We start from the raw sequence: 55,312 nt of genomic DNA on the forward strand, positions 1-55,312 counted from the left end.
CGACACGAACAAGCCGCCGCTTAACCCCCGACGAACTAACGAAGAGCACCACTAGTCGAGGCCGAAGTGAACCGTTCCCTGACCGTGTGAGGTCCTTGTTTTGGCGGACGCCTTCGCGGACCTCCATCGTCAGGAACACAAGGTTGGTAGGTAGGCTGTGGTCATGCGGTCCCAGACCCCGGCCGCTTACACGTTCGTCACTGCGTCTGAATCGTCCCCTCCGTACATGCCCATCACGGCGGGGACCATTGAGCCACATTTTCGGACCTGACCGAAGTTGAGACCCAATGACGGATCCTCATAGCTCTTCCCTCGGCGATTACATGCAGGACCTGGTCCTGAATACCGGCGACGTCGACGAATTCCTCAACGAACTTGTCCGGTTCTCGGTACAGGCCCTCTCGAATGATCAAGACATTCTGTGTGGGATCACCCTGTTACGTCATCGCAGGGCCGGCACCGTTGCCAGCAGCAGCGCCGAAGCGCAGAAAACCGACGAAATCCAGTACAAATATGGTGCCGGGCCATGCCTCCGAGCCTCTCGTGAACAGACCGTCATCTACGTCGCCGATATGCGCACGGAAAAGCGGTGGCCCGAGTACACGCCAGTCATGGTGAAAGAAGGGATACTCTCGTCGCTGGCCATCCCGTTCGATCTTGAAGGGGAAACGAAAGCAGCGATGAACCTGTACTCGAGAGAGCCGAACTATTTCGAAGGGTCCATGCGGGACATCGTGCAGGCGCATGTTCGTCAAACCTCTAAAGCGTTTCGGTTAGCCGTCCTGGTCGCGGAACGCACCGAGCGGGCCAACGATCTAGCGCATGCTTTAGAATCCCGCACCACCATTGATCTGGCGGTGGGCATCGTCATGGGACAGAACCGGTGCACCCAAGATGAGGCGTTCGAAATCCTGAAATCCGCTTCAAGCACACGGAACATCAAATTGCGGGATCTCGCCGCGCAACTCGTTACCTCTAGCGGAGGCGAAAGCGCCCGAACCCACTTCGAATGAGCTACTCGCCGCACCCCGCACGGTTAGAATTTGGCAGGACCGGCAGCAATGGGGTCAGGTCCGTGACAATTTTTCGTGGTTCAGGCGGGTGTCATCACAGAGGCTATGTCATCACTGAGGGTGCTGTCCCAATCGGTGGTTGAGCTCGTCGGAGAGGATTCCGTAGTCTTCGCGTGCACCGAAGCGGGGGAAGTCTTTATTCATCTCCCGAAACATCCGGTTACACAGGCTAACCAATTCTTCGACGGCGAGTTCGGAAAGATCTGCTGGAACCATGGGCAGCTCGTCGTCGCCCAGATCGAAAAGTGCGTAGAGGTCGCAATCTGAGAGGGCGGAAGTCTCCGGAGAGCTATTGGAAAGGCGATATTCTTCGAGAATTCGATCGGTGTCTGTGCCGAGAATGTTTGGGGATTTGAGGTCCATGAGGTGCTCCACAAGGTAAGCGTTTCCTGCAGGCTCTTTGCTAAACCGACATTTTCGAGCCTAGGGCACTCCGGCCTTTCCGTAAACCTTTAACCAGATTGACCACCATCTCGATGCTGAGAAACCCTCGGCTGATCAGCACTGCTGAAGCGCACAGCCTCACAGTAAGAAAGGGCACATGATGACGCTACACAACGCGTGGCTCATGCCCGGGACAGTCGGTGAACGGGGTTATCCTCGGGGTCTATGCCCTGGCATCTTCGAGAGCCCTCAGCACGATCCGTCTACTTCGCGATCGACGTCAGATACCGGATGATTGCCTGAAGGGGGCGGCGCAGTTCATAGCCCTGCGAGTCCGCGACGTTGGTGAGGTTCTTTTCGATGTCCTGCGCTTCTTCCAGTACTGTCCGGCCTTTGCTGCTGATGGCTACCATCCGCACCCTTCGGTCCGGGCCGCTGCGAGTTCTGGTCAGATGATCTGACGCTTCCAAACGCTCGATAGTTCTGCCGATTGTTTGAGGTTGAACGTGCATGAGTTCCGCGAGCTCGTTCTGGGCCATCGGGCCATGGGTGTTCAACGCCGTCAAAACGTTGATGCCAGCGGGGGTGACGCCAATTTCTAGTAGCGCCCTATTAAGTGCCCTCTCGGATAGCCGAGCGGCGGTGCTTAGGAGGCGCCCGGTTGACCAATTCTCTAGATCTGACATGGGACTCCTCTCACGTGCTATCGCTATCACTCGGGAAGGACAACGGCCGGTGTTCCCCGTCCCAGTCTCAGCAGCTACTGGTAGGCAAAGCTTCTTGGATGTGGGTTCCCTTAAATCGGCTTTGCGTCTGCTGGGGCTTCACGCCCACTGCCGGGCTTCTTCACCAGCAGACGCAAAGCCTACTTACTATTTCACATCACATAAGGCGTGATGGAAAGAGGTGCGCCTTGTACCCAGTCAGTCAAGAACCTCGAAGCGGAGGTAAGGCTTTAGGAGACAGCCATTAGTCGCTCGTCCTTTGGAGGCCCTACGCCTGGCGTGCAAAGATGCCTCTTCCGGCGTCGACAGTATGCTGCTCACACTCTTGTATGCCTGACTCGCGGCCTAGACTTAGTGAATGGCTCCTCCCCGCGCTTCTGCTCAAGATGGGTGCGGGCATGCCCCAGCACCGGACCAAGCGGATGGTGTTCAGGTTCTAAATATTTTGCGCTCTTACCATGCCGCCGAAAAGGCACAGCGGGACAGAATGCGAGGTTCTATGGAGATGAACGACGCTGATCTTTCAGCTCTTGCGCATCTCTTGCAGGCAGATCACGAAGGCCGGGCCCTACGACCGATAGACCTTTCACGGCTCCTGAACATTTCCACGGCGTCCACCACCACCTTGATCGACCGCCTGGAAACAAGTGGTCACCTGACCAGAGGGGCACACCCCACCGACAAACGCGCGCTGATCCTGATCCCCACAATGGGTGAGGACACTGATGTCTACCAAACCTTCAGTGTGATCTATCAGCGCATGCTTGCCGTCGCGCAATCCCTCACCCCCATCGAAGCCGCGACGGTCGGCAAATTTCTTGGGCAAATCACTGCGGCCCTCGACCCTGCAAGCGCCCCTCGCTCCCCCGCCTGAGCACCCTCCCTAGGTACGACATCAGTAACGCCGGGATCGCCCCTGCCTCGCGCAATCTGACACGAACGCATTTTCGCTAGTCTTCCTGTTAATAAGCAGGCTTTCTATTAACGCGTTTAGCACCTACTCTTAGGGACTACAGATCCCGGGGCTAAGACACCGTCGGACTGAAGTGCCCTTCGGATTGGCCCCTCGGGACGAAAACGCAAGGCAAATTGATCGGACTACTAGGAGATTTTCGTGCAAGAAACACTCATTGGCGGGTTGGCCGCGGTGGTGGCGTTTGTGCCATTGCTACTGCTCTTCCTCGTCATTCTCATTGTTGGCCTGTTAGTCGCTAAGGCGATCTCGAAAGCACTTTCGAAGGTGTTGGAAAAGGTTGGGTTCGACCGTTTGGTGGAGCGCGGCGGTGTGAAGAAGGCGTTGGATAAGTCCTCGATGGATGCCAGCGACATCATCGCGAAGATCCTGTACTACACCTTGGTGCTATTCGTGCTGCAATTCGCCTTTGGCGTTTTCGGGCCCAACCCGGTCAGTGACCTGTTGGCCGGCATCATCGCGTTCCTGCCCAAGGTCATCATTGCCATCATCATCATCATCATCGCCTCAGCAATCGCTGCAGCAGTCAAGGGACTAATCCAGAACACGTTAGGCGGCCTTTCCTACGGGAAGGCTCTGGCGAACATTGCCAGCATCTTCATCATCGGTATCGGCGTTATCGCCGCGCTGAACCAGGTGGACATCGCTGTCACCGTCACCACCCCAATCCTCATCGCGGTCCTCACAGCCATTGTCGGCGTGATCGTGGTTGGTGTTGGCGGCGGGCTGATCAAACCAATGTCACAGCGCTGGGAAACCTACCTCACCAAGGCTGAAGAAGAAGCCCCCAAGATCAAGGAACAAGCCCAGAGCGCGCCATCCGTCAAGGACCAGGCTCAGCAGGCCAAAACCAAGGCCCAGCAGGCAGCGAAGACGGAACCTCAGGCACCGGGCGCGCACCGCTACTAGACCCACCCGCACAATCGCACTGTCCAGCAGTACATCGAAGTTAGATAGCAAGGAGCAGACCATGATTACGCAGGAAAACATTGACCGTCTTCTGAGCAACGGCGGAAACGTCATCGACAGCGATGGCACCAAAGTCGGTTCAGTCGGACAGATCTACTTGGATGACCAGACCGGCAACCCCAGCTGGGTCACCGTGAAGACCGGCATGTTCGGCACCTCGGAATCCTTCGCACCCCTGGAAGGCGCCAGCACCGACGGTGACGACATCCAGGTCAGATACACCAAGGACCAGATCAAAGACGCCCCCCGGATGGACCCTGACGGTAGCCTGTCCATCGAAGAAGAAGGCCAGCTCTATCAGCACTATGGACTGAGCAGCCCCAGCGGTACCGGAACCTACGACGAGGCCGGCACGTATGACGAGTCGGCGGCGACGCGCGGCGACCAGGGCTTCCAGCGCACTGACGAACGCAATGACACTGTCGGCGAGTCCGGTGTTGTCGGCCATGACACGTCCGGTCCGACCACTGATGACGCGATGACTCGTTCTGAGGAACGCCTACACGTTGGTACCGAAAACCGGGAAACCGGTCGGGCCAGGTTGCGTAAGCACGTGGTGACCGAAATGGTCACCAAGACGGTGCCGGTCAGCCGTGAGGAAGTAACCATTGAGCGCGAGCCCATCACCGATGCCAACCGCGGTGACGCTACCTCGGGGCCGGACATTAGCGAAGAGGAACACGAAGTGATCCTTCACGCCGAAACCCCCGTCGTGGACAAGGAAACCGTTGCGGTAGAACGTGTGCGCCTGGGCAAGGAAACCGTCACCGATCAGGAAACCGTGACGGAGGAAGTTCGCAAGGAACAAATCGACACCGACACTGATGCCGACCTCACCGACGACAGCCGCCGGGACAACCGCTAAAACTCATTGCCAACTCCCCGCCCGGTCGGGTACCCCTCAGTAGGTACTCGACCGGGTGGTGACGGCCCTGATAGAGGAGTACACATGAGTACCAGTGCAGGTCCGGCCAAATCCTCGGACGATAATCGTCCAGATTCCGGCCATACCGGAAACAGTGCGGACTCAGGGCGCACCAACCGCGACCACGGTGATGCACTCCACCGCGATAATGATCCGGACACTAATCGTGATCTGAAGCATGATGTCGCCCGGGAGAAGGAAGAGTTCGGCGGGATCAAGATCGGCTCCGCATTCTTTGGGTGGCTCACCGCTACCGGTACCGCGATTCTCCTGAGTGCCCTGGCTGCCGCGCTCGGCGCGGCCGTGGGCTCGGCAACAAACACCGACATCGCCGGAGAAGCCACCGCCGATCCACAGACCGCCGGCATCGTCAGTAGCATCGTGCTGTTGGTGATCTTGTTGATCGCCTACTACTGCGGCGGATACGTTGCTGGCAGAATGGCACGATTTAACGGCATCAAGCAAGGCGTTGCCGTGTGGGTTTGGGCCATCGTCATCGCCATCTTCGTGGCAGTACTGGGCCTCATCGCGGGGGATCAGTTCAACATCCTTTCGCAGATCAACAGTTTCCCGCAGATCCCCGCCGGCGATGACCTCACAACGACAGGGATCATCGCCGCAATCATCGCGGCCGCGGTTGCGCTTCTTGGAGCGATTCTTGGAGGCCTCGCCGGGATGCGTTTCCACCGCAAAGTAGACAAAGCCGGGCTACGAACCTAAGCAACTTCCCTACAACATCGGTAATCGAACGTGGAGACTGCAACAGATGAATGGTCTCTTCGGTAGAACCGGGCAACCAACCGAAGGAGAGCACCATGAAAATCGACAAGCAACAGATCCTCGACCATCTCAAAGACCAGGGAGACAACGACAAAGCCGACCAAGCCAGTCAGGACCTGCCTGATCAGGTGGATACCGACAAGGACCAGGGTTTGCTCAGCAAGTTGGGCATTAACCCTCAAGACCTCATCGGCAAACTCCCGGGCGGCTTCGGAGGGTAACTAGGATTCACCGAGAACCGGCCCTGTAACGGTACAAACCCTCCCGTTGCAGGGCCTTCTCCGTTCCCGAACCAAAACCAAGAGCAATATTCTTGAAAGGAGAAAAATAGTGCAACATGTGCAAGTTCAGCTAATCGATGATCTCAACGGCCAGAAAGCTCAGGAAACCGTCTCTTTCGGAATCGACGGAACGAAGTACGAAATCGACCTGACAACGCAGAATGCCGCGCAGTTGCGTTCAATCCTCTCCGACTACGTGGACCAGGGCCGGAAAGCAGCCAGTGACAATAGGGGCCAGAACATGCAACAAGGGCTCTCCACGACTCACGGTAAGCCCCAAAGAATCCAGCAAGTGCGCCAATGGGCACAAACTAACGGTTTTAACCCCGGCACCCGGGGTCGGATCCCATACTCAATCCTGGAAGCCTACAACAACGCCCACAAATGAGCTGAGAGCAACCAAAGCGGCAAACAAATGCTGCCGACCAGCACAAGCGGTGCAGGAAGAACCCCGCGCAGATCCACGCCCCAATTGCGCCGATAACATCTGATACGTCAGTCCGGGCCCTGGCTCAGCCTGACGATTCGCGGCAATGTCGCTGCGCTCGGGACAATGAATCCATGACATCTGCTGACCTTGTTCTTCCCGATGGTTACGACCAGACTCTCGTTGCTCTGAAAGTGCGCGTTCGTGATGCCCGTCTCCGAGCCCAGCGCACAGTTAACACTGAGCTGATCGAGCTGTACTGGTCGATTGGCCGGGAAATATTGGTTAGGCAGGACCAGCAGGGCTGGGGAACCAAAGTTATTAGCCGGCTTGCTGAGGACCTCCGAGAGGAGTTCCCCGATATGAAAGGCTTCTCGCCGCGGAACCTGCAATATATGACGACGTTTGCCCGGGAATGGGGTGGGGATTCAATTGCGCCACAGCTTGTGGCGCAATTGCCTTGGGGGCACATCCGAACAATCCTCGACAAGTCCCTTCCCCCGGGAGCACGGGACTGGTACGCCGCAGCTGCGGTTGAGTACGGGTGGTCGCGGAACGTGTTGCTGAACATGATCATGAACAAGTCCATGGATCGCACCGGGGCGGCCCCGTCGAACTTCACCCGGAGCCTCTCCCCCACAGACTCCGAACTCGCGCAGCAGGTCGCTAAAGACCCCTACGCCTTCGAATTCCTGGGACTGAGCGGCGAGGTAGCCGAAAGAGACCTCGAGCGGGCTCTGACAGAGCGGATCGTTGACACGTTACGGGAACTCGGCGCGGGCTTCGCGTTCGTCGGCAGGCAGGTCCACTTCGACGTCGGCGGGGACGACTTTTACATCGATCTGCTGTTCTTCCACGTCGAACAGCTGCGGTACTTCGTGATCGAACTCAAAACCGGCAAATTCCAGCCCGAATACGCCGGGAAACTGAACTTCTACGTCGCCCTGGTCGATGACAAACTCAAACTCCCCACACACCGCGAAACCGTCGGGATCCTCATCTGCGGCAGCAAAAACGAGCACACCGTCCGATACGCCCTAGGACGAGCGGATTCACCCATGGCCGTGTCCACCTACACCTACGAATCCCTCCCCGCAGGAGAGAAGGAAGCCCTTCCTGGAGCTGACGAACTCAGCGCGGCATTCGACCAGCTCGAAGTCCCCATGGCCCGACAGATTAGGGCCGAATAGTCTTTCCGACACCGTAAGATAGCAATACTCTGTGGGTCGTGTTCATTCCAGCCATTACCGTGGAGAAAGACCCCGATGACTGGGGTCCGTGCTTTTCCAAAGCGGCATGAACGCTGACGTACCTGCACGTTTTTCAGGCCAGTAGGGACGCTAGCGAATAGGTCGGAGCGGCTCGCCGGCTCTCGCCCCGAGGAACCACTCCGACCTGTATCAGCGGACGGTTTACCGCTTGAACGGTTCCCGAACAGCGTGAGCGATGGACATGCGTGGACCTTCGTATGAAGGCTGGCAGGCACTTCCGATCAAAAACTCAGTCTGACGTTGAGACCGTGCAGGGGTTTCGCTCCCCTGTGGTTTACAGTACGACGCCGAGGCTCGATCTCATACGAGTAGTACTACTTGATTTCAGGCACTCATCTACTTGCTTTCGATGCAATTAAGAAAGCAATAGAAGGACAGTCGAAGTCTTCCCTAACCCTTCTCACTCTTCATGCGAATGCCGATAACGTTCTAATATGTCAACTAAACAATCTCTCGGAACACCCATACTGCTTCCAGAAGGCGCCGTATGCATCCCTTAGCCCGAGCACAACGTTTCGTAGTGCGTTGACGATGCGCGTTTCCCTCTGGTCGTCGCCCGCTTCCATCCAGTTCGTCACGAAGGCGATGCTCAGACCCAGTTCTGGTTCGGCAAACGAGACCTGCCCGCCTGCGCCGTCGTGACCGAAGCCGTCGGCAGAGACGTAGCGGCGTGCCTCGGTGGCCAGCTTGAGCACTGTCGGATCGAGCCACCGGGCGGTGGCGGTGTCATAGACGTCATCGCGTGGTTGGGCCAGTCAATGACCCCCGGTTCAGCTGCGGCAATCTGCATCTGGACCGACTCGCGGAGGCTCTCGCCAGCCACCAGATGGGCGATGGTCAACCACTTCCGCTTCCTGCAGGGCTAAAACTCAGAGATTGTGGTCCGACTCCGCTTTCGTCACGTGAGGGAAGTGACGTCGTAGGTATGGCCTGCGGCGCGCAGCCTCTCCACCAGGACGACACCGAAGGCAGTCGCCGGGGTAAGCGACCCTGTGCTGGGCGGCAGGCGGTCCCCGTCCGAGGTGAGTAAGATCGCGACTTCCCCTGCCATCACGGCGGTGGCAGCGTATCCCGGGTCGCCGGGTCCTGCCACGACGGCCCGGTACCGCCGGCCGCTCTCCGTGGAAGCAGTCACCTGAGAATGGAACCAGCCTGAGCGCCGCGCGGCCTCGCTCGGGCCCTCTCCGGGCGCCGGAAGGACGCGGTCCAGCAGTTTCCTCGTGGGAGGAAGGGCCAGTGCGGCTCCGAACACCCGTAGACCGAGCGCCGTCGCTCCGGCAATGACGGCGCCGACGGGCCCTCGACCCATGCACATCACCTCGCCATACCGCAGGGACCTGCCGTAGGCCCAACTCTGCAGGGCGTTACTGCGACGCACGATCCGCGTGTTCGCCGATGCCATGATGAAGGGAGCGGTCCGCATGCCGTCCTCCGACCGGCCGATCCACCCCAGATCCGACGGCTGCCTGGTCGAGGGCTCCAACGTCCGGTCCGGGCTGAGCGAGTAGGGATCGTCGGCGAGCGATCGCAGCACAGAGTCCGCCCGCATACCGTCCAACTGCCCACGCATTGACTCGATGGTGCCGCCGCTGAAACCGCCCTTCGCCCTGGCGACGAGCTGAACCTCGGTCAGGCCGCCCGCACCATCGGCCTCCGCAGCCTGGTGCAGGAGGAGCACCGCGAGGTCGGACGGGACGGAATCGTAGCCGCACGCATGAACGATCCGTGCACCTGTAGTCCTCGCCAGCGCGTCCCAACGGTCGATGGCTTCACGGACAAATGACACCTCGCCCGTCAGATCCCCGTAGTGGGTACCGGCGCGGGCACACGCCTCGACAACCGGCAGCCCATACTTTGCGTAAGGACCCACCGTGGTGAAGAGAACTCTGGTACTCGCTGCAAGCGCCGCGAGCGAGTCAGGACGCTCCGAATCGGCCTCGATGAGGGCCCAGTCCTGCGCGGCGACCGGCAGCCTGGAGCGTACGGCCTCAAGCTTCTCCTTCGACCTCCCCGCGAGTCCCACACGCAGGTGCGCAGGAGCGTGGTTTGCAAGGTATCCGGCGATCAGCTCACCAACGAAGCCGGTCGCACCGAAAAGAACCAGGTCGTAATCGCGCGCTAGAGCCTCCATGCCAGCAGTCTTCCACAGCCGAAACTATCCATTCCAACTGTCTCCTGAACCTTCAGCAGTCCTGCCCGTTGTCCGCTGCGGATTCTTCAACGCCGATCCTCGACCAGACACCGCCCGGAGCAGGCGCCGCATGCGTCATTTAGCTCACGAGGATCGTACGCAGCTCGTCGACGATGCTCGTGGCCCTCCGGTCATCGCCGGCTTCCATCCAGTTCGTCACGAACGCGATGCTCAGACCCAGTTCAGGTTCAGCGAACGAGACCTGCCCGCCTGCGCCGTCGTGACCGAAGCCGTCGGCAGAGACGTAGCGGCGTGCTTCGGAATCGAGCTGGAATCCCGCACCCCATCGCGGCCACGGGGCGGGCGCAGGGAACACCGGCGACCCTTCGCTTCGTGCCTCCGTGGCTAGCTTGAGCACAGTCGGATCGAGTCGTCGGGTGGTGGCAGTGTCGTGGATGGCCGAGGACCAGGCAGCCGACATCCCTCGGGCGGTGGCAATCCCGCCAGCTCCGGGGAAGGAACCAGCCCTGACATCAGACCGGTTGAAGCCGGAGTTGGGGCTCACCAGTTCTTGGGGGAAGGCCTCCCCCAGCGTCATGGCGTGGTTCGGCCAGTCAATGGCACCGGGGTCGGCTGCGGCAATCTGCATCTGGACCAGCTCACGGAGACTCTCGCCTGCTTCCAGGTGGGCAATGTTCAACTGGTCGTCGACAGGAACACCCACCCGCAGGTCGGCACCCAGCGGCCCCGCGAGGGTCTCAGCAAGGTACTCACCGGGCATCTTCCCGGTGACCCGGCGAATAATCTCGCCCGTAAGCCAGCCGTGAGTCAGCGCGTGGTATCCGTATCCGGAGCCTGGCTCCCATAGCGGTTCCTGACCGGCGAGCAGGCCGGTCATGGTGTCCCAGTCGAGGGCTTCCTCAAGGCTCACCGATCGCCGGGGCGCCGATACACCAGCGCGGTGCGCCAGCGCATCACCGATAGTGATCCCGCCCTTGCCGTGGGCGCCGAACTCCGGCCAGACATCGGTGATCGGTGTTTCGTAATCCAGCCGACCGGCTTCCACGAGCCGCGCGATGAGGATGGACATGATCCCCTTGGTGCAGGAGAAGACAACTGATGAAGTATCACGGGTCCAGGGTGTGGAGTCGCGGGCATCTGCAACCCCACCCCAGAGGTCGACCACGAGTTCACCCTGATGGTGGACCGCGAGCGCTGCGCCCATCCGGGGTCGCCCCTCGAAGGCAGCCTCAAAAGCGTCCCGCACCGAGACGAAGCGCTCATCGACTGACCCATGAATACCGTTGACGTCGCTCACGCGTTGACCTTTGCTCGTGCTGTTGAGAGTGAAAGTGATCCATCGCTCGCCCAGGACAAGGGCAAAGGATCCGAAATACCGCTAATAAAGGTGCCGTCCCGGTCAACGTTCTCGAACGCCAACAGCACCCACTGACCCGACCGGGTTTGCACCGCGCGTCCGGCGTAGAGGTCCTCGTCAGTCAGCCGAACCGCAGCAGCGGTGTCGAGCGGACCAGCCAGCGAGTCCGATGCCAGGGGTAGCGCCCAGATCCCGCCCTGCACGCCGCCCGCCTGACGCGCTCCGGCGAGATGCCCGGTATCGCAAGAGAAGAGCAGCACTGGTCGGCCATCAATGGTCACCAGCTGCACCACCTCGATGTGCGCGAACCCCGCACCCGGCTCACTCAACGGCGGCTGGGCGGTCCACTGCTCCAGATCCGGCGACGTTACATGCCCGACAACTCCGCCGTCCCGCCCGTCACCCGAGCGGGTGCGTGCGGTGACCAGCATGTGCCATAGCCCGGTGGAGTCCCGGTGGATCCACGGGTCGCGCCACGCCTCCTCATGCCAGGTGCCGTCGGAAAGGGTCTCGTACCAGCGGGGATCCGCCGAGATCTGGCCCGGTTTCTTGGTCCAGGAGGCGAGATCCGGCGACACAGCCCGGCCAATCGTCTCCACATTGGTGATGGCCTCCGGGGACAGGAACCGTGACCCGGTGTAGAACATGTTCCACACGCCGTCATCGCCACGGACCACGCTCCCGGTCCAGGTGGCGCTGCCGTCAAAGGAACCCGGCTCCCCGGGCTCAAGGACCACCCCGTGGTCGTCCCACGTCGTCAGGTCCGTTGAGGTTGCGTGCCCCACCCGGGCGTTGCGATGCCGGAGATTGGGATCCCCCAGCGACTTCGGAGCGTGGAGGTAGAAGAGGTGGTGAGTCTCGCCGTCGTCGGCGTGCCAGAAATCCCAGACCCACTGGTCGGCGAGAGTGAAGCTCATGGATGGTCCTTAGTGGAAGCCGGAGGTGAAGCGGCGTTAGCCCTTCACAGCACCCTGGAGCAGGGCGCGGACAAACTGGCGCTGGAAGATCAGGAACACGATGATGGCCGGGGTAATGATGAGCAGCGCCCCCGCGTTCAGGAGCGGAATACTCAGCGAGTACTGGCCCTGGAAGAAGGTCAGCGCGCCGGCCACCGTTCGATCGAGCGGGTTCGCGATCAGCACCACCGGCAGGAGGAACTGGTTCCAGGTCCAGAGGAACAGCAGGATCGCCAGCGCCGAAAGGGCGGGCACCGCGAGCGGAAGCTGGATCTGGCGGAACTCCTGCCAGATCGACGCGCCATCCACCCGGGACGCCTCGGACAGTTCCTTCGGTACGTTGATGAAGTGGGCACGCATCCAGAACACGCTGAACGGCATGAATAGCCCCAGCAGCGGGAAGATCACTGCCCACTGGGTGTTGAGGGTGCCCATCGCCTGGGACTGGTAGTACAGCGGGATGATCAGCGCTTCGAACGGGATGGTGAGCCCGGCGACGAAGAAGATCAGGATCGCCCGGCCGCCCTTGGGTGCCAACGCTCCGAGCGCGTAGCCGGCGAGGGTGGCGATCAACAGCGACGCTGGCACCACACCCAGCACGATGAACGCACTGGACTGCATGAGCCGCCAGACGTTGCCCACTTCGAACGCGGTGACGAAGTTGCCCCACTGGGGGTCGGTGGGCCAGACGAGTCCGGTGGGGTTCCGGTCCGCGGGCTGCAACGCCGCTGAGAGCATGCTGATCAGGGGCAGGAGGGTGAGGATGATGGCGACCGCCAGCAGCAGTCGGCCCAGGAATAGTTCGCTACGGCTGGTACGCATCAGTCGTTTACCTTCGAAAGTCGCTGGATGGGGAGCACCACTAGCAGGACGATGACCATCAGCACCATGCCGAAGGCTGACGCGAGTCCGACGTCGCTCTGGGTGAACCCGATCCGGAAGATGGAGATGCCGGGGACCAGGGTCGCGCGGCCCGGCCCACCCTGGGTGGAGGTGTAGACAATGTCGAAGCTACTTAGCGCGGCGATGATCGTGAGGGTCGCGAGGACGGCGATCTCCTGCTTGAGCCCGGGCAAAGTGACGGTGAAGAATTCGCGCCACCAGCCGGCGCCATCGAGGCGTACCGCTTCGTAGAGGGACGAGTCGATCTTGCCGATGCCGGTCAGCAGCAAAACGGTGCAGAGTCCGGTGAGGACCCAGGAGCCGATGAGCCCGACGGCGGGAAGTGCCGTGTTGTAGTCGGCCAGCCACGAGCGCGTGATGCCGCCGAGGCCAATGGCGTTGAGGAACTGGTTGACCGTTCCGGTCTGCGCGTACATCCACGCCCAGGCGATACCCGCCGCGGCCAGGGGAACGATCTGCGGGAGGAAGAGAATGGTTTGCGCTGCCGAGGCTGCGGGCCCCTGCCGCATGGACCGGATCAGGCTGGCCAGCATCAGGCCGGTGCCGATCGGGATCAGGGTGAAGAAGATGATCAGGGTGATGGCGTTCAGGATGGAGCCGAGGAGCACCGGGTTGGTGAGCACCTCGGTGTAGTTGGCGATCCCGACAAAGGTGGAGGCGCCCACGCCGTTCCAGTCGTAGAACGAGTACTGCAGGCCCATGAGCATCGGGAAGATGACAAACCCGATGTACACGGCGAGAGCGGGGAGCAGCATGAGCCAGGCCGCATAACCGGCTCGGCCTACTGACTTGCGTTTGCCCTGCTTGGGGATGGCCACTACCGGCCCTGTTGGCGCGGAACCGGTGGCTACTGGTTCGCCTTGCCCGGTATCGCGGACAGGGCCGGTGGTGGCCTCTTTCATTACTACTCGCCTACTTCATTTTCGTAGAACTCCTGCACACGAGTGACAAACTCTTCGCCAGTGATCATTGAAGTCACGAGCAGCTGCGACTCGGGGATGATGGCTCCAGCGTAGATGCCTGCGGTGGTGTTGGACATGAAGTCCACCTGGCCGTTTTCTTCACCGATCTGTGCTGCCATTTCGAGGGCGTTGGCGATCAGCGAGCCTTCTTCAACGGTGGGCTGTTCCAGGGCGGGGTCGCCACCGGGGGACGCGCCGGTCACATCGGTGATGATCTGGCGGGCGGCTGGGTCCGTGTGGATCCAGTCGAGGAAGTACGCGGTGGTGTCCAGGTCGTCCGAGCCGGCGGCTACGGAGAACGAGTTGGCTGCACCCATGGCAACGTGATCGCCGCCTTCTTCAACCGGTGGGACCAGGAAGAATTCGACGTCGTCGCCCAGTGCTTCCTGGTAGTTGGCTGCCTCCCAGTTGCCGTTGAAGGCGAAGAGGCCCTCGCCTTCGGAGAAGCGGGTCACGAAGGTGAAGTAGTCAACAGCGTTGATGTCCTCGGGGAAGTAGCCTGCGTCAGCCCAGTCACGGATGAGTTCGGCACCCTCGATGTTGCCTTCCGTGGCGTAGCTGCTGCCGGGCTCGTTGAACATCCAGGACAGGAACTCGTCCTTGTCGGCGTACTGGTTCATCGCGGCCTGGACAACGAAGTTCACGACGCCGTCCTGGTCGCCGGCCATGATGGGGACCTCCCCGGCTTCCTTGGCTGTTGCGAGGTCTTCCTCGAGCTCGGCCATGGTCTGGGGAGGTGCGTCGATGCCGAGTTCTTCGGCAATGGCGGTGTTCATGTAGATACCGGTCACACTGTAGCCAAGGCCCACCTGGTACAGCGGACCGGAGCCACGGGTGCCTTCGTCGTTCATCCGCAGTGGAGCCAGCTGCGTTTCGGGCCAGGCGTCCCAGCCGTAGGCCTCGGCGTAGGGGTCCAGGTTGGCGAGCAGTCCGTCATTGGCGGCTTCACCAATGGTTGGGAGGCGGATCAGGTCTGGTGGGTTGTCGCCGGCGAGGAGCCGGGGAGCGTTGGCGGTGAGGTTCTGGAACGTGTCGCGCGTGATTTCGAACGTGACGTTGGGGTGCTGCTTGGTGAACTCCTCAGCCAGTACGTCGGTCACCGGGAAGCCGGTTTCGTCAGCGATGGTCAGCGTGACCTCTTCGGTGGTGAGCTCGGTGTTGACCTCGACGGCGGCAGCTTCGGAAGCATCAGCATCCGACGGCGCGCTGCCCCCGGGTGCGCAACCGGCAAGGGCGAAGCCAGCGGCGGCCATGAAGGCTACTACGGCAACGGGTCGACGGCGGCCTGGGCGCCGTAGTGGTGAATTCATGGGTGACTCCTTCGTCGATGACTCTCTGCACGAGATCCACTGTGATGAATGCTAAATCCATTCAGCACCCAGCTTGCGGCCTAAATCCGGATTGCGCAAGTAGTTTGCCAAGTCGTTATCAAGAGTTAGCATCAAGCAGGAGGAAAACGATGACCACCAAGCGTGTGACCCTTGCCGACGTCGCACGTCGGGCAGGTTTGTCGTCCTCCGCTGCCTCGATGATTCTCAACGGCCGCCCGGACACCCGGCTGTCCCAGGACGCCCACGATCGGGTCAACCGCGCCGCCGCCGAATTGGGGTACCGACCCAACGTCGCGGCCCGCAGCCTCCGGGTCGACAAGACCCAGACCATCGGTTTCATTTCGGACACCGTTGCCACGACCCGTTTCGCCAGTGGCCTGATCAAGGGTGCCCTCGCGGCCGCCGAACAGGCGGAGCACGTCATCCTGCTGGCCGAGACCGGCGGTGATCCCGTCCGGGAGGCCGAAGCCATTGCTGCCCTGCTGGACCGGCAGGTAGACGGCATTGTTTTCGCGACCATGCGGTCTCGCGAGGTGGAGGTTCCCACCCTCCCCGGAAACACCCGGGTGGTGTTGCTGAACGCGATCAGCGATAGCCCCTCAATATCGGTGCTGCCGGACGAGGAACGTGGCGGCAGGGCGGCTGTGTCACTCCTTGCCGACGCCGGTCACCGGGAAGGGATTGTCCTGCTCGGACATAACGAGGTGACCGAGCGAGATCTCTTCCGATCGACCACTGTCGCGCGTCGCCTCGCAGGCATTCGCGCGGAGATGCAGGACCGCGGTTTGACCTTCATGAGCGAGCAATCCGTCTGGGACTGGGTGCCCAACAATGGGTATGCACTCGTGGATGCGCTCCTCGCTGATGGGACTGTGCCACGCGCACTGCTGTGCCTGAACGACCCGCTCGCCTTCGGCGCTTATCAAGCGCTCACCGAGCATGGGCTGCGCGTGCCCGACGACGTCTCGATCGTCTCGTTCGACAACGACGAGATCGCCTCGTACCTGCGCCCCGGCCTGACGACGATCGCCCTTCCCCATGAGGAGATGGGCGCCCGCGCCGTTGAGCTACTCCTGGACGGGTCGGCACGCGGCGAGCATCTCGTCGAGATGCCCGTCGTCGTGCGCGACTCCATCCGCCAGGCCTAGCAACCGCTCCCTCCGCTGTTGGCACGAGCCCCTCGCTACCGAGGGGCTCCCGGCACGCCTAAACCTCGCCACCTATGTGACACGCCTCTCATCTTCCTGTTGACATGTGACCTGGGGCACGTCATGCTTATTACCAGCAGGTGGCAGGACTTACCATAGAATGGTAAGTCGCAGATTCCACTCTCGCAATGAAGCAGAAAGGAAACACATGCACTGCGCAATTATTGGATTGGGTGAAGCGGGATCCCGCTACGCCACCGCTCTAGCAGCCGCCGGTCACACCGTGACCGCCTACGACCCCCGGAATGTGCCCACACCTGCCGGGGTTGACTTGGCCACCTCGGAGTCCGCCGCCGTCTCGCCCGCCGACCTGGTCCTCGTCCTGACTTCGGCCGCCGTCGCTCGGAAGGTCGCCGAGGCTTGCGCACCACACCTGAAGTGCGGATCGATCTACGCGGACATGACATCCTCGGCCCCCGCGGAGATGGAAAGCCTGGCCAAAGACATCGAGGCAGCGGGGTCCCGCTTTGCCGACGTCGCCATCCTCGGACCGGTGACCATCGCCGGCGCCGCAACGCCGCTGATGATCAGCGGGCCAGGCGCCCTGGAGTCCGCTGAGGTCTTCCGCGCCCTGGGCGCAACCGTTGACACGCTCGACGCTCCGGCCGGTGCCGCGATGGCCCACAAGCTCCTCCGCAGCGTCTTCATGAAGGGCCTAGCCTGCCTTGTGGTCGAGGCTGTCGCCGCGGGTGAGGCGGCGGGCGCCACCGACTGGATTCGCAACGAAGTGGCCAAGCAGCTCGCCAATGACGGCCAGACGGTCATCGACCGGCTGCTCACCGGCACCCGCCTCCACGCTGAACGTCGCGGATTCGAGATGATCTCCGCCCGCGATTATCTTTCCTCCTTGGACGTCGGCACCGAAATGACGACAGCGACAGTAGCGTCGCTGGAACGTCTCGCCCGGGAGGGCGCGCCAGACACCGCTAGCCCCGGGAATACCGACGATGAGCCCACCCTGGCGCAGAACACTGCGAAGGCCTGATGAGGTGATGACCGTGTCCCACTCAGCTCCCCCCACACAGACCACCGAACCAGCGGGCTCCACCAGAATTCTGATGATCGCCACCCCCGCTGCGCTGATGGTGCTTGCCCTCGCCGTGATCTTCACGAGCAATGGACTAGGTTACTGGACCACGCTCGGCCCAGGCCCCGGGTTCTTCCCCTTCTGGATCGGTATCCTGTTGGGGACCTCCTCCTTGGTCTGGCTCGTTCAGGCGCTCCGGGGAAACCCCAATGTTGTCCCCCAGCCCGAAGAAGCGGTCATTCCCGACACCGCCGTCCTCAGCACCGCGCCCACGGCGAAGAAACGGCCCATCTGGATTGTCCTCCTGAGCCTGGTGGCCGTAGCTAGCTTGCTGGAAATCCTGGGCTTCCAATTGAGCATGTTCGCGTTCCTGCTTTTCCAGCTCAAGTTCCAGGGCGGACGCAAGTGGGTGAGCTCGCTGATCATTGCTGTCGCGGGAAGCTTCGGCGTCTACCACCTCTTTACGGATCTACTTCAGGTGACCCTGCCGACGTCGTCCATTGGTCTCCTCGACAGTCTGGGGCTCTGAGACTCTTATGGACGCCATAAACAACCTCATGTTGGGCTTCGGTGAAGCCCTCACCCTGCAGAACCTGATGTTCGCCTTGATCGGCTGCCTCGTCGGCACAATGCTCGGCATCCTGCCGGGTATCGGTGCCACCGCCGGCATCGCCATCCTCATTCCGCTCACCCTGAACATGGAACCGGTGTCGGCGATCATTATGCTTGCCGCCATCTTCTATGGCACCGCCTACGGCGGAACCATCACCTCGGTGCTGCTCAACATCCCCGGTGAAAGCGAATCGGCGATCACCTGTATCGACGGTTATGCGATGACCAAGAAGGGCAAAGCCGGTGTTGCCCTCACCATGGCAGGCATCGGATCATTCTTCGGTGGGATCGTTGCCACTATCGGTTTGGCGCTCGGAGCTCAGGCCCTCGCCGGAGTGGGTCTGATGATCGGGCCGCCCGAGTTCTTCGCCCTCGTGATCGTGGGTCTCTCCTTGCTGGTGGGACTCGTGGGCAAATCAATCGCTGCGGGCCTCATCTCTGCTTCGATCGGGTTGCTCATCGCGATGGTGGGCATCGACCCAGTAGCCGGTCTACCGCGCTTCACCTTCGGCTCCGCCCATCTCTTCGACGGTTTGAACTTCGTCCCGGTGATCATCGGCATCTTCGGGTTGGGCGAACTCCTCGACAACCTCGTGGCACCCACCCTTCGCCCGAGGGCTCCACGGCTCCGCGAGCTGATCCCCGGCAGGACTGATCTGCGCCGCGGCGGGGTCGCGATGCTCCGTGGGACTGCTATTGGTGTGCCGGTGGGCCTGGTCCCGGGCATCACCAACGCCATCTCATCACTGTTGTCCTACAGCGTCGAAAAGAAGGTGGGCCGCTACCGTCATGAGCTGGGAACCGGCGCCATCGAGGGCGTCGTCGGGCCGGAGACCGCCAACAATGCGCACTCCAGCGCATCGCTCGTTCCCCTCTTCGCCCTCGGCATCCCGGCAACCCCGGCGATTGCCGTTCTGATGGGCGCGTTCCTGCAGAACGGCCTCACCCCTGGCCCGTTGCTGTTCGATCAGGAGCCTCTGCTGGTGTGGACGATCATTGCCAGTTTCTTTATCGGCAACATCATCCTGCTGATCCTGAATGTCCCACTGGTCGGCTTGTGGACCCGGGTGCTCTCCATCCCGCACGAGGTCCTGGTGGCCCTGATCTTCGCTTTCCTGATCATCGGCTCCTACTCGGTGAACAACAGCGTGATCGACGTCTTCATCATGATCGCGTTCGGCATCGTTGGCCTGATCTTCCGCCGTCTGAACATCCCGCTGGCTCCCCTGGTGCTGGCCGTGGTGTTGGGCCCGTTCCTCGAATCGGCGCTTCGCCAGTCGCTTCAGCTGTCCCAGGGAAGCTTCGATATCTTCTTCACCCGTCCAATCACGCTGACCCTGCTGATCATTGCCGCCCTGATTTTCATCGGTTCGATCGCAGCAAGCGGCTTCAAGCGGAAGTCGCTGATGCCTAGCGACGCCGAAAGCTAAGTCCCATACCCTCCCGTTCCACCCTCAAGAACCAATCCTTTAGGAGTTCGACAATGCGTAAGTCAATCACTTCACTATCAGGTGCAGCGCTGCTCCTGATCTCCGTTGCAGCCTGTGGCGATGCGTCGGGATCATCCGATGGCGAAGCCAGCGCAAACTACCCCGAGGAGAACCTCACCATGATCGTCGGGTACGGTCCCGGCGGGAGCACCGACGTCGGCGCACGCCTGATGGCCGATGCCCTGGAGGACGAACTCGGCGTCAACGTGGTCGTCGAAAACAAGGAAGGTGCCGGCGGCCAGGTGGGTCTCACCGCGGTGGCCAACGCAGACTGCGATGCCTACACATTCGGCACCGCGAACTTCCCCTCCGCGATCGTGTCCGTGCTCGACGAAAGCCGCGGCGCAACCTATGACCGGGAGAGCTTCGCCCCAATCGCTTTGCAGGTCGTTGACCCGACGGCGATCGTTGTCGCTCCGGACAGCCCGTACGACACGATCGACGACCTCCTCGCAGCCGCCGAGGAAACCCCCGGCGAGCTCCTGTACACGACCACGGGCGTCGCCAGTAACGAGCACTTCGCCATGGTCGCTGTGCAGGAAGCCACCGGCACCGAGTTCGCCCCAGTGCATTTCCCTGACGGCGGTGGGGCACCGAAGACCGCCTTCCTGGGCGGGGAGGTCGATGTGTATGTCGCCAACGTGAGCGACGTCGTCGACATGCCAGAAGCTGATCAGGGCAAGATCATCGGCATCATGGACGAAGAGCGCAGCCCCTTCCTGCCAGACGTGCCTACGTTCACCGAAAGCGGGCACGACGTCGAAATCTCCTCCTCACGCGGCTTCGCCTTCCCCTCCTGCGCACCAGAAGAAGCCGTAACCACGGTGTCCGATGCCATTGGCACGATCATGGAAAGCGAAGACTTCCAGACGAAGATGACCGATCTTGGCCTAGCCCCGACCTACCGTGACGCTGAGGAGTATTCCGAGTACTGGACCGAAACCCAGGAAACTTTCGAGACCCTGTTCCCACTGGTTCGTGAGGAAGGCTAGATGAACGCGTTTGCGACCGTCCCCGTGTACGTCCACGAACCGCTCTCCCCAGAGTTGAGGGAACGCCTGTGGGCCCTGCCGACGGCGAACATCGGCGATGCGATGGAACGCCTCGGAGTCATGGACCCCGCCATTCACCCCGTGTGGAACGGTGCCCGGTGCGTGGGGACCGCCCACACCGTCTGGACGCGCGCCGGCGACAACATGTACATCCACGAAGCGCTGACGACCGTCCAACCGGGCGACGTCTTCGTCGTCAGCGGGCAGGCAGATGAGACCCGGGCACTGATCGGGGAACTCATCGGCGGGAAAGCGAAGATCCGCGGAGCTGTGGGCTTTGTGATCGACGGCGCCGTCCGTGACGCACCCGGGCTCGAGGAATACCAGATGCCCGTCTTCGCGCGCTCCGTCACGGCTGCAGGACCCTACAAAAATGGGCCAGGCGTGGTCGGGTCGACCGTCGCAGTGGGTGGTGTCCCGGTAAACCCTGGAGACATCATCGTTGGCGACGCGGATGGCGTCGTCGTCATTCCAAGGGTGAACGTCGACCGTGTGGTCGCCGCGGCCGAAGCTAAACGTGACGCGGAGCAGGCCACCCGGGACGGGATCGATGCCGAGCTAGGTGCCCAGGGCGCCAGCACCAAAGTTGATGCGCCGGGCTAGAGTGAATGATTCCCGGCTGGCCTCTGGCCAGCCGGGAGCACCCGGCCTCTGATAATCAGCTGAAAGAGACACTGTGGCACCGAACGATCAGTCACCCATGCGTTCATTGGAACGCGCTTTCGATGTACTGGCCGTGCTTGAGCAGAACATCCGCCCTCTCCGACTTACCGACGTCGCTCAACGGGCCGGACTAGCCGTAAGCACAACCCAGCGCATCCTTAACGTCCTGGAATCGCGCGGCCTCGTCGAGCGGGACGAGTCAACTTACCAACTAGGTGTCGGAACCGTTCCCATGGCGCACGCCTTCCTGCGTGGTAACCGGCTGAGCGCCGCCGCTACTCCTGTCCTGCAGGAACTTGCCGCCGCGACCGGGCTAACAGCCTCGCTCTTCGTTCGCTCCGGCCTAAGCCGTATTGTGGTTGCTCGTGTCGAGGGCGAACAGCCCCTCCGCTATGCCCTCCCCATCGGCGAACGCCTGCCCCTGCACCTGGGTGCTGGCCGGATGCTGGCAGCGGGAATGTCCGATGCGGAGGTGGATGACCTGCTGGACACGGTCGGCGACATTCACATGCAATCCGGCATAAGACTGACTGCCGACGAATTTAGGGCTTCACTCGGGGCGATTCGCTCAGACGGGTACCTCGTTGCGCACAGCGAGCGGGCCATTGGCGTGACCTCGGTGTCCGCCCCCGTGTTCAGTGCGGCTGGCCGAATGGTGGGAGTGGTCATCGTCAGTGGACCGGATGCGCAGATGACCGATACCAAGGTGGGCGAGGTGGTCTGGGAAGTTCGTCAGGCAGCCAGCTCCATCGGGCAGCGGCACCTCAGCGCCCCGGAACCGTCAGCCACACGTACCCCGGGTCGCTAATGGGCGTGGGCGGATGACCGGGCGGGGGTCTTCTGCCGCGTTGTGGCTGATCTTCGCCCAGGCAATCATTACCCAAGGCATGGCCTTCACGGTACGCCCTACGATTTCGTACCAGGGACTCGAGATAGGAATCGCTCCGGCGTGGCTGGGAGCACTTGCGGCGACCTACGCTGCCGCCCCACTGCTGTGTGCCCTTCTGGTCGGTCAGGCAACAGACCGCTTTGGGCCCAAGAAGATCATGGTGGTCGGTACCCTTCTCATGGTGCTGTCCGGCGGTGTGCTGACCTTCTTGGGCGGCACGGTGACCATCCTCATTGTGGGCAGTGTCTTGCTGGGGGTCGGTCATCTCATGGCCGTAATCGGGCAGCAAGCCGCGGTCGCCGGGCTTGCGAGGCCGGGCAGGCTGCAGGACGCGTTCGGCCACTACACTCTTGCCGGATCGCTTGGACAAGCGCTCGGCCCAGGCCTGATCGCCATTTTCGGCGTAGGTGCCACCATTCCCGACACAGGAGCGATCTTCGCCGTCGCGACTGCTCTCATGGCCATTTCGTTGGTCCTGGCGATAGTCCTTCCCACACCTCGCGTGCCGGTGGGGCCCAAGGACCTGCGGCCGGCGAGCTGGTCCGAACTGCTGCGGATAAAGGGCCTGGTTCCCGCGATCACCATCACTGCGATTGTGCTCGCGGCCGTTGACATTACCCTCATCTATCTTCCTGTTCTTGGCGCCGAACTGGGCATCAGTGCAGGAACGGTCGGCCTTCTCCTATCCATTCGCGCCGCATCCTCGATGATCTCCCGGCTCTTCCTGGGAAAGCTGGTCCGGCTGCTCGGCTCGAATCGGCTTCTTTTCTTCAGCCTGATCATGGCTGCACTATCGATGGCGCTGATTCCATTAGGGATGCCTGTTTGGGGATTGACCGTGCTGCTCGTCCTCCTGGGATTTGGCCTGGGCATTGGCCAGCCCGTGACGATGGCGTGGTTGGCAGCAGCGGCACCTCCCGGCAGCCAAGGACGAGCCATGTCCCTCCGAATCGGCGGTAGCCGGCTGGGCCAGATCATCTTTCCGACAGCTGCTGGCGCAGTGGCCGCGGGATTCGGAGCTTCGGGCGCACTGTGGGGTATTGCGGCAGCCCTTGGAGCGGCGGGATACATCTCGGCCAGACATCCACTGAAGACTTGACCCCCAAGCAGATAGGCACCGTCATGAACCTGTATCAAGCCGAAACCGTTGAGGACCAAATTCTTGCCGTATTGAAGATGTGGGGGATGGGTGACGAGGTCGCTCACACGACGGCGAGCGTCATGGTCGAAACCGACCTGTGCGGCATCGATTCCCACGGCATCTCCATGCTTCCTGGATACCAGCGACTCATCGATCTGAAGCAGTTGTCTGTCGACGGTGCCATCTCAGTGATCCGTGAGAATCGCGGCACGGCGGTGATCGATGGCGGCAACAATCTGGGCCATTCAACGATGGTGGCTGCCATGAATCTGGCAGGCTCAAAAGCCGCCGAGTATGGGGTGGGAGTGGTCACCGTGCGACGATCCCACCACTTCGGTGCGGCCGGCTACTACGCGAAGCTTGCAGCCGACAAAGGTCAGATCGGTCTGGTTACCTCCACCACCCGAACCAAAGCCGTGGTCCCCACGCGAGGCGCTCGGCCCCTCCTGGGTACCAATCCCCTAGCTTTCGCAGCGCCGAGCAGTGATCCGGATGCCCCCTTCGTGCTCGACATGTCGACGAGCACCGTCGCCGTCAACAAGGTCAAGGTGTATGACTATCTCGACAAGGATCTGCCCGCAGGGTGGGTTCTAGACGAGAACGGAGAGCCGGTCACGGATTCCCGCGATGCGTACCGGCGACTCCGCAACCAGGAGTCCGGCGGGTTGAGCCCCCTGGGTGGTTCCGAGGCACTGTCGAGTCACAAGGGGTACGGGTTGGCCGTGATGGTGCAGATCCTCGCCGGGGCCTTAGCCGGTGCAACCTTCGCACCGCTAAAAAGCCCCGGCGAGAGTGACGACATTGGACACTTCTGCCTTGTCATCGATCCCGGGGCCTTCGGCCACCCCGATGACTTCACAAGGTCCGTCTCACAAATCCTGGACACCCTGCGGGAGGAACCTTCGGCGATACCAGAACGTCCAATCCTCGTGGCCGGTGACCTGGAACGACAGGTGCGCGCCGAGCGGCTGAGCACCGGTATCCCCCTCAGCCCTGCGTTGGTGGATCAGATCAAACAGATCTGTGCGCAGGGCGGAATCCCGTTCCTGCTTTAGGGTCAGGGAGATCTGATCCATTGCAGCGCCAGGCCTAGCGACCGTTACCCGAAGTCGGCCTTCCTGATCAGCCCGTGGACGCCGACCGTGCGGTCAACGACCTGCGATACCGCGAAGTCCGCAGCCGCGGAGAGGTAGGCGTACGCGACGGCCCGGTCCATGCCCCGATCGTTCTGCAGGAAATCCAGGGCATTGACGATGGCCCGGCGCATCGCGACGTTCAGATCCCCGCTGACCCCTCCACCATCCAGACCATCAGGATCCGACAGTCCGATCGGGATCCAGGACTCGCTGGTTTCCCCGAAGGGATACGAGTAGGCAACTGAGGGAGCATCCCCGGATCCGGGCTTGCATACGGTCAACCGGAAGGTGCCGCGCAGCGACCCTTCCATCGCGGTCAGGGCCACCTCGCCGTCGCCCATTCCCATGTGCGGATCGCCGACATAGAACAGCGCCCCATCGGCCTTGACCGGCAAGTAGAAGGTCGACCCGGCACCCAGGTGTCGGATATCGATGTTGCCGCCACCAAGCGTGGGTGGCACCGAATTCGCCTCCGGTGAGGTCAGCCCATCGGTTTCGGCGAAGGCCACACCCATCATGCCCATGAAGGGACGCAGCGGGAACCGGACGGACATGTCGCCGCTTCTCATGACCCCCTTGCCGTCTTCGATGGCCGTGAAGACTGAGACGTTGCCGTAATCCGAGGGGACGCCGGAGGACCTGTTGTCGGTGTCCACGGGAGGCATGACTTCCTCAAGGCTGATGCCGGCCGGCGGCTGGACCTCCGGCTGCACCGCAAGCCCGCCCTTGCCGTGCCTGCTGGAGACTACCCCGTACGGAACTCGCGGCACAGCTTCGAGCGTTTCGATCTTCAGCACGTCACCCGGCCGCGCCCCTTCGACAGCCACCGGGCCGGTCACGATGTGTGGCCCGTCGACGTCGAAGTCCCGCGGCGTGCGGTTGTACTCGGCGGCGATACTCACAGCGTCCTGCAGGATGCTGCTTTCGGGGACCCCCAGTCCACCGAAGTACTCCAGCGGGTTCCGGCCCTGGTCCTCGAGAATCCCTTCGTGGGACATGGCGTCGATGGTGACCGTCTGGCCGGAGCGGATGGTCATCACCGGCGTGGCATGGACCGTCGGCACGTACCCCCACAGGACATCCTCGGGGGTGGAGGCCAGGTAGGCGTCGCCCATGATCGTGCCACTGTTGGGTTGCAGGATCTGCCCAAACCCACTCACCGATCCTGCCTTTCCGCCACCGCCGGAAGACCCGGCCGCTGCCGGCACCGCCGCCAGTGTGGAACCACTCGACCCTGCTCCCACCGCCTGCGACGAGCACGCAGTGACCGCTGTCAGCGTTCCGAACGCCGCAACCACTCCCATGAACTTTCGCCGGCCCAGCCCCTTGACCAGGGTTTCGGCTGCTTCCCTATTGAAACTGTCACTCATGATCATTTCCCTCCGCAGGTCGTTTTGCCGACCGTACTGAGGGTTTGTTTCAGGCGAATTTCTGGTAGATGTCTCCCAGTCGTTGGAGAGATGCTGCTGATGACGGTGCGGTCACGGGTGATCGGGGACTGTGACCCCGCAGAAGTTCGCGAAGGTGCTTACCCGGCCGTATTCCATTGGAAACACCGAGGTGCCACGATCTTCTCAAGTGGCCTGGAAAGCCGGGCCTGCGGTGGAAGGTCTTACCCATGCATCTGCCGGATCACTTCCTCAGCCCCGTAGTCAGTGCATCCGCCGCCGTGGTGGCAGCGGGCGGCGTGACTTACTCCCTGCACCGGGCCCGCGCAGCAGCCTCGCGGGAACGTTTGGTGTTGGCGTCCGTCACGACGGGCTTCGTTTTCGCGGCACAGATGGTCAATTTTTCAGTTCTCCCAGGTACCAGCGGGCACTTCATGGGCGGGGCTCTTGCTGCCGCACTGCTGGGCCCCTGGCTGGGGATTGTTGTGGTGTCGGCCGTGCTGACCGTTCAGGCGCTGGTCTTCGCCGACGGAGGCCTGAGTGCCCTGGGCGCGAACGTGCTGCTGATGGCGGTGGTGGGGGTCGCCGTCGCCACCGGTCTGACGGCGCTGGTCCGAAAAGTGTCAGGACACCCCCTGCCGCTGCTGGCAGCTGGCCTGGGTGCTGCGCTGTCCGTGCCAGCGTCGGCTCTCGTCTTCTGCGCCCTGTATGCAATGGGAGGTGCTGTGCCAGTAACGCTAAATGAGCTGGTGGCCTCAATGGTGGGGGTGCACGCCTTCATTGGTCTGGGCGAAGCCGCCATTACCGTGGCGGTGCTGGCTCTCGTGATGGCCCTGGCACCGGGTCTGGCCTTCGCGGATGCCCGCGCCTACTCCCCGTCCTCGTTGCTGCCCGGGGTGGCCGGGCTCGGGGCGGCCGCCGTGCTGTGCGGGGCAGTGCTGTCAGTCGCGGCGTCGTCGAATCCTGATGGACTGGAATCGGTGGCAGCCGCCTACAACTTCGCCGATGCGGCGGGATCGCACGCCTTCGCGTCGGCCTGGTTCGCCGACTATGGTGCGGTCTCGGGTATTCCGGTGAGCGTCGTCGGCGTTGTGGGGACCGTGCTCGCCGCACTGGTGGCCGCCGCCGTCATGCTTCCGCTGAAGCGATCGTCGTCGGTGTCCCCGGCCAGTTAGGTTCTGTTGCCGCACCTGTGTCCAAAACTCGCGCTCAGCCTGAACAGGCGGTCAGCCGCGAGAGGTGTTAGACCACGCCCGTAGTGCCAAGCAACGATCCGATCAGGAACGTCGCCGCCAACGCCAGTGCCCCGCCCACGACAATCCGCAGGGTCGGGCGGGTAGCCGAGTTCCCGCCGATCCGCGCACTTCCATACCCCGTTGCGGCGAGGGCAATCAGCACTGCGACGAACGTTGCGGGAACACGCGTACTTTCAGGGAAAAAGAGGATCGTGAGAAGCGGAAGAATGGCTCCGAGAGTGAAGGCCAGGGCAGATGCACCGGCAGCGGCGAGCGGACTCGCCACCGCATCCTCACTCAGCCCAAGTTCTGCCTCAAGGTGGGCCCCCAGGGCATCGTGTCTGGTGAGTTCAACTGCAACCTGATGGGCTGTATCCGGGCTGAGCCCCTTGGACTCGTAGATCCCCGCAAGTTCGATCAGCTCCGCTTCGGGTTCCGTTTCGAGCTCGAGGCGCTCTTTGGCAATCAGGGCCTCCTGGCTGTCTTTCTGGCTGCTCACCGAAACGTATTCCCCCAGCGCCATCGAAATCGCACCACCAACCAGACCGGCGATACCCGCGGTGAGAATGACCGGCGTCGCGGTGGTTGCCCCTGCAACGCCGACGACGAGCGCCGCGACCGAAACGATGCCGTCGTTCGCTCCAAGAACTCCCGCTCGCAACCAATTGAGCCGACCATGAATGGAACTGTCATGGGGCTCTTCATCATGTGCGCCATTGATCTGCGAACTAGTCATGCCCGTAATGTAAGCCCAGCCGTGTTGACGCACCAGCAAGGTTAGCCTGCGGTTAGTTAGCGAACCGCCTTCTTCACCAGCGCGGTGACGGCCTTCTCGGCGTCCTCGCTAAGGTCGCCCACCGCGTACGAGGTGGGCCACAGGCCGGTGTCGTCGTCGAGGTTCGCCTCAGCCGTGAAGCCGAACGTCGAGTACCGTTCCTTGTCCTGGTGTCCGCTCCGGAAGAAGCACACCACCTTCCCCTTCCGGGCGTAGGCGGGCTGGCCGTACCAGAGCTTCGGCGCCAGATCAGGGGCGTTGCTGGTGACGATGGCGTGGATGCGTTCAGCTGCCTCCCGGTCGGGTGATTCCATCTCGGCGATCTTTGCCAGTACGTCGAGTTCCTCTGCAGCCGCCTTGTTGCCGCGGCCCCGGCCGGACTCCTTCTTCAGTTCGGCTGCGCGCTCCTTCATGGCGGCGCGTTCCTCTTCCGAGAAGCCCCCGCCTGGCCCGCTGCGCTGCCCGCTGGTGTCCGTGCTCATAGTGGTCCTCTTCCAGTGATCTTCGGTGGTTCTTCCGACGGTAGCTGCTCCCGACGTCGTCCGCTTCTCCATTCTTGACCGATGAATCTTCGCGGACCGCCACCGGCCCATGGGAGCATCCGTCGTGGCAGGATGACCACATGGCTGTCGATGAAACGAGGCGGTTGCAGGATATCGTGGCGATGCGTCGGGTCCGTGACCGGATCGACCGCGAGTTCGCCCAGCCGCTCAACCTCGAGGAACTGGCCCGGGGGGCTCACATGTCGGCGGGCCACCTGAGCCGCGAGTTCCGGCGGATCTACGGAGAATCCCCCTACTCCTACTTGATGACACGGCGCATCGAACGCGCCATGACCCTGTTGCGCCGCGGCGATCTCAGCGTCACCGAGGTGTGTTTCGCCGTCGGCTCCTCCTCGCTGGGCACGTTCAGCACCCGGTTCACTGAGCTGGTCGGAGTGCCGCCCAGTGTGTACCGCCGTGATCATTCACAGGCCGGAGCGGGGATCCCGCCATGCCTGGCCCGGCAGGTCATGAGACCGGTCAGGAATCGAGAAGCGCCGCTCCTCACACCGGGTCTAGGGTGATCGCATGAACATCACCATTCACTACACCTTCCTTCCCCACACCAATGCCGAGGCGGCCCTGAACTTCTACCGCGACGTCCTCGGGTTCGAGGTCCGCAACGACGTCGGCTACGAAGACATGCGCTGGATCACGGTGGGCCCCGCAGGCCAACCGGGCACGTCGATTGTGCTGCATCCGCCCGCCGTCGACCCGGGCATCACCGACGACGAACGGCGCACCATCCTGGAGCTGATCGCCAAGGGCGCCTACACCGCGATCACGTTCGGCACTGACGACCTTGACGGGCTGTTCGAACGCCTCGCCGCCGCCGGTGCCGACGTCATCCAGGAACCCACCGACCAGGACTACGGCGTGCGCGACTGCGCCTTCCGTGACCCGGCCGGCAACCTGCTCCGCTTCAACCAGCTCGTTTAGGGAAACGGTTCCTGCTGCCTGGACGCTCGGAATGCGGACCGACGCAGACCCTCGTGGCTAGATGGCAGTGGTAGGCGCGGCGTCCTCGGTCCCGGATTCGCGGAGCGCTTTGCGTTTTCGCGCTCTGTCCAGAGCGTTGATGATGGGTGCGGCGGTCACGCCGTGGAGGAGGATGGACATCACAATCACGAGGCCCACAATGCGCCATAGCGCTTCGTCCTCGCTGGCGAACTCCCCTTTGGAGAGTGCGTAGCTGAGGTAGTAGATGGATCCGATGCCTCGGACCCCGAAGAAAGAGATGACGCCGCGTTCCCAGGGACCGGTGGTTCCTCGGGCGAGACTGATCCAGGCGGCGATGGGCCGCACCAGGAGCAGGAAAGCGAGTGCCAGCAGGATTTCGTTGATGGTGACCCCTGCCAACAGGCCTCGAGCAACTGCGCCGCCCAGGAGAACGAGGACCACCACGGTGAGGAGGCGCTCGAGCTGCTCGATGTAGCTGTGCAGGACTCCGTGGAACCCATGGGTCTGCTCCGCCGAACGGATGGTCACCGCGCACACGAAGACCGCGACGAATCCGTACCCCTCGATCATCTCTGTGGCGCCGTAGGTCAGGAACGTTGCTGCGAGCGCAACGAACCCCTCCGAGTGACTCGCCATCCGCGCGCTTTCGATACTGGACCGGAAGAAGATCCGGCCCAGGAGCTTCCCCATCCCAAACCCGAGCAGGCATCCGATGCCGATCCGCCAGAGGACATCCAGGGCGAAAAACTCGGGGAACCAGGCCGAGGGTGCAGCACCGACCAGGCTTATGGCAATGGCGAGGTAGACGAAGGGAAAAGCCAGGCCATCGTTCAGCCCCGCCTCGGAGGTCAGACCAAACCGCACCTCGTCCTCGGATTCGAGGTCTTCCTGCGTTTCGGAGGGCTCCCCGACCTGCACTTCCGATGCCAGCACCGGGTCGGTCGGTGACAGAGCAGCAGCGACCAGGATCGCCCCGGCCAGTCCCAGGCCGAGCATCCACATCCCCAGCACGGTGAAAACGATCAGGCACAGCGGCATGGCGATACCCAGCAACCGCCAGGTGGTGGCCCACCTCTTGCGTCCCACTTTCCTGTCCAGGGCCAGTCCTGCACCCATGAGTGAGACGATCACACAGATTTCACTGAGATGGATGGTGATATCGCTGTACGCGATAGGGTCCGGATCCGGGAGGTCCGTGGCGAAGGTGAACGTCAGGAAGCCGGCGGCCAGGAACATCATCGGCATTGACACCGGAGCACGCATCAGCAGGCGGGGCAACAAGGCAGCGGCGAATACCGCAATCCCAGCGGCAACAAACATCAGACTTGGCGCTTCGAACACCGGTGCCTCTTTCCGTATGTGGATCGGTGCACCCTTTACGAACCATGTCAGTGTGGTTCCGCCAGATCCTCGAATCAGATCTTACTGCCATCCGACGCTGTGGGGATCAGGCGTTGGCAGACCTGGGCGCCCCCATCCCCGGGTCGATCTGGTGTGGGCCGGCGGCCGATGGACGGATGTCGAACTCGAAGATCGACGTCGGGATGTAGACGGTCGAGCAGGAGTTGGGAATGTCGACGACGCCGGACAACCGGCCTTCGATTGGCGCCGACCCGAGCAGCAGGTAGGCCTGTTCCGGGCTGTACCCGAACTTGGTCAGGTAGTCGATCGCGTGCAGGCACGCCCGCTGATAGGACAGGTGCGAGTCGAGGTAGTGCTGTTTGCCGTCCAGCGTCACCGAGGTGCCGGAGAAGGCGATCCATTCGCTGTACCGGGGGTCGACGATGCCGGGCATGAAGATGGCGTTCTCGCTCACCCCGTAGGTTTCCATCCCGCCCTTGATGACGTCGACCCGCAGGTCGATGAACCCGCCCATCTCGATGGCACCGCAGAAGGTGATTTCGCCGTCGCCCTGGGAGAAGTGCAGGTCCCCGAGCGACAGGTTCCCGCCGTCCACGAACACCGGGTAAAAGATGCGGGACCCCTTGGACAGGTTCTTGATGTCCTGGTTGCCGCCGTTCTCCCGCGGCGGTGCGGTACGGGCCGCTTCGCCCGCCACCCGGTCAAAGTCCGACGCCGGCACTCCCCCGAGCACCGCGAACTGCGGTTCCGGTGGCAGCGCCAAGGGCGGGACCCGGGTGGGATCGGTGGCGATCAGGTCGCCCTCCCGCTTGTTCCATCTGGCCAGCAGTTCGGCGGACGGGGCAGTCCCCATCAGCCCCGGGTGGATCAGCCCCACATAGGACACCCCGGGGACGTGTCTTGAGGTTGCCACCTGGCCGGTGAAGTCCCAGATGGCCTTGTACGCGTCGGGGAACTGCTCGGTCAGGAAGCCGCCGCCGTTGTTCCGCGAGAAGATCCCGGTGTACCCCCACCCCTGCCCGGCGAGCGGGCCGGAGTCCTCCTGCGGGATCGGGCCGACGTCGAGAATATCGACGACCAGCAGGTCCCCCGGCTTGACGCCGTCGACGGCGAACGGACCGCTGAGCTTGTGCACGGTCAGCAGGGGTGCGTTGAGGATGTCGTCAGCGGAGTCGTCGTTCACGATCGCCCCGTCGAACCATTCCCGGCAGTGGACCCTGAAGGAATCCCCCGGTTTGACCGTGGCGACCGGTGGGATTTCCGGGTGCCACCGGTTGTGGCCGAGCTTCTCCTGGTCCTCGAACTTCCTGGTGGAATCGAGCGGGAATATCACATCGGGCATCTGATCTCCTCTGATCTGGCCGCGGCTGGGTTCAGGGGCGCGGCAACTTATGGTGCAGTGGGTTGGAGGTGTAGGGCTGGCTTCGACGCGGTGCTCCCCCGGGCAGCGAGCCGGAGACCACCTGGGGTTCCGAGGCGCTGCGATGGGTTGAGTCGATGAGTTGGAAGGCCGCCGATGAGGTTTTGGAGAGGTTGGGTACGCTGATCTTCCGTTGGGACGCCTGCCCACAGGTGGGGCAGGGCTGCAGCTCGGACGCCGCCCCCATCGGGCTGATGACCTCGAAGATGCTGCAGGCGGGGCAACGGTATTCATAGATCGGCATCGGCCGGACCGTCCTCTCTGGGGTGACGGCGACGGTAGTAGCGCGCGAATTTGCTGTCAATGGGTGCCAACTCGGCGGCCGCTGGCCCTCGCGGCTACACTCACACAGCGAGCTTCCACCACCAGCTGACCGAGCAAGGAAACGACCGATGAACAAGACCGTCAAGGGATGGCTGCTTTTGGCCACCGCGATACTGGCCGAGGTGACCGGGTCTCTGTCCCTCAAGGGGGCGCTTGACCAGCCCGCGCTGTACGCCGTGGTCGCGGCCGGCTATGTGGGCGCGTTCATCCTGCTCGCCATCGTGCTTCGCACCGGGATGGCGTTGGGAGTCGCCTACGGCATCTGGGCTGCGGCCGGCGTCGCACTGACCGCTATCGGATCGCTCCTTGTGTTCGGAGAGCCGATCACCCCGCTGATGGGCCTTGGCATCGTCGTCATTATCGCCGGGGTGCTCTGCGTCGAGCTGGGCGCCCAGGCCGCACACGACAAGCCGGGGGTGGCGTAGTGGCCTACCTGTTCCTCCTCGGAGCAATTCTCTTTGAGGTCGGCGGCACCGTCTCCCTCCGCCTCGCGGTTGATGACAAGCGCTGGTACGGCGCCGTCGTCGTCGGCTATCTTGTTGCCTTCACCATGCTCACTCTCACCCTCGCCGCTGGCGTCCCCCTCGGGGTGGCCTACGGGATTTGGGCGGCGTCCGGCGTCGCGCTGACGGCGGTGATTGGCAGATTCCTGTTCAAGGAACCCTTCACCTGGCTCATGGGACTCGGGATTATCCTGATTGTCGGCGGCGTCCTGCTGATCGAGCTCGGCGCAGCCCACTGACCTGAGTTCCAGCTGTTCGGCGGCATGGTCGCCTGAGCTTGAGTGCCGCTCAGGCTTCCTCACGAGGATGAACCAGTTGTTCGCGCTGCCAGTCGTCGACGTCGCGCAGCCATTCCAGCGGCGCGTCGGGCCCCACCCGGGGATCGTGGGGGTCGACGCCACGTTGGTGGCCGGGGATGACGGCGTGGACGCCGTCGGCCACGCCGTCGAACTGCCGCAGCGCGGTCAGGTAATCTTCCAGCGGGTCAGCCGGCTCCAGCCTTCAGCGACCTGCTTCAGCATGGGAATGCCTTCCCCTCGTGACGTGCACCCACCTGTGGAGCGACGGTAGTACCGGCCACCTTTGTTGGCAAGACCTCTTGACTGTGTGGTGACCACATGGTGTTCCCTTGGAGGGAACGAACAACGGGAAGCGGAACTTCAGACATGTCATGGAGCACACGGGAGGTCGCGGATCTCGCGGGCACCACGGTGAACGCCGTGCGGCACTACCATCAGATCGGCCTCCTGGAGCAGCCGGACCGGCTGTCGAACGGCTACAAGAAGTATCAGGTGCGTCACCTGGTCCGGATTCTCCAGATCCGGCGCCTTCGCGAGCTGGGCGTCCCGCTGGATCAGATCGAGAAGGTGGGGGTGGGCGGCGACACCTCGGTGGAGGCGCTCCAAACCATCGAGGCTGACCTCACCACGACAATCGAGCAGCTGGAGCGCGCACGCGCCGAGATCAGGTCGATCCTGCAGGGGTCGGCTGCCGCGGACCTGCCGGCAGGGTTTGAGAACGTCGGAGCCCGGCTCACCACCGGCGAACGGTCACTGATGCTGATCTATTCGCAGCTGTACGACGACGAGGCGATGGCCGATGTGCGGGACATGGTGGCCGCCGAGGTGGATGACGCCAGCGTCGCCCTTGACGCGTTGACCCCGGACGCCGATGAGCGTACCCGCCAGCAGTTGGCCGAGGATTATGCGATACCGATGGTGCGTGACCTGACGAAGTACGCGTGGCTGACCGACCCGGGAGCGCATCAGTCCAAGGGGCCGCACGTGACCCGGGAGACGCTGATGGAGTCTGTCGCTGCCCTCTTCAATCCGGCGCAGCTGGATGTGCTGGGCCGCGCAAGCCTGCTGGCGATGGAGCGGTTGGCCGCGGACCGGGCCGCAGCTGCGCACACCAACCACGACGACGGCGAGGAGCCAGCATGACCACCAACGACGACGTACCTGCCACCGAGACAGACCAACCGGAGTCCGGCCAGCCCGACACGATCCCCGCCGACCGCACCCTGGTGGAGGACGTCCTGCTGCTGCTTTTCCAGCCGGACTCGGGAACGATCGCGGGCGAGAACATCCTGTTCTACGTCCTGGGCGGGGCTGCCGTCGCGGAACTGGCCCTGTCCGGCCGCGCCGAGCCCCGCCCCACCGGGCTCTTTTCGAAACCGATCCATCCGATCGGCACGGTCCCGCCCACGGACAATCTCCTAACCCTTGCGTGGGACTATCTCACCGAGAAACCGAGGGGCGCGCAAACCGTCCTCGCTGCGATCGGGCCGCAGCTGCGAGCGCCGGTACTGGATCGTCTGGTGGCACGCGGCGACCTCCGGAGGGAGCGCTACAAGTCTCTTGGCTTCATCCCGTCGACGAGGTACGTCCTGAACAGCGGACGACGGGAGGACCTCCTAGGCCGTGTGCAGGGGGTCCTGCTCCGCGGCGAGAATCCCGACCCGCGAACCGCGGCCACCACTGCCCTGCTCTCCGCGAGCGGCACCCTCCCCCAGTTCCACCGCGAGATCCCCTGGAGCGGTGCGGTCTACACCCGCGGCAAGGAACTGGAGAAGGGCGACTGGGGTGCGGCTGCCGCATCGTCGGCGGTTACCCGGACCATGACGGCAGTTATCACCGGTGCGCTGAGTGCGGTGGCCGTGCAGGTGCCTCGCCCCTGATGGGTCTTGACCCTGTGGTAACCACACGGTCTTGACTGGATTGGTACGACCCCGATGGGCGCGAAAAGCCTGTCGGTAAACCACCAATCACCGAAGGAAGACCACGATGTCCAACCCGTACGAAGGGTTCCAAAACTTCATTGACCAGCTGCCCGACGTCGTCCAGCCCCTAATCGTCGCCGCACTGGGAATGATCCCTTACGTCGAAGGCGAGGGCTCGGCGGCACTCGGCATTATCGCTGGGATCAACCCGATCGTCGCCGCCGTCGCGGGGGCGGCCGGCAATATCCTTAGTGTCATCGCCGTCGTGCTCGTGAGCTCACGGATCCGCCAGTCGGTCGTGGCCCGGCGAGCCGCGAGCGCCGACGCCTCATCGGCTCAGGGCACCACCCTGACGCTCGACCACCCACACCGGTCAACGGCCGAGAGTAGCCGGGACGACCTTCAGGACGACGGCGGTAAACCGACGCGTCGAACGAAGGGTCGGAAGCGGCTCAACGACTGGATGCATCGCTTCGGCGTTCCCGGGGCAAGTTTGCTCGCTCCGCTCGCCCTGCCGACACAACTCACGGCGGCGTTCTTCGTCGCCTCAGGGGTCAAGAAGAGCTGGGTCATTCTCTGGCAGGTCGTGGCCATCGTGCTGTGGACCGGGCTGGTTGCAGCAGCCGCGTTGGGCTTCATCAGCCTCCTGGGCTGGTGACTTCACCTTGACCCCGCTGGCGTCCGGCCGGCGGGTCAGCATTGATCAGTACTCTTAGGTCTTATGACCACTGAAATCCTCGTTGCTGGTGCGACCGGCGACCTCGGGCAACGCATCGTCAGAGAGCTCCTGCTTCACGACGTCGACGTCCGGGTCCTCACCCGGCCGGGCAGCGGACTGGCCGAGGAGCTGTACGGTTCCCATCATCCCCGGATCAACATTGTGCGGGCCGCCTACACGGACCCAGTCGCGCTGGGCACCGCAATGAGCGGCGTGGAGGCGGTCATCTCCGCAGTCAGCGGTACCCGCCCGGTGATTGTCGATGCCCAACGCGCACTCCTCGGTGCCGCCGTCGACGCCGGCGTGGCACGATTCATCCCCTCCGACTATTCATCTGATTACCGTCGGATCTCGGTTGGGAGCAACCGCAATTTCGAGCTCCGGAGAGAGTTTGCTGCCGACCTCGACACGGCACCGATCCGCGTGACCTCGGTCCTCAACGGGGCGTTCATGGATATGCTCACCGGCCAGATGCCGATGATCTCGTTCACCCGCCGCCGGGTGATGTACTGGTCGTCACCGGATCAGATCCTCGATTTCACCACCAAGGACGACGTCGCAGCAGTGACCGCCCTCGTCGCCCTCGACCGGGACGCGCCGCGCGTCGTCGAGATCGCCGGAGACCGGGTGAGCGCCCGGGATGTGGCAGCGGTCCTGACGGAGCTCACCGGCACCCCGTTCAAACTGCAGTGGGCGGGGACCGCCGGTTCCCTCTCGGTGATGAGCAAGGCGATGCGCCGCTTCTCGAAGGACGGCGCCGAGCCGTTCCCTGCCTGGCAGGGTATGCAGTATTTCGTCAGCATGTTCAGCGGGGAGGCGCAGCTGCACCATGTCGACAATCTCCGCTACGGTCAGCGCGAGTGGACCACCGTGCGGGACCTCTTGGGCGCCCACCTCGCCACCACTGACCAACCGGTCACGGCGTAGTTGTGGGGTCCGCCGTCGGCGGAGTAGGCCCCGCCGTCTGGCATGCGGCCCGGCCTGGAATCAGCGCCCACAGCGCTGGCAGCAGGATGCACGCACCGACGGTATAGGCGAAGTCCTCGATCGGGGCCAACCCCAGCCGGACACCCAGGATGAGGTCGGGGTTGTAATCGACGATACCGATCGCGATCAGCACATTGTCGAACACAGCCGTGGCGACCAGCAGCACGAGCAGGGTGATACCGACTGACCGTCGGGTGGGGAGCTGACGACGTCGTGTCCGGCACGCCCACGCGCCGATGGCCAGGATCGGGACGAAGAAGATGACGTTGAGGACCAGATACGTCATGCAGCCACCCTCCGCTCACGCTTATGGTCCCGTTTTTCGTCCCACACGGCGACCGCACCCAGCACATTGAGGGTGGTGTAGCAGAGCAGCGCGAGGAAGAACACTTCCTCGAGGGGCAGTTCGGGGGCGAGCAGGATTCCCGTCATCAGGTCAGTCACGCCACGGAAGAAGATCCCGAGCTCAATGCCGAACAGGTCCCAGACAATGAAGAAGCTGATCCCCAGAAGCATGGTCCAGGTCGCCTTGCGGGCGTCCCGCCAGAAGGTGAGGCGGAACCTCCAGTCCAGGAGCATCGAACCCCCGAGCGAGAAGAGCAGCGCCCCCAGATAGATCAGGCCCATTCCCTACCGCCTACTGCGGGCTGTCCGGCGCCGGGCTCCATACGTTTTCTGCACATACCCCTCATTCTTCCCCACCTGCTGACGGCGTTTGCTCGCAACCATCCGCTCCGCCGGTTCAAGCTATATCGAGGGACGCGTTGACCGCCTCCAGAACCTGTGGCATAGTTTGGAATCGATTCCATGGAAACGATTCCATGGCGGCCGAGGAGCAACAGGGTGCGATCACTGACGATCAAAGACGTCGCCGACAAGGCGGGTGTCTCAGTAGCAACTGCATCCCGCGTGCTCTCAGGACATCCCTCCACCTCCGCCGAGGCCCGCACCGCCGTCACCGAGGCAGCCCAGGAACTCGGCTTCCGGCCCAACGCGCAGGCCCGCTCCCTCCGCAAGACCACCACCGAAACCATCGGCCTGGTCCTCCCTGATGTCCGCAACCCCTTCTTCGCCGACCTCGCGCACGCCATCGAACAGCGCGCCCGCGATTTCAAGTACCTCACCCTGTTCGGCAACGCCAATGAAAGCGCTGAGCAGCAGGATCGCTACTTCGACGTGATGCTCTCCCAGCGCGTCGACGGACTCATCGCCGCACCGCTGGGCGACCTCGCGAGCCTGCGTAGCATCCTCGACAGCGGCATTCCCACCGTCTTCGTTGACCGCGTCATCGCTGACACCGACGTCCCGAGCGTCACCCCCGACAACGTCACCGGGGTCCAGGAAGCCGTCCGCCACCTGACCGACCAGGGCCACCGCCGCATCGGCTACATCGCCGGACCGCAGTCCACCTCCACCGGCCGCGAGCGGCTCGCCGCCTACCAGGACGCGCTTGCCAGCACCGAGGCCGACGACGACGCCGACCTCATCTTCTTCGGCGACTTCCAGGCAGCCAGCGGCGCGGCTGGAGCACGGCACCTTCTCGAACTTGCCGAGCCGCCGACCGCACTCCTCGCCGCTGACAGCCTCATGAGTATCGGTGCCATCGGGGTCTGCAACGAGCGGGGTATCGGAATCGGAGCTGACCTTGCCTTTGTGGCGTACGACGACATCGAAGCCTTCGCCCTCCTGAACCCAGCGCTGACCGTCATCGCTCACGACGTCGACGCCATGGGCCGTCAGGCCGTCGAAATGCTGACCCAGGTCATCGCCGGGGAAACCCCCGCATCAGTCATCCTTCCCAGCAGGCTCATCATCCGTGGCTCCACCCCGCCCCTCCCAGGAGGCACAGCACTGTGAACACCCAACCCATCCTCACCCTGGACAGCGTCACCAAGTCCTTCGGACCCGTCACCGTCATCAAGGGGGTGACGGTCAACGTCTACCCCGGCAAGGTCCAGGTGCTGCTCGGCGAGAACGGTGCCGGCAAATCCACCCTGATCAAGATGATGGCGGGAGTACACCAGCCCGACGGCGGCCGCATCCTGGTCGACGGCAAGGAAGTGAAGATCACCGACACCAAGGACTCCGAAGCCCTTGGCATCGCCACCATCCACCAGGAACTCAACCTCGTGGGCTCCATGACCGTTGCCGAGAACATTTCGATGGGTCGCTTCCCCCGGCGCTTCGGCCTGGTGGACAAGCGCAAGATGCGCGAGACCGCCCGGGAGGCCCTGGCGATGATCGGCCTCGACATCGACGTGGACCTCAGGGTCGACGACCTCGGCATCGCCCGCCAGCAACTCGTCGAAATCGCCAAGGCACTCAGCCTCAACGCGCGGATGCTGGTTCTCGACGAACCAACAGCGGCCCTCACCAAGCGGGAGATCGCCGCACTGTTCGCCGTCGTCGAGGATCTCCGCAAGCGCGACGTCGGAATGGTCTTCATCTCCCACCACCTGGACGAAATCGCCTCGATCGGCGACTCGGTTTCAGTGCTGCGCGACGGCGAATTCATCGCTGAGGTGCCCGCGGACACCCACGAGGACGAGCTGGTCCGCCTGATGGTGGGCCGCTCCATCGAAGCGCAGTTCCCCCGCCGCCGCGAATGGGACGGTCCCGCCGACACCCTCCTTGAGGTGAAGGGGCTCTCCACCAAGGGAGTCATCAACGACGTCACGTTCTCGGTGCGTGCGGGTGAGATCGTGGGTCTGGCCGGCCTGGTCGGCGCAGGCCGCACCGAAGTCATCCGAGCCATCGCCGGAGCCGACCCGTATGTGGGCGGCAGCGTCAAGGTCCGCGGCAAGGACCTCCCCAAGTCCAACATCGGCGCGGCCATCAGGGCCGGCGTCGGGCACGTGCCTGAGGACCGGAAGGGCCAGGGCCTCGTACTCGGCGCGACGGTCAACGAGAACGTGGGCTATGCGACGCTCGCCTCGACCTCGAAGTCCGGTCTGGTGGACCGGTCCGGTCAGCGCAGCCGGGCGCAGGACATCGCTGACAAGCTCAGGATCCGGATGCACACCCTTGACCAGCCGGTCGGTTCGCTCTCGGGCGGAAACCAGCAGAAGGCAGTGTTTGCCCGGTGGATCGTGGCGAACTCGTCGGTGCTGCTGCTCGATGAGCCGACCCGCGGCGTCGACGTCGGCGCGAAGGTAGAGATTTACGAACTGATGAACGCGATCACCGCAGCCGGTGGCGCCGTCGTCATGGTTTCAAGTGAACTCCCCGAGGTTCTCGGGATGAGCGACCGGATCCTGGTGATGAGCGGTGGACATATTTCAGGTGAACTGGCGGCCGAGCATGCCACACAGGACGCCATCATGACGCTCGCCGTCCGCGACGTGCAGCGCGATCTCGAAGACAAGTCAATGGAGGACGGGCATGAATAAGGTAGCAACCACCACCGCGCGGAAGCAGGTGTCCAGCGGTGCGAAGGCGAAGAAGTTCCTCGCCGACAACGGGGCGCTCGTGGGCCTGGTGGTGCTGGGCCTCGCCCTGTTCATCGCCACCCCCGACTTCCTGACCGGGCCCAACCTGCTGAACATCGGCATCCAGGCGTCGGTCATCGCGGTTCTGGCATTCGGGCTGACCTTCGTCATCGTCGCGGCGGGCATTGACCTGTCGGTCGGCTCCGTGGCGGCGCTGTCAGCGATGGGCTCCGCATGGATCTTCTCGACGGGCTCGATGCCGGGCTGGGTTGCCGTCGTCGGCGGTCTCGCGATCGGCACCCTGAGCGGTGCGGTGAGCGGGTACGCGGTGGCGTTCGGCAGGCTGCCGTCGTTCATCGCCACGCTGGCCATGCTGAGCATCGCCCGCGGCCTGACCCTGGTCATCTCCGATGGCCGCCCCATCGCCACCGCGCCCGAGGTGTCCTTCCTCGGCGGGAACCTGGGGATCATCCCGATGCCGATCGTGGTTCTGGTGGTCGCTGGCCTGGTGGCCGCGTTCATCCTGAACTTCACGGTGATGGGCCGCTACATGTACGCGGTGGGCGGCAACCGGGAAGCCGCACGGCTCTCGGGCGTCCCGGTCCGCAAGGTCCTGGTGACAGTCTTCGCCCTGTCCGGGTTGTTCGCCGCCGTCGCGGGTCTCCTGCTGTCCGGACGGTTGGATTCCGCGCAGCCACAGGCAGCGTCCGGGTATGAACTGGACGCGATTGCCGCCGTCGTCATCGGTGGCGCGTCGCTGGCCGGCGGCGTGGGTCGCATCACCGGCACCCTGGTTGGTGCGCTGGTGCTGGTGGTCATCCGCAACGGCCTGAACCTGCTGAACGTCTCCTCGTTCTGGCAGCAGGTGGTGATCGGCGTGGTAATCGCCGTTGCCGTCGGCATCGACTCCCTGCGCCGCAAGAACTCACCGCACTAAAACTTCCCTCCCCCGTAATCGACCGATCAATCACTGAGTAAGTTCATTCACCGAGTAAGGAATCAACAATGAAGTTCACTTCCCGCAAGACCGCCGCACTGACCGTGTCACTGGCACTTGCCCTGAGCGTGACCGCCTGCAACCGCGACAGCGGCGAAAGCGCCGAGGGTTCGGCGTCGGCCACGCTCGCCGTATCCACCCTGAACAACCCGTTCTTCGTGGAACTGCGCGATGGTGCCGAAGAAGCAGCCGAGGCTGCCGGCATGGAGCTCGACGTCGTCGACGCGCAGAACGACTCCGCCACGCAGACCAACCAGCTGGCCACCGCCGCCACCAGCGGCACCGACGCCGTTCTGATCAACCCAGTGGATTCCGACGCAGCTGCCGCCTCGGTGGCACCGCTGATCGAGGCGGACATCCCGGTAGTGGCAGTTGACCGCACCGTCAACGGCGCCGAGGTCCAGTCCCTCGTCTCCAGCGACAACGTAGCGGGCGGCCGCCAGGCAGCCGATGAGCTGGCAGCAGCCATGGGCGAAGAGGGCGAAGTGATTGTCCTCCAGGGCGTCGCCGGCACCTCAGCCAGCCGCGACCGCGGTGCAGGCTTCGAGGAGGGCATGGCTGCCTACCCCAACATCACCGTTGTGGCGATGCAGACCGCCAACTTCGACCGTGCCGAGGCACTGAACGTTGCCACCAACCTGCTGCAGGCCAACCCTGATGTCACCGGCATCTTCGCCGAGAACGACGAAATGGCGCTCGGAGCCATCCAGGCCCTGGGCGACCGCGCGGGCGACGACGTCAGCGTTGTTGGCTTCGACGGCACCGAGGATGGTCTTGCTGCGATCGAGGCAGGCACCCTGACCGCGACCATCGCACAGCAGCCAGCCGAGCTGGGCCGCCAGGCAGTTGAAGTTCTGGAACAGATCCTCGCCGGCGAAACCGTCGAAGAGACCATCCCCGTTCCCGTCACCACCGTGAACGCTGACAATGTCGGAGAATTCACCGAATGAGCACTGAGCCGTCGGGCGTCGTCGTCGTAGGGTCCATCAACGCCGACCTCGTAGTCACCCTGGAACGCCACCCCCAGCCGGGCGAAACCCTGCTGGGGCGGACCATGGCAGTGATGCCCGGCGGCAAGGGCGCCAACCAAGCCGTTGCTGCGGCGAAGCTTGGCGCCCGTACCGTCATGATCGGCGCAGTCGGTCAGGACACGTATACAGAGGTTGCCCTGTCCGGGCTGCACGACGCCGGGGTTGATACCGGGGCCGTGGAGCGCGTCGCTGGTGTCAGCACAGGCGTCGCCATTGTGGAGGTCGACGACTCAGGCGAGAACACCATTGTGGTGATCCCCGGCGCGAATGCCGAGGTGACCCCCGAGCTGGTCGACGCTTCATCGCAGGTTATTGCCGACGCCGCCGTGCTGGTGCTACAGGGTGAGATCCCTGCGGGGTCGGTCACGGCGGCAGCCGGGGTGGCTAGCGGCCGGGTGGTCATAAACCTGGCGCCGGTCATCGTGTTGGACCGTTCGACGCTGCTCCGGGCCGATCCGCTGGTGGTCAACGAGCACGAGGGCGCGCTGGTGCTGGCTCAGCTCACCGGGTCTGCTTCTGGTGGGGCTTTGCCTTCCGAGGCTGCTGATTCTACTGAGCCTGCTGTTCCTTCTTCGCAGGCTGCGCCTTCCAACCACGCTGTTCCTTCCCAGCACGCCGCGACGGCGCGGGCACTGGTTGAGTGTGGGTTTGCTTCGGTTGTTATGACTCTTGGTGGGAGTGGCGCTCTGCTGGCTACTGCCTCTGACCTGCTGGAGATCCCTGCGCCGAAGGTGCCCGTCGTGGACACCACCGGCGCCGGTGATGCTTTCACGGGCGCGTTGGCTGCCCGGTTGAGTGCCGGGGATTCGCTGCCCGACGCTGTTCGGGTTGCCGTGCTGGTCGGAGCGTACGCCGTCGGGACCGAGGGCGCCCAGCCGTCCTACCCGTCGCTTGAGGATCCGTTGCCTGCTGCACCGGGAACCACCGCACACTCGCTTGCGGGTGCGCAATCATCTGCTGAACAGGACACTGACGCGTGAAGAAGACCGGAATCCTCAACGGACCCCTGAATGGGATCCTCGGCACTTTGGGTCACGGACATTTAGTGGTGATTGCCGACGTCGGGATGCCACTGCCCGACGCGGACACGGTTGTTGATCTGGCGCTGGTGAAGGGCATCCCGTCTTTCACCGAGGTGCTGCAGGCTGTGCTGGCTGATGTTCAGGTCGAGTCGTCGCTGCTGGCCTCCGAAGCGACCGGATCTTCCGTTGAGACGATCGTCCGCGCCGAAGGGCTGAATCCGGACTTTGTGAGCCACGAAGACCTGAAGGCTTTGTTGCCCTCGGCACGGTTGATCATTCGGACCGGCGAGGCGACTCCATACGCCAACGTGGTGTTGCGCTGCGGGGTCACCTTCTAACAGCTGTCAGGCGGACCTGGTGGGTCGCTGGTTGTGCTGTCTCACTGGTTCGGTGCGTCCCGGAGACGTTCTTGCTCACTGGCTAGATTTGCCCCTTAGCTCGTCCTTCGCCCTAAGCATCGTGGACAGCAGACTTCGGGGCATCGTGGGCATTGAGCCTCGGGACTTCGGGACCACAGAAACTCGGAACCTCGGAACCGTAGGGCCCGCACCTCGCGGACAGGAGGTGCCCGCACCTCCCGGACAGACTGGCTGATCCCTGAGGTCTTGAAAACTGCGCAGTTGTGGAAGAGGTGCCGCTTAGAAGGGTGGTGGGTCTTCCTTTGGTGCCGGTGGTGGGTCTGGTCGGGTGAGGTAGGTTTCGCCGGCGGGTGAGATGGCGATGATCAGTCCGGGTTCGGGTTGGCGGTAGTGCCAGTAGCCTTCGGATTTGAGTTTGTGGTGCCGTTTACACAGGGCCGCGAGGTTTCAGTAGCTGGTTTTCCCGCCCTGTGACCAGGGTTTGGTGTGGTCGAGTTCGCAGAACACCGCCAACCGGTTACACCCAGGGTGCCGGCAGGTCCGGTCCCTGACCCGGACCGCGTCTTGGAGGTCTTTGGGGACCCGGTAGGTGGTGGCGTCGGCCCCGAGCCTCGCCCCCGTGAACGGGTGGGTAAGGATCCTCGTGAAGGAGGGTGCGTGTCCGGCGAGCTTCCTCGCCGTTTCAGGGTCAATCGGCCCGTACCCTTCGAGTTCGCCCGGGGCATCCCCGCCGAGGAGAGTCATCACGGGGACCGTGACGAACACTTTCGCCTGCACACCCCAGAAGGCACCTGCACCACCACGGCTAGCTGGCTCGCCCACGACAGTCGATCCGCTGTTCCCCGGCGTCCCGCCCAGTCCGCTGATACTGTCCGGCGTCGTCGTTCTGAAGGTCTGATCCGGCTCGCTGGCACCATCGGCGACTTGTTGCCCGGAACTCATCTCGCCGGTGGTGGTGCCCCCGGCGGTGGTGCTTCCGGTGGTGGGGTGCCCTTCGTGGTCCGTCATGTGCCCGGTGGCGCCGGCGCTGGTGAGGACGTCTGCGAGGACGTCGGCTCGTAGTTGGGTGAGGGTGCGGGGTTCGTCGGGGCCTTGCAACGCACGGGCGGCGGTGTCGACGCGGTGGAAGATCCCGGCAGCCTGATCGACGGGTAGGTAGGCTTCGAGCCAGGCCATGCCGTCGTAGCTCGGGGTGAGGAACACCCCGCGTTCCTTCACCGCCCTCTTACGCCGGATGGTGATGGTTTCGGGGTGGAGTTCTTCGCGGAGCCGGTTCGCTTGCTGCCGGAACTTCGCCACGGTCGTCAACGACGCCATGCCGATCAGCCGGGCCTCAAAATCAGCCGTCACGGTGGGATCAGTGTCGGGGATGCTGGTGGCTTCTTCGACCACAGCCCACGCGTGCCGTTTGCTGAGCTTCCCGGCCTCCAACGCTTGAAGGGTGGCCGGGCAGTACCGGGTGAGCAGGGTGCTGTGCTCGACGAGGAACCCAGCCGTCCGTTCGGGTATGTGCAGGGCTGCGCTGATCTCGGACGCGGTGACGGTTTTCTCGTACCCCGAGTCCCTGGGGTCGTGGCGGGTGTGTTCGGTTTGCAGGTCAAGGGCCCGGGTCACGACTTTGGCTTCCTGGGCGTCTAGCCAGGACCGTGCCTCGTCGATGTCTTTCAACGTGTCCAACACCTGAGCCGCGTCCAAACCACCGACAGCAGCCATCTGCAACTGCCCCGTCAGTGCGGGAGGTTCGCTACTGGAGCGCACCCGGGCATCCGGGTCATCCCCGAAGTAATAGGAAGCCCACGCTTCAGAGAACAACCACCCCGAACCCTGCCCAGCCGAATCTGGCTCCGTTGATTCAGGGTCAGTCGAATCCTGCTCCGTCGATTCTGGCCCTGTTGCATCAGAATCGGCCGAGCCGGATTTTGCCGGGTCCGCATCGTTCGGATCGGCGTTATCCTCAGCCGGATCCGTTTCGGCGGTCGGCTCCGGAGGCTCCACGACCGGGGCCATCCATACCGACTCAACACCCAATGGACCAGCCGACCCATACCCGGAAGAAGACCCGGTGCGCGCTTCCGTAGATGTATCGGCGGAGGTCTCCGCGGACGCGTTCGCGGTCCCGCTATCAGAAGCGGGATCCGCGCCAGATCCGGAAGGAATCTCCGGTCCAGTAGAAGAAGCCTCACTGCTTTCCATACCTCTATTCGATCACCCGCCACCCCCAAAATAAGGTCCCAGCTGGGGGCTGCGCAAAAAGAATTTCCATGAATTTTCAGGGTTGGCAAAGGACACTGAACGGGGCGTTAACAGGCTCCAGTCCAAAGCTTCACCACTGTCGAGTGCCGAAAATTAGCGAGTCTGGTCATCGGGAAACCGCTGAATTTCCCCAAGTGTTCATGCAAGCTTGCCGCCTTGTCCGGTGCAAACCTTCTCACATCCACTCGAACCCACCTCGGATGGATACCCATACTTCAACTGGCCGAGCACCCGCGCTTCCCATCCGCCTCAGGTGGTAAGCCGATCAACACAAGTTGCGTCGCTCCATCAGGCCAAGAAGCCCGGCCCAGTTGCCACCTGACTCAGGCAGCCCAGCCACGGGCAATGGCATCGAGTGCCGAACGGTAAACCGCAGCCCAATCGGCGTCGGGACGACCCATCTGCGCCAGCTCCAGACTGACAATCCCGTGCACCTGACCCCAGATCGCGACGGCAACCAACTCCACCGGTGCCTGCACCAGCACGCCGGCTGACTGCGCTGCCGCGACCGCTTCCATCAGCGGCTGCATCGCATCGCTCGCGGCGTCCGGGCTGGGCTGACAATCGGCATACGCAGCCAGGGCGCCCCCAAACATCAGCCGGTACAGGGCCCGATGCTCCAGCGCCCAGGTCCGGTACGCGACCCCTAAAGCATCCAACCCGCCGTCAGCGGCTGCCAGCTGCGAATCGTGGAACGAGCGGAACCCGTCGTCGACGACGGCCGTCAACAGTTGGGATTTCCCACCGAACAGCGAATAGACAGCCGACGTGGACGTCCCCGCCGCAGAGGCAACATCGCGCAGTGTCACCCGCGCGGGCCCATCTCGGTCAAGCAGGTCGGCAGCCACGGACAGTAGGTCCTGCCGCAGGGAATCGTTATGCACTACAGGTCTTGCCATGAGATCCATTGTTTCATAACATTGTTCTGTAACAACGTTACAGAAGTTCGAGCCGAGGGAGTTCCGATGGCACAACAGATCTACGCGGGCCGGCACACCGCTGACCCGGCAAGTGAAACCGTCACGGTATTCCTCATCGGCATGCGGGCCAACCGCTGGTGGAAGATCAGGAAAGTCAGCAGGGTCGCCGCCGCCATGCCGCGGATGCTCCAGCATCTAGCTTCCGACCCGGCCGCCGGAATGCTGGGCTACGAGCAGTGGTTCGGCCGCACCACCATGCTGCTCAGCTACTGGGAGAGTCCTGAACACCTGCGAAAATTCGCGGCGGATAAGGAATCGCCCCACCTGGAACCCTGGCGACGGTTTATGAAAGAACTCTCGGGCACCGGCGATGTAGGCATCTGGCACGAAACGTACCAGGTCCCCACCACCGGAATCGAGACCGTCTACAACGGAATGCCACTGTTCGGCCTGGCAAGAGCGACTGCGCACGTTCCCATCGGGGTGCGCAACAATACGGCGAAGCAACGGATGGGCCGGGCACCCGGGCCGAAGGTCCCTTGACAGAATCCGCCACTCGTCTCATATTCAAAGGGCATCCGTAACCGAGGGGGCTGCCGTGATCAACACTTCTTCATCGCGAGAGTATCTTTCCGTTCGGCTTCGAGACCTCTTCGCCTCCTACCCGGACGTGCGGGAGATCCGAATGTTCGGCGGAATCTCCTTCATGGTGAATGACCGCATGGCAGTTGCCGCCGATCGTGCTGGCGACCTGCTGGTGCGAACCAACCCAACCGACTACGACGACCTCCTCCGACGCGGCGCGGTTCCAGCGCTCATGGGCCAGGACAAACCGATGGGACGCGGATGGCTGACCGTGCCACGCCACCAGCTCGACGACGACGCCGAGCTCGCGTACTGGGTGAAGGTCGGCATCAACTCCGGGGAACCAGCCAAATGTAAACCCGTCAGCGCTCACGATCACTGATCTGCTGGATGGTCCAGCGGTTGCCATCCGGGTCAGCAAACGTGCAGAAACCGACGTTGTTCAGATCATCCTCGGGGAGCCGGGGGCGGAGACCATCACGGGCATAGACCCGGATCTCGGACAGTTCAACCCCGCGCCCGGTGAGACTCCAGATGCGCTGCTGCTGCGCGAATTGGGGGTAAAGGAGCGAAGCTGCCCACCCTGTGCAGCGATCGACGGTTTCCCTATGCTGGCCCCATGACTGAACGAGAGCCAGGCGTGCAGTGGCAGTCGGTGATGGTCGAGGTGACCGGCGGAGTGATCGCTGCCCAGGCGACCGGAAGCCCAACCGACCCTGTCATCCTGTTGATCGGCGGAGCCACCTGGTCGCGGGATTGGTGGGCTGAGGACTTCTGCGGCACACTCGCTGACCAGGGTCTACGGGTGATCCGCTATGACACCCGGGATACCGGGGAATCCATCTGGTCTCCCCCGGGTGAACCCGCCTACACCGGGGAAGACCTGACCCGCGACGCCGCCGCGATCCTTGACGCTTTCGACGCCCGGACGGCGACAATTGCCGGCCTGTCCATGGGCGGCCGTATCGCACAGGAGATCGCCGCGCTTCACCCCGATCGGGTGGCCGCGCTGGTGTTGATGTCGACCAGCCCGGTGAGCCACACCGGCGTCGACCTCCCCGGACCGTCCCCTGAGGTCGCGGCCCTCTTCGCCAATGCGCCACCGGAGCCGGATTGGTCGGACCGCGAAACTACCGTTAGCTGGGTGGTCGACGGCGAACGGCCCTACGCGGGTCCTGGCTATTTCGACGAGGCAGCCGTCCGCGATCTGGTGGCACGGGTGTGGGATCGCACCCCGTCAATGGCGAGTGCCTTCACAAACCACTTCATGATTGCGTCGTCGGGACCGTCAGTGGACCTGAACGCTCTGCGGGGCATCCCGACGCTGGTGGTCCACGGATCGGCGGACCCACTCTTCCCTCCCGCACATGGCCGCGCGCTGGCAACCGCACTGGACGCCCCGCTCCTGATGCTCGACGGCGTAGGCCACCAGACACCGCCCCGCACGTTCTGGCCGGAGCTTGTCACGGCGATCGCTAGACTCACGGAAAGACCACCGGGCAGCCACAAGGGGACACCATGACAATCAGCAGACGCGCCGGCGGAGCAGCAGCCACCCTGTCGATGCTGCTCCTCGTACTCACCGGATGCGGCACCAGCGAACCGGCGACGGCGCCGGATCGCCCCGCCGAGGGCAACGTGCTCGACAGTGCCGATGTCCTGACCACGGCGGAGGAACAGAGCCTCAACACGCTGATCGAGGAACGGAACACGAGCAGCGACGGCGCCCGCGTCGCGGTGCTCACCGTCGAGAACGTCGGCGGTTCCCTAGAGGACTATGCCCGCAGCGTCGCCACCGAGTGGGAAGTGGGCGACGCGGGGACGGACAACGGTGTGCTCGTGGTCGCCGACACTGCTGAGCGGGAGTTGCGGATTGAAACCGCTGACGGCGTCCGCCAGCAGTTCTCCGACGATGAGGCGGCAGTGGTGATCGAGGAGGTTCTTGAACCGGCGTTCGCCGATGAACAGTATGCCGAAGGCCTCACCGAGGCGGTCGAACAGATCTACCTGTACGCCGACGGGCAGGAGCCGGTGCAGGAACCATTCAACTGGGCACTCCTCGCGTGGGTCGTCGGAGGGATCACCGCCCTGCTGGGCATCATCATCTCCGCTATCACCGTCGACTCCCGCCGCCATCGTCGGGTGGCCGACGCCGAGATCCGGGAGGCCGAAGAGAAGGATCCGACCTTCCGCCTCACCGAAGAACAACGCAAGGCGTACCGCAAGTACCGCTACAGCAATCGCGGCGACGACGCCGTGAACTACCCGCCGACCTGGCTCCCCCTGTATATCGCCAACCCGGCACTGTATTCGGGGGCCAGTACCGGCACTCAGGCGGGCTCGTCGTTCGGCGGGGGCGGCGGCTTCACCGGCGGCGGAGCATCCGGCAAGTACTGACGCCTGGATGACTTCGAACTGTTGACTCCTGACGGCCGAGGCACGGGGGTTCGTCGAGGCGTTCTACGAAACGGGCGGAATTGGCGGGGAAGACTTTCCCGACCACGGGCCAGCGAACGGGGACCCTAGCGTCCGGCGCCAAACCCAGGTGTCATGCCGGCTGGTTGACGGCGGCGTCGATCGCGAGGTGCGAGGTTTTCAGTCCCAGCGCGACGGCGTCAACGGTCGCCATCCCGCGGAGAATCATCCCCAGCACCCCCGTATAGATGAGGAGTAATTGCTCCGCCAAAGCATCAGCACCCGCTGGCCCCACCACCGGGACGGCCAGTTCGCGCAGACGGGTACTGAGGAGGTGCGTGTCACTGGCCAGCGTCTCCTGCAGGGCGTCGCCCGGCTGGGGCGACTCGGCAGCGACACCGAGAAATGCGCACCACCGAGCGGGAGTGACGCTCTCCCGGTAGTTCTGCAGGGCGGGCAGCAGCGCCACGAGGCGGTCCCGAGGCGTCGATGCTTCGTCCACCGCCAGCCGCCAGGCCTCATCCCAGCGGCCCAGACGGCGCTGCAGCGCCTGGATGATGAGCCCCTCCTTGTTGCCGAAGTGGGCATACAGCGTGGCCGGAGCAACGTTCGCCTGCTTCAGGATCACGTCCACCGGAGTGGCTGCGACACCCTGGGTGAAGGCCAGATCTTCGGCGGCTTCCAGGAGGCGTTCCCGTGCGCTGGGTTGTGCAGTCATGCCTCCATCCTATAACGTTCGTTTCAATGAAACGCACGTTACAGTCCTCACTGCCGACAGCTAGCCCTCGCTTTTCGGTGATGGCGCTGGCGCTAATCGCCGCCACCTACGGCCTGGCCCGCCTGGGCTACGGACTGTTTCTCCCTCGTTCTCCGCAGCGTTCGCCTTGACGCCGACGGTCGGTGGCCTGCTGGTCTCCGGTGCGTCGGTGATCTACTGCGTGTCGGCTCTGATCGGGTTCCGATTCGCGCCAACCCGGCCACGCCTCGTGACGATCCTCGCCGGCGCCACTGCGGCGTCGGGCAGCGCAGGAATTGCCGCCGCGCAGAACACCGTCTTTCTCGCCGCGGCAGTGCTGATTGCGGGGATGGGCGCCGGCTTTGCCTCGCCGGCACTGGTGGAACTGGTGCGCCGCAATATCCCGCTCGCCCAGCAGAACAAAGTGCAGTCGGTGGTGAACTCGGGGACCGGCTTCGGCGTGGTGATCGCTGGCGTGCTGGCCCTGGTGGTCGCCTCCTCCTGGCGACTGGCGTGGGCGCTGATCGCCGTCGTCGCGCTCGGCGCCCTGATCGGCGTGCTCAGGACCGACCGGTCGCGGGATACTCCAGTGCCTGCACAAGCAACGGACGACCAGCGGGCCAGCCCCGCAAGGACGGGCGCCGAACTGCGCGCCCTGTGGCACCCGATCGTGGCGGCGTTCAGCTTCGGAGTGGGCGCGTCAGCCATCTGGGTGCACGGCCGCACCCTCCTCGAGGATCAGGGCATGGCGGTGACCCTGTCGGCCGGAGCGTGGATTGCGCTCGGCGTCGGCGGAGCGGGCGCTGTGCTGACGGCACCGTGGCTGGCCCGGCACACCCTCCGGACCACATGGCTGGCCACCGTCGTCGCCGTGGCCGCCGCAACGGGCGTGTTCGCCCTGGCACCCCAGAACCTGCCCCTCAGTTTCGCAGCCGCAGCGCTGTTTGGCCTGGCCTACACCGCCGCCACCTCGGTACTGATTATCTGGGCCACCCACTCGGCCACGCACAGCGCCGCCGGAACGTCGATCCTCTTCACCGGCCTGGTGCTCGGACAGGCGGTCGGGGCAACCCTGACCGGCTCGTTGATCGAGAGGCTCGGATTTCCCGCGGCCTTCGCCATCGCTGCGGTGATCTGCCTGCTCGGGGTGCTGAAACCGGCGCCCCGGCCACGGGCGGAGGCCAAGGTGTCGACGTCGAAAGCTACCGTCTGAGCGCCTTCCGGGCGAGCACGTTCCCCAGGAACTGGACCGCCTGCACCAGCAGGATAATCACAATCACCGCAGCCCAGGTGACCCAGGGGTTGAACTGCCGGTAACCGTACTGGATGGCGAAGTTACCCAAGCCGCCACCGCCCACATACCCGGCGACCGCCGACATATCGACCAGGGCCACGAAGATGAAGGTGTAGCCAAGGATCAGCGGACCCAGGGCTTCCGGGATCAGGATGGTCAGGATGATCCGGAGCCGGCCGGCGCCGACCGAGCGCGCTGCCTCGATCACGCCGGGCTGCACGGTCAACAGGTTCTGCTCCACGATGCGGCTGATCCCGAATGCGGCCGCCAGCGACAGCGTGAAGATGATGGCACTGTTGCCGATACCGGTCCCGGTGACCGCCCGGGCCAGGGGTTGCGCCGCGGCCAGGAAGATGATGAACGGGATGGGCCTGAAGATGTTGACGATGATATTCAGGGTGCCGAACACGGCACTGTTCCCCAGGATGCTGCCCGCTCGGGTGGTGTACAGGCCGATCCCGAGGAGCAGCCCACCGAGGCCACCGAAGAACAGGCTGAACCCAACGATGTAGAGGGTCTCGTAGGTGGCAACCCACAGTTCCGGGGAGAGGTCGATGACGGAATCCATCAGCTGAGCTCCTTCACAGTGGTGCGGGCGGCGAGACTGGCGAGTGCTGCGTCGATCGAGGCTCCCGGTCCGGTGAGGGCGAGGGTGAGATGCCCGAACGCGCGGCCCCTGATGTCGTTGATCCCGCCGTAGATCAGCTCGAACTCGACCCCTGCGGCGGCGAGTTCAAGGAACACCGATGCCTGGGATGAGTCGCCGTCGCGGAAGGAGAAGGTGACGATCCGCCCGGCATGCCGTTCGCGCAGTGCGGCAAGCTCGTCGGGTGCCGGGATGCCCCGGACCACTGTGGAGACGAACCGCTGGGATGAGGCCTGGCGCGGGTTGGAGAAGACGTCGAACACGTCGCCCTGCTCGACGATCCGCCCGCCGTCCATCACCGCCACCTTGGTGGCGAGGGTCTGGATGACGTCCATCTCGTGGGTGATCACCACGATGGTGATGCCGAGTTCCTCGTTGACCCGGCGCAGCAGCCGCAACACCTCATGGGTGGTCTCGGGGTCCAGCGCCGAGGTGGCCTCATCGGCCAGGAGGATCTTCGGTGAGGTGGCCAGCGCCCGGGCAATCCCGACGCGCTGCTTCTGGCCCCCGGAAAGCTGTTCAGGGTAGTTCGACGCCTTGTCGGCCAACCCCACAAAGTCGAGGAGCTCAGTGACGCGGGCCTGGATTTCCTCCCGGCTTTTCCCGGCGACGCGGAGCGGGTAGGCCACGTTGTTCCAGACCGTTTTGGCGTTGAACAGGTTGAACTGCTGGAAGATCATGCCAATGTCGAGGCGCAGCTTGCGTAGCTGGCGGTCCGGCACGTTGGTGACCTGGTGTCCGTCGACGATGATCGTGCCACTGGTCGCCTTTTCCAGCGCGTTGATCAGCCGGACCAGGGTGCTTTTGCCGGCACCCGAGTATCCGATGATCCCGTAGATCTCGCCAGCCTCGATGTCGAGGCTGACGTTGTCGATAGCGCGCACGGGATCGCCACCGCGCCGCCCCGGAGGGAAGCTTTTGGTGACGTCCTGCAAAGAGATGAGGGGCATGGTGTTCCTTGTCGGAAGAGCCCTGCGGCCAGCCGGGATCGCCGGCCGGCCGCAGGAGTTGGCGGGCCTGGTCAGCCCTGGGCTGCGGTGTCTTCCTCAACGGTGTCGAGGGTCGACTGCAGTTCCTCGGGAGTGACCACCAGGAACTCGGCCGTCCCACCTGAGGTCTCCTGGACGGCGTCCTGCACCTCCTGGTTCTCCTGGTAGATGCTCACCAGCTTCTGGTAGGTCTCGTTGTTCTCCTCACCGGCGCGGGCGGCGAACACGTTCACGTACGCCACGGCGGCGGGATCCGTCGGGTCGTCCTGCGCGATGGCGTCCTCGAAGTTCAGCCCCGCGTCCTGCACGAAGTCGTTGTTGATGATCGCAGCGGCGACGTCGGGAAGCGACGTAGGGGTCAGCGAGGCTTCGAGGGTGGTGACGGTGACCTTGGAGGCCTCCTCGTCGATGTCGTCGATGGTCGAGAAGGCGCTGCCACCGCCGTCGAGCACCACCAGTCCAGCGGACTGGAGCACGAGCAGACCCCGGGCGAGGTTGCTCTCGTCATTGGGGACGGCGACAGTGGAGCCTTCGGGGATCTCGTCGACCGACCCGTACTGGGTGGAGTACAGACCGAGGGGGTAGATCGCCGTGGACCCGATCGGGGTGAGCTCCTCACCGCTGGAGACGTTGTAGCGGGCCAGGTACACCAGGTGCTGGAACTGGTTGAGGTCAAGTTCCTCCTCGCTCAGGGCGGGGTTGGGCTGGGTGTACTCGGCGAAGTCGATGACCTCGAGGTCAATGCCCTCCTCCGCCGCGGCTTCGGTCAGCAGCCCCCATTCCGGGTCACTGGCTCCGACGACGCCGAGGCTGATGCTTTCAGTGCCGGAGTCGGAGCCTTCCGACGAACCGCAGGCGACGGTGAGGGCCAGAAAGGGGACCACGGCAAGGGACAGGAGTTTGCGGGAATTCATTGATTTTCCTTTGAACGGGATATTGGAAAAAGTCCAGCGGGCAGGCGAAATCGGCCGGAGGCTCCTGCTGGATCGGCTTAAAGAAAAGGGAGGCGAATGCGCTGCGGAAACTGCAGCGACAATCGGGTGGGGATTCCTCGGGTGTTACATACTGGCTCGCTTCGAGATTGCGGGCGGTATCGCCGAGACCTTTGTGGGTACTCCTGGATACGCCGTACTTGCCATCCGGGGACTTGTTCCGGCGGCCGAATCTTCACCTGAAGCACCCCACTACGGGAGAGGGTTGCTGTTCAACCGGCCAGGGAGCCATTGGTTGAACTCTTGATTCTGAGTTCAACCTAAAGCAGATAATTCACCGGGTCAAAAATTTAGCGAAAAGGATCGTCATAAATGACCTTCCGGAGACCTTCAGGAATTCATGCCCGCCGACCTGTATCGGTAGTTCCTATAGGATTTATCTATGTCCGCCGCCGCTCCCCGCCGCACCCTGAACCGTCAGGTGCTCGCCGATCATGTCCACGAGGAGCTCATGTCCTGGCTGATCGACGGCCGGCTGGAAGCAGGGGCGAACCTCAGCATTGACGGCATCGCCCGTGACCTG

Annotated in this window: 61 protein-coding genes, 1 pseudogene and 1 riboswitch (1 of these 63 cut by a window edge); of the genes and pseudogenes, 39 read left to right on the forward strand and 23 right to left on the reverse strand. The window is 63.5% G+C overall.

Going from position 1 to position 55,312, the window contains the following annotated elements:
• Nucleotides 1-287 precede the first annotated feature (287 nt).
• The gene (locus HMI58_RS10180; protein ID WP_171619519.1) at nt 288-1,013 is read left to right on the forward strand and encodes a GAF and ANTAR domain-containing protein; all 726 of its coding nucleotides are present in this window, start codon (nt 288-290) and stop codon (nt 1,011-1,013) included.
• Between the two features lie 111 nt (nt 1,014-1,124).
• Here HMI58_RS10180 and HMI58_RS10185 read toward each other — a convergent pair whose 3' ends face one another.
• Nucleotides 1,125-1,436, reverse strand: a complete 312-nt coding sequence (locus HMI58_RS10185) for a hypothetical protein (protein WP_171619520.1) — start codon at nt 1,434-1,436, stop codon at nt 1,125-1,127.
• 284 nt (nt 1,437-1,720) lie between these two features.
• Complete coding sequence (locus tag HMI58_RS14950) at nt 1,721-1,870, reverse strand: hypothetical protein (protein WP_240153758.1); 150 nt, start codon at nt 1,868-1,870, stop codon at nt 1,721-1,723.
• A gap of 670 nt (nt 1,871-2,540) precedes the next feature.
• On the opposite strand from HMI58_RS14950, the gene HMI58_RS10195 reads away from it, so the two are divergent.
• The 7 genes from HMI58_RS10195 (at nt 2,541) to HMI58_RS10225 (ending at nt 7,727) form a co-directional block, all read left to right on the forward strand.
• Nucleotides 2,541-3,056 (forward strand): MarR family transcriptional regulator, encoded by a 516-nt coding sequence (locus tag HMI58_RS10195; protein WP_171619524.1) that lies wholly within the window; start codon nt 2,541-2,543, stop codon nt 3,054-3,056.
• Nucleotides 3,057-3,296: 240 nt separating this feature from the next.
• Nucleotides 3,297-4,064, forward strand: a complete 768-nt coding sequence (locus HMI58_RS10200; RefSeq protein ID WP_171619526.1) for a hypothetical protein — start codon at nt 3,297-3,299, stop codon at nt 4,062-4,064.
• A 61-nt stretch (nt 4,065-4,125) separates the two neighbouring features.
• Entirely contained in the window at nt 4,126-4,989 is an 864-nt protein-coding gene (locus HMI58_RS10205) for a PRC and DUF2382 domain-containing protein (RefSeq protein ID WP_171619528.1), read from the forward strand.
• A gap of 84 nt (nt 4,990-5,073) precedes the next feature.
• Complete coding sequence (locus tag HMI58_RS10210) at nt 5,074-5,769, forward strand: hypothetical protein (RefSeq protein ID WP_192476290.1); 696 nt, start codon at nt 5,074-5,076, stop codon at nt 5,767-5,769.
• Nucleotides 5,770-5,864: 95 nt separating this feature from the next.
• Complete coding sequence (locus tag HMI58_RS10215; protein WP_171619530.1) at nt 5,865-6,050, forward strand: hypothetical protein; 186 nt, start codon at nt 5,865-5,867, stop codon at nt 6,048-6,050.
• 109 nt (nt 6,051-6,159) lie between these two features.
• The gene (locus HMI58_RS10220) at nt 6,160-6,498 is read left to right on the forward strand and encodes an Lsr2 family protein (RefSeq protein ID WP_171619532.1); all 339 of its coding nucleotides are present in this window, start codon (nt 6,160-6,162) and stop codon (nt 6,496-6,498) included.
• A gap of 173 nt (nt 6,499-6,671) precedes the next feature.
• Nucleotides 6,672-7,727 carry a PDDEXK nuclease domain-containing protein gene (locus HMI58_RS10225; protein WP_171587249.1) on the forward strand — a complete coding sequence of 352 codons (1,056 nt, stop codon included), beginning with the start codon at nt 6,672-6,674 and terminating at the stop codon, nt 7,725-7,727.
• Between the two features lie 518 nt (nt 7,728-8,245).
• Here the strand turns inward: HMI58_RS10225 and HMI58_RS10230 are convergent.
• The 7 genes from HMI58_RS10230 to HMI58_RS10260 all read right to left on the reverse strand — a co-directional run bounded on the left by HMI58_RS10230 (nt 8,246) and on the right by HMI58_RS10260 (nt 15,448).
• Complete coding sequence (locus tag HMI58_RS10230; RefSeq protein WP_171619534.1) at nt 8,246-8,503, reverse strand: hypothetical protein; 258 nt, start codon at nt 8,501-8,503, stop codon at nt 8,246-8,248.
• Nucleotides 8,504-8,706: 203 nt separating this feature from the next.
• Nucleotides 8,707-9,939, reverse strand: coding sequence for a saccharopine dehydrogenase NADP-binding domain-containing protein (locus HMI58_RS10235; protein ID WP_171619536.1), 1,233 nt, complete (start codon nt 9,937-9,939; stop codon nt 8,707-8,709).
• Between the two features lie 139 nt (nt 9,940-10,078).
• Complete coding sequence (locus HMI58_RS10240) at nt 10,079-11,257, reverse strand: serine hydrolase domain-containing protein (protein WP_171619538.1); 1,179 nt, start codon at nt 11,255-11,257, stop codon at nt 10,079-10,081.
• The gene (locus HMI58_RS10245) at nt 11,254-12,234 is read right to left on the reverse strand and encodes a glycosyl hydrolase family 32 (RefSeq protein ID WP_171619540.1); all 981 of its coding nucleotides are present in this window, start codon (nt 12,232-12,234) and stop codon (nt 11,254-11,256) included. The genes HMI58_RS10240 and HMI58_RS10245 overlap by 4 nt, the downstream gene beginning before the upstream one ends.
• 36 nt (nt 12,235-12,270) lie before the next feature.
• On the reverse strand, nt 12,271-13,095 hold the full coding sequence (locus tag HMI58_RS10250; protein WP_171619542.1) for a carbohydrate ABC transporter permease: 825 nt from the start codon (nt 13,093-13,095) through the stop codon (nt 12,271-12,273).
• Nucleotides 13,095-14,078, reverse strand: coding sequence for a sugar ABC transporter permease (locus HMI58_RS10255; RefSeq protein WP_171584534.1), 984 nt, complete (start codon nt 14,076-14,078; stop codon nt 13,095-13,097). Before HMI58_RS10255 ends, HMI58_RS10250 begins: the two co-directional genes overlap by 1 nt.
• A gap of 2 nt (nt 14,079-14,080) precedes the next feature.
• Nucleotides 14,081-15,448: an ABC transporter substrate-binding protein gene (locus tag HMI58_RS10260; RefSeq protein WP_225668027.1), complete on the reverse strand. Its 1,368-nt coding sequence runs from the start codon at nt 15,446-15,448 to the stop codon at nt 14,081-14,083.
• A 149-nt stretch (nt 15,449-15,597) separates the two neighbouring features.
• Here HMI58_RS10260 and HMI58_RS10265 point away from each other — a divergent pair, with 149 nt between their 5' ends.
• From HMI58_RS10265 to HMI58_RS10305, 9 genes are all read left to right on the forward strand, one after another.
• Entirely contained in the window at nt 15,598-16,617 is a 1,020-nt protein-coding gene (locus tag HMI58_RS10265; RefSeq protein WP_171619544.1) for a LacI family DNA-binding transcriptional regulator, read from the forward strand.
• A 208-nt stretch (nt 16,618-16,825) separates the two neighbouring features.
• Nucleotides 16,826-17,662: an NAD(P)-dependent oxidoreductase gene (locus HMI58_RS10270; RefSeq protein WP_171619546.1), complete on the forward strand. Its 837-nt coding sequence runs from the start codon at nt 16,826-16,828 to the stop codon at nt 17,660-17,662.
• Nucleotides 17,663-17,675: 13 nt separating this feature from the next.
• Nucleotides 17,676-18,233 (forward strand): tripartite tricarboxylate transporter TctB family protein, encoded by a 558-nt coding sequence (locus tag HMI58_RS10275; protein WP_171619548.1) that lies wholly within the window; start codon nt 17,676-17,678, stop codon nt 18,231-18,233.
• Between the two features lie 7 nt (nt 18,234-18,240).
• Nucleotides 18,241-19,746, forward strand: coding sequence for a tripartite tricarboxylate transporter permease (locus HMI58_RS10280; protein ID WP_171619550.1), 1,506 nt, complete (start codon nt 18,241-18,243; stop codon nt 19,744-19,746).
• 53 nt (nt 19,747-19,799) lie between these two features.
• Nucleotides 19,800-20,798, forward strand: a complete 999-nt coding sequence (locus HMI58_RS10285; RefSeq protein WP_171619552.1) for a tripartite tricarboxylate transporter substrate binding protein — start codon at nt 19,800-19,802, stop codon at nt 20,796-20,798.
• Nucleotides 20,799-21,461 (forward strand): methyltransferase, encoded by a 663-nt coding sequence (locus HMI58_RS10290; protein ID WP_171619554.1) that lies wholly within the window; start codon nt 20,799-20,801, stop codon nt 21,459-21,461.
• 73 nt (nt 21,462-21,534) lie between these two features.
• Entirely contained in the window at nt 21,535-22,329 is a 795-nt protein-coding gene (locus HMI58_RS10295; RefSeq protein ID WP_205208084.1) for an IclR family transcriptional regulator, read from the forward strand.
• Nucleotides 22,330-22,342: 13 nt separating this feature from the next.
• On the forward strand, nt 22,343-23,509 hold the full coding sequence (locus HMI58_RS10300; protein ID WP_171619556.1) for an MFS transporter: 1,167 nt from the start codon (nt 22,343-22,345) through the stop codon (nt 23,507-23,509).
• Between the two features lie 23 nt (nt 23,510-23,532).
• Nucleotides 23,533-24,606 carry an Ldh family oxidoreductase gene (locus HMI58_RS10305; RefSeq protein WP_171619558.1) on the forward strand — a complete coding sequence of 358 codons (1,074 nt, stop codon included), beginning with the start codon at nt 23,533-23,535 and terminating at the stop codon, nt 24,604-24,606.
• Nucleotides 24,607-24,650: 44 nt separating this feature from the next.
• Here HMI58_RS10305 and HMI58_RS10310 read toward each other — a convergent pair whose 3' ends face one another.
• Nucleotides 24,651-26,057: an acetamidase/formamidase family protein gene (locus HMI58_RS10310; protein ID WP_171619560.1), complete on the reverse strand. Its 1,407-nt coding sequence runs from the start codon at nt 26,055-26,057 to the stop codon at nt 24,651-24,653.
• A gap of 248 nt (nt 26,058-26,305) precedes the next feature.
• Between HMI58_RS10310 and HMI58_RS10315 the strand changes: the two genes are divergently transcribed.
• Nucleotides 26,306-27,250: an energy-coupling factor ABC transporter permease gene (locus HMI58_RS10315; RefSeq protein WP_171619562.1), complete on the forward strand. Its 945-nt coding sequence runs from the start codon at nt 26,306-26,308 to the stop codon at nt 27,248-27,250.
• 67 nt (nt 27,251-27,317) lie between these two features.
• Here HMI58_RS10315 and HMI58_RS10320 read toward each other — a convergent pair whose 3' ends face one another.
• Both HMI58_RS10320 and HMI58_RS10325 read right to left on the reverse strand, forming a co-directional pair.
• Nucleotides 27,318-28,046, reverse strand: a complete 729-nt coding sequence (locus HMI58_RS10320) for a VIT family protein (protein WP_171619564.1) — start codon at nt 28,044-28,046, stop codon at nt 27,318-27,320.
• 56 nt (nt 28,047-28,102) lie between these two features.
• Entirely contained in the window at nt 28,103-28,567 is a 465-nt protein-coding gene (locus tag HMI58_RS10325) for a DUF1801 domain-containing protein (RefSeq protein ID WP_171619566.1), read from the reverse strand.
• A gap of 140 nt (nt 28,568-28,707) precedes the next feature.
• Here HMI58_RS10325 and HMI58_RS10330 point away from each other — a divergent pair, with 140 nt between their 5' ends.
• A complete protein-coding gene (locus HMI58_RS10330) occupies nt 28,708-29,151 on the forward strand; it encodes a helix-turn-helix transcriptional regulator (protein WP_171619568.1) in 444 nt (147 codons plus the stop codon).
• Nucleotides 29,152-29,155: 4 nt separating this feature from the next.
• Nucleotides 29,156-29,566, forward strand: a complete 411-nt coding sequence (locus HMI58_RS10335; protein WP_171619570.1) for a VOC family protein — start codon at nt 29,156-29,158, stop codon at nt 29,564-29,566.
• A 57-nt stretch (nt 29,567-29,623) separates the two neighbouring features.
• Here the strand turns inward: HMI58_RS10335 and HMI58_RS10340 are convergent, their stop codons facing one another.
• From HMI58_RS10340 to HMI58_RS10350, 3 genes are all read right to left on the reverse strand, one after another.
• The gene (locus tag HMI58_RS10340) at nt 29,624-30,928 is read right to left on the reverse strand and encodes a cation:proton antiporter (RefSeq protein ID WP_171619572.1); all 1,305 of its coding nucleotides are present in this window, start codon (nt 30,926-30,928) and stop codon (nt 29,624-29,626) included.
• Nucleotides 30,929-31,034: 106 nt separating this feature from the next.
• A complete protein-coding gene (gene fmdA / locus HMI58_RS10345) occupies nt 31,035-32,291 on the reverse strand; it encodes a formamidase (RefSeq protein ID WP_171619574.1) in 1,257 nt (418 codons plus the stop codon).
• 31 nt (nt 32,292-32,322) lie between these two features.
• Nucleotides 32,323-32,613, reverse strand: coding sequence for a zinc ribbon domain-containing protein (locus HMI58_RS10350; RefSeq protein WP_171619576.1), 291 nt, complete (start codon nt 32,611-32,613; stop codon nt 32,323-32,325).
• A 148-nt stretch (nt 32,614-32,761) separates the two neighbouring features.
• Between HMI58_RS10350 and HMI58_RS10355 the strand changes: the two genes are divergently transcribed.
• From HMI58_RS10355 to HMI58_RS10385, 7 genes are all read left to right on the forward strand, one after another.
• Nucleotides 32,762-33,118, forward strand: coding sequence for an SMR family transporter (locus tag HMI58_RS10355; RefSeq protein ID WP_171619578.1), 357 nt, complete (start codon nt 32,762-32,764; stop codon nt 33,116-33,118).
• Nucleotides 33,118-33,435: an SMR family transporter gene (locus tag HMI58_RS10360; RefSeq protein ID WP_171619580.1), complete on the forward strand. Its 318-nt coding sequence runs from the start codon at nt 33,118-33,120 to the stop codon at nt 33,433-33,435. The genes HMI58_RS10355 and HMI58_RS10360 overlap by 1 nt, the downstream gene beginning before the upstream one ends.
• A gap of 76 nt (nt 33,436-33,511) precedes the next feature.
• Nucleotides 33,512-33,766: a hypothetical protein gene (locus tag HMI58_RS10365; protein ID WP_171619582.1), complete on the forward strand. Its 255-nt coding sequence runs from the start codon at nt 33,512-33,514 to the stop codon at nt 33,764-33,766.
• Between the two features lie 95 nt (nt 33,767-33,861).
• Complete coding sequence (locus HMI58_RS10370) at nt 33,862-34,638, forward strand: MerR family transcriptional regulator (protein WP_171619584.1); 777 nt, start codon at nt 33,862-33,864, stop codon at nt 34,636-34,638.
• A complete protein-coding gene (locus tag HMI58_RS10375) occupies nt 34,635-35,375 on the forward strand; it encodes a GPP34 family phosphoprotein (protein ID WP_171619586.1) in 741 nt (246 codons plus the stop codon). The genes HMI58_RS10370 and HMI58_RS10375 overlap by 4 nt, the downstream gene beginning before the upstream one ends.
• Before the next feature lie 106 nt (nt 35,376-35,481).
• The gene (locus HMI58_RS10380; RefSeq protein ID WP_171619588.1) at nt 35,482-36,075 is read left to right on the forward strand and encodes a small multidrug efflux protein; all 594 of its coding nucleotides are present in this window, start codon (nt 35,482-35,484) and stop codon (nt 36,073-36,075) included.
• Nucleotides 36,076-36,138: 63 nt separating this feature from the next.
• Nucleotides 36,139-37,062 (forward strand): NmrA family NAD(P)-binding protein, encoded by a 924-nt coding sequence (locus HMI58_RS10385; RefSeq protein ID WP_171619590.1) that lies wholly within the window; start codon nt 36,139-36,141, stop codon nt 37,060-37,062.
• Here the strand turns inward: HMI58_RS10385 and HMI58_RS10390 are convergent.
• Together HMI58_RS10390 and HMI58_RS10395 are read right to left on the reverse strand one after the other, a co-directional pair.
• Complete coding sequence (locus HMI58_RS10390) at nt 37,052-37,408, reverse strand: lycopene cyclase domain-containing protein (protein WP_171619592.1); 357 nt, start codon at nt 37,406-37,408, stop codon at nt 37,052-37,054. The two genes, HMI58_RS10385 and HMI58_RS10390, sit on opposite strands and share 11 nt — an antisense overlap.
• Nucleotides 37,405-37,749 carry a lycopene cyclase domain-containing protein gene (locus HMI58_RS10395; protein ID WP_171619594.1) on the reverse strand — a complete coding sequence of 115 codons (345 nt, stop codon included), beginning with the start codon at nt 37,747-37,749 and terminating at the stop codon, nt 37,405-37,407. The genes HMI58_RS10390 and HMI58_RS10395 overlap by 4 nt, the downstream gene beginning before the upstream one ends.
• Before the next feature lie 216 nt (nt 37,750-37,965).
• Between HMI58_RS10395 and HMI58_RS10400 the strand changes: the two genes are divergently transcribed.
• The 6 genes from HMI58_RS10400 (at nt 37,966) to rbsD (ending at nt 43,938) form a co-directional block, all read left to right on the forward strand.
• On the forward strand, nt 37,966-38,979 hold the full coding sequence (locus HMI58_RS10400; RefSeq protein WP_318779188.1) for a LacI family DNA-binding transcriptional regulator: 1,014 nt from the start codon (nt 37,966-37,968) through the stop codon (nt 38,977-38,979).
• Nucleotides 38,976-40,511 carry a sugar ABC transporter ATP-binding protein gene (locus tag HMI58_RS10405; protein ID WP_171619598.1) on the forward strand — a complete coding sequence of 512 codons (1,536 nt, stop codon included), beginning with the start codon at nt 38,976-38,978 and terminating at the stop codon, nt 40,509-40,511. Before HMI58_RS10400 ends, HMI58_RS10405 begins: the two co-directional genes overlap by 4 nt.
• Nucleotides 40,504-41,487 carry an ABC transporter permease gene (locus HMI58_RS10410; protein WP_171584502.1) on the forward strand — a complete coding sequence of 328 codons (984 nt, stop codon included), beginning with the start codon at nt 40,504-40,506 and terminating at the stop codon, nt 41,485-41,487. Before HMI58_RS10405 ends, HMI58_RS10410 begins: the two co-directional genes overlap by 8 nt.
• 68 nt (nt 41,488-41,555) lie before the next feature.
• A complete protein-coding gene (locus tag HMI58_RS10415) occupies nt 41,556-42,497 on the forward strand; it encodes a substrate-binding domain-containing protein (RefSeq protein ID WP_171619600.1) in 942 nt (313 codons plus the stop codon).
• Nucleotides 42,494-43,558, forward strand: a complete 1,065-nt coding sequence (locus tag HMI58_RS10420; RefSeq protein ID WP_171619602.1) for a ribokinase — start codon at nt 42,494-42,496, stop codon at nt 43,556-43,558. Before HMI58_RS10415 ends, HMI58_RS10420 begins: the two co-directional genes overlap by 4 nt.
• Nucleotides 43,555-43,938 carry a D-ribose pyranase gene (gene rbsD, locus HMI58_RS10425; protein ID WP_171584499.1) on the forward strand — a complete coding sequence of 128 codons (384 nt, stop codon included), beginning with the start codon at nt 43,555-43,557 and terminating at the stop codon, nt 43,936-43,938. Before HMI58_RS10420 ends, rbsD begins: the two co-directional genes overlap by 4 nt.
• Before the next feature lie 468 nt (nt 43,939-44,406).
• Here rbsD and HMI58_RS10430 read toward each other — a convergent pair whose 3' ends face one another.
• Complete coding sequence (locus HMI58_RS10430) at nt 44,407-45,771, reverse strand: HNH endonuclease signature motif containing protein (RefSeq protein WP_240153759.1); 1,365 nt, start codon at nt 45,769-45,771, stop codon at nt 44,407-44,409.
• 764 nt (nt 45,772-46,535) lie between these two features.
• Nucleotides 46,536-47,111 (reverse strand): TetR/AcrR family transcriptional regulator, encoded by a 576-nt coding sequence (locus HMI58_RS10435; RefSeq protein WP_225668029.1) that lies wholly within the window; start codon nt 47,109-47,111, stop codon nt 46,536-46,538.
• A gap of 66 nt (nt 47,112-47,177) precedes the next feature.
• Here HMI58_RS10435 and HMI58_RS10440 point away from each other — a divergent pair, with 66 nt between their 5' ends.
• The 4 genes from HMI58_RS10440 to HMI58_RS10455 all read left to right on the forward strand — a co-directional run bounded on the left by HMI58_RS10440 (nt 47,178) and on the right by HMI58_RS10455 (nt 50,114).
• The gene (locus HMI58_RS10440) at nt 47,178-47,675 is read left to right on the forward strand and encodes a DUF4188 domain-containing protein (RefSeq protein ID WP_171619604.1); all 498 of its coding nucleotides are present in this window, start codon (nt 47,178-47,180) and stop codon (nt 47,673-47,675) included.
• A gap of 55 nt (nt 47,676-47,730) precedes the next feature.
• Nucleotides 47,731-48,099 carry a TfoX/Sxy family protein gene (locus HMI58_RS14840; RefSeq protein ID WP_171619606.1) on the forward strand — a complete coding sequence of 123 codons (369 nt, stop codon included), beginning with the start codon at nt 47,731-47,733 and terminating at the stop codon, nt 48,097-48,099.
• A gap of 237 nt (nt 48,100-48,336) precedes the next feature.
• A complete protein-coding gene (locus tag HMI58_RS10450; protein ID WP_205208086.1) occupies nt 48,337-49,239 on the forward strand; it encodes an alpha/beta hydrolase in 903 nt (300 codons plus the stop codon).
• Entirely contained in the window at nt 49,236-50,114 is an 879-nt protein-coding gene (locus HMI58_RS10455; protein ID WP_171619608.1) for a TPM domain-containing protein, read from the forward strand. Before HMI58_RS10450 ends, HMI58_RS10455 begins: the two co-directional genes overlap by 4 nt.
• 151 nt (nt 50,115-50,265) lie before the next feature.
• Here the strand turns inward: HMI58_RS10455 and HMI58_RS10460 are convergent, their stop codons facing one another.
• Nucleotides 50,266-50,850 (reverse strand): TetR/AcrR family transcriptional regulator, encoded by a 585-nt coding sequence (locus tag HMI58_RS10460; RefSeq protein WP_171619610.1) that lies wholly within the window; start codon nt 50,848-50,850, stop codon nt 50,266-50,268.
• 154 nt (nt 50,851-51,004) lie between these two features.
• On the opposite strand from HMI58_RS10460, the pseudogene HMI58_RS10465 reads away from it, so the two are divergent.
• A pseudogene (locus HMI58_RS10465) lies at nt 51,005-52,081 on the forward strand (MFS transporter); the annotation flags it as partial.
• Here the strand turns inward: HMI58_RS10465 and HMI58_RS10470 are convergent.
• The 3 genes from HMI58_RS10470 to HMI58_RS10480 form a co-directional block, all read right to left on the reverse strand.
• Entirely contained in the window at nt 52,071-52,730 is a 660-nt protein-coding gene (locus tag HMI58_RS10470; protein ID WP_171584492.1) for a methionine ABC transporter permease, read from the reverse strand. The pseudogene HMI58_RS10465 and the gene HMI58_RS10470 overlap by 11 nt on opposite strands.
• Nucleotides 52,730-53,758 carry a methionine ABC transporter ATP-binding protein gene (locus HMI58_RS10475; RefSeq protein ID WP_171584491.1) on the reverse strand — a complete coding sequence of 343 codons (1,029 nt, stop codon included), beginning with the start codon at nt 53,756-53,758 and terminating at the stop codon, nt 52,730-52,732. Before HMI58_RS10475 ends, HMI58_RS10470 begins: the two co-directional genes overlap by 1 nt.
• Before the next feature lie 71 nt (nt 53,759-53,829).
• Nucleotides 53,830-54,711 (reverse strand): MetQ/NlpA family ABC transporter substrate-binding protein, encoded by an 882-nt coding sequence (locus HMI58_RS10480; protein WP_171619614.1) that lies wholly within the window; start codon nt 54,709-54,711, stop codon nt 53,830-53,832.
• A gap of 209 nt (nt 54,712-54,920) precedes the next feature.
• A riboswitch (SAM riboswitch) is annotated at nt 54,921-55,038 on the reverse strand.
• A 133-nt stretch (nt 55,039-55,171) separates the two neighbouring features.
• Between HMI58_RS10480 and HMI58_RS10485 the strand changes: the two genes are divergently transcribed.
• Nucleotides 55,172-55,312, forward strand: partial view of a GntR family transcriptional regulator gene (locus HMI58_RS10485; protein ID WP_171584489.1) — the start only. Its footprint extends 546 nt past the window's final position; only the first 141 of its 687 coding nucleotides appear in the window; its start codon is at nt 55,172-55,174; its stop codon lies beyond the right edge, outside the window.

Source organism: Arthrobacter sp. 147(2020), from assembly GCF_013116715.1.
Lineage (GTDB): Bacteria > Actinomycetota > Actinomycetes > Actinomycetales > Micrococcaceae > Arthrobacter_D.

Coding starts and splice junctions, on each gene's coding strand:
- HMI58_RS10180 (WP_171619519.1), top strand. CDS start 288: ATGACGGATCCTCATAGCTCTTCCCTCGGCGATTACATGCAGGACCTG.
- HMI58_RS10185 (WP_171619520.1), bottom strand. CDS start 1,436: ATGGACCTCAAATCCCCAAACATTCTCGGCACAGACACCGATCGAATT.
- HMI58_RS14950 (WP_240153758.1), bottom strand. CDS start 1,870: ATGGTAGCCATCAGCAGCAAAGGCCGGACAGTACTGGAAGAAGCGCAG.
- HMI58_RS10195 (WP_171619524.1), top strand. CDS start 2,541: ATGGCTCCTCCCCGCGCTTCTGCTCAAGATGGGTGCGGGCATGCCCCA.
- HMI58_RS10205 (WP_171619528.1), top strand. CDS start 4,126: ATGATTACGCAGGAAAACATTGACCGTCTTCTGAGCAACGGCGGAAAC.
- HMI58_RS10210 (WP_192476290.1), top strand. CDS start 5,074: ATGAGTACCAGTGCAGGTCCGGCCAAATCCTCGGACGATAATCGTCCA.
- HMI58_RS10215 (WP_171619530.1), top strand. CDS start 5,865: ATGAAAATCGACAAGCAACAGATCCTCGACCATCTCAAAGACCAGGGA.
- HMI58_RS10225 (WP_171587249.1), top strand. CDS start 6,672: ATGACATCTGCTGACCTTGTTCTTCCCGATGGTTACGACCAGACTCTC.
- HMI58_RS10235 (WP_171619536.1), bottom strand. CDS start 9,939: ATGGAGGCTCTAGCGCGCGATTACGACCTGGTTCTTTTCGGTGCGACC.
- HMI58_RS10245 (WP_171619540.1), bottom strand. CDS start 12,234: ATGAGCTTCACTCTCGCCGACCAGTGGGTCTGGGATTTCTGGCACGCC.
- HMI58_RS10250 (WP_171619542.1), bottom strand. CDS start 13,095: ATGCGTACCAGCCGTAGCGAACTATTCCTGGGCCGACTGCTGCTGGCG.
- HMI58_RS10255 (WP_171584534.1), bottom strand. CDS start 14,078: ATGAAAGAGGCCACCACCGGCCCTGTCCGCGATACCGGGCAAGGCGAA.
- HMI58_RS10260 (WP_225668027.1), bottom strand. CDS start 15,448: ATGAATTCACCACTACGGCGCCCAGGCCGCCGTCGACCCGTTGCCGTA.
- HMI58_RS10265 (WP_171619544.1), top strand. CDS start 15,598: ATGACCACCAAGCGTGTGACCCTTGCCGACGTCGCACGTCGGGCAGGT.
- HMI58_RS10270 (WP_171619546.1), top strand. CDS start 16,826: ATGCACTGCGCAATTATTGGATTGGGTGAAGCGGGATCCCGCTACGCC.
- HMI58_RS10280 (WP_171619550.1), top strand. CDS start 18,241: ATGGACGCCATAAACAACCTCATGTTGGGCTTCGGTGAAGCCCTCACC.
- HMI58_RS10285 (WP_171619552.1), top strand. CDS start 19,800: ATGCGTAAGTCAATCACTTCACTATCAGGTGCAGCGCTGCTCCTGATC.
- HMI58_RS10290 (WP_171619554.1), top strand. CDS start 20,799: ATGAACGCGTTTGCGACCGTCCCCGTGTACGTCCACGAACCGCTCTCC.
- HMI58_RS10300 (WP_171619556.1), top strand. CDS start 22,343: ATGACCGGGCGGGGGTCTTCTGCCGCGTTGTGGCTGATCTTCGCCCAG.
- HMI58_RS10305 (WP_171619558.1), top strand. CDS start 23,533: ATGAACCTGTATCAAGCCGAAACCGTTGAGGACCAAATTCTTGCCGTA.
- HMI58_RS10310 (WP_171619560.1), bottom strand. CDS start 26,057: ATGAGTGACAGTTTCAATAGGGAAGCAGCCGAAACCCTGGTCAAGGGG.
- HMI58_RS10315 (WP_171619562.1), top strand. CDS start 26,306: ATGCATCTGCCGGATCACTTCCTCAGCCCCGTAGTCAGTGCATCCGCC.
- HMI58_RS10320 (WP_171619564.1), bottom strand. CDS start 28,046: ATGACTAGTTCGCAGATCAATGGCGCACATGATGAAGAGCCCCATGAC.
- HMI58_RS10325 (WP_171619566.1), bottom strand. CDS start 28,567: ATGAGCACGGACACCAGCGGGCAGCGCAGCGGGCCAGGCGGGGGCTTC.
- HMI58_RS10330 (WP_171619568.1), top strand. CDS start 28,708: ATGGCTGTCGATGAAACGAGGCGGTTGCAGGATATCGTGGCGATGCGT.
- HMI58_RS10335 (WP_171619570.1), top strand. CDS start 29,156: ATGAACATCACCATTCACTACACCTTCCTTCCCCACACCAATGCCGAG.
- fmdA (WP_171619574.1), bottom strand. CDS start 32,291: ATGCCCGATGTGATATTCCCGCTCGATTCCACCAGGAAGTTCGAGGAC.
- HMI58_RS10350 (WP_171619576.1), bottom strand. CDS start 32,613: ATGCCGATCTATGAATACCGTTGCCCCGCCTGCAGCATCTTCGAGGTC.
- HMI58_RS10355 (WP_171619578.1), top strand. CDS start 32,762: ATGAACAAGACCGTCAAGGGATGGCTGCTTTTGGCCACCGCGATACTG.
- HMI58_RS10370 (WP_171619584.1), top strand. CDS start 33,862: ATGTCATGGAGCACACGGGAGGTCGCGGATCTCGCGGGCACCACGGTG.
- HMI58_RS10375 (WP_171619586.1), top strand. CDS start 34,635: ATGACCACCAACGACGACGTACCTGCCACCGAGACAGACCAACCGGAG.
- HMI58_RS10380 (WP_171619588.1), top strand. CDS start 35,482: ATGTCCAACCCGTACGAAGGGTTCCAAAACTTCATTGACCAGCTGCCC.
- HMI58_RS10385 (WP_171619590.1), top strand. CDS start 36,139: ATGACCACTGAAATCCTCGTTGCTGGTGCGACCGGCGACCTCGGGCAA.
- HMI58_RS10390 (WP_171619592.1), bottom strand. CDS start 37,408: ATGACGTATCTGGTCCTCAACGTCATCTTCTTCGTCCCGATCCTGGCC.
- HMI58_RS10395 (WP_171619594.1), bottom strand. CDS start 37,749: ATGGGCCTGATCTATCTGGGGGCGCTGCTCTTCTCGCTCGGGGGTTCG.
- HMI58_RS10410 (WP_171584502.1), top strand. CDS start 40,504: ATGAATAAGGTAGCAACCACCACCGCGCGGAAGCAGGTGTCCAGCGGT.
- HMI58_RS10415 (WP_171619600.1), top strand. CDS start 41,556: ATGAAGTTCACTTCCCGCAAGACCGCCGCACTGACCGTGTCACTGGCA.
- HMI58_RS10420 (WP_171619602.1), top strand. CDS start 42,494: ATGAGCACTGAGCCGTCGGGCGTCGTCGTCGTAGGGTCCATCAACGCC.
- HMI58_RS10435 (WP_225668029.1), bottom strand. CDS start 47,111: ATGGCAAGACCTGTAGTGCATAACGATTCCCTGCGGCAGGACCTACTG.
- HMI58_RS10440 (WP_171619604.1), top strand. CDS start 47,178: ATGGCACAACAGATCTACGCGGGCCGGCACACCGCTGACCCGGCAAGT.
- HMI58_RS10450 (WP_205208086.1), top strand. CDS start 48,337: ATGACTGAACGAGAGCCAGGCGTGCAGTGGCAGTCGGTGATGGTCGAG.
- HMI58_RS10455 (WP_171619608.1), top strand. CDS start 49,236: ATGACAATCAGCAGACGCGCCGGCGGAGCAGCAGCCACCCTGTCGATG.
- HMI58_RS10460 (WP_171619610.1), bottom strand. CDS start 50,850: ATGACTGCACAACCCAGCGCACGGGAACGCCTCCTGGAAGCCGCCGAA.
- HMI58_RS10470 (WP_171584492.1), bottom strand. CDS start 52,730: ATGGATTCCGTCATCGACCTCTCCCCGGAACTGTGGGTTGCCACCTAC.
- HMI58_RS10475 (WP_171584491.1), bottom strand. CDS start 53,758: ATGCCCCTCATCTCTTTGCAGGACGTCACCAAAAGCTTCCCTCCGGGG.
- HMI58_RS10480 (WP_171619614.1), bottom strand. CDS start 54,711: ATGAATTCCCGCAAACTCCTGTCCCTTGCCGTGGTCCCCTTTCTGGCC.